General features: G+C 58.1%; 54 protein-coding genes and 1 pseudogene. 32 read left to right on the top strand and 23 right to left on the bottom strand.

All coding sequences use genetic code 11. From position 1 onward, the window contains the following. Window positions 1–112 precede the first annotated feature (112 nt). Both BK662_RS32905 and BK662_RS32910 read right to left on the bottom strand, forming a co-directional pair. Entirely contained in the window at window positions 113–496 is a 384-nt protein-coding gene (locus BK662_RS32905) for a PaaI family thioesterase (protein ID WP_123361047.1), read from the bottom strand. Beyond that, complete coding sequence (locus BK662_RS32910) at window positions 496–2,820, bottom strand: Tex family protein (protein WP_123361048.1); 2,325 nt, start codon at window positions 2,818–2,820, stop codon at window positions 496–498. Before BK662_RS32910 ends, BK662_RS32905 begins: the two co-directional genes overlap by 1 nt. Window positions 2,821–3,180: 360 nt before the next feature. Here BK662_RS32910 and ompR point away from each other — a divergent pair, with 360 nt between their 5' ends. Both ompR and BK662_RS32920 read left to right on the top strand, forming a co-directional pair. Then, on the top strand, window positions 3,181–3,921 hold the full coding sequence (ompR, locus tag BK662_RS32915; protein ID WP_007903084.1) for an osmolarity response regulator transcription factor OmpR: 741 nt from the start codon (window positions 3,181–3,183) through the stop codon (window positions 3,919–3,921). 112 nt (window positions 3,922–4,033) lie between these two features. Next, entirely contained in the window at window positions 4,034–5,347 is a 1,314-nt protein-coding gene (locus BK662_RS32920) for an ATP-binding protein (RefSeq protein ID WP_123361049.1), read from the top strand. Between the two features lie 103 nt (window positions 5,348–5,450). Here the strand turns inward: BK662_RS32920 and rimK are convergent, their stop codons facing one another. Further along, entirely contained in the window at window positions 5,451–6,356 is a 906-nt protein-coding gene (gene rimK, locus BK662_RS32925) for a 30S ribosomal protein S6--L-glutamate ligase (RefSeq protein ID WP_008005189.1), read from the bottom strand. After that, window positions 6,353–6,832 carry a retropepsin-like aspartic endopeptidase RimB gene (gene rimB, locus BK662_RS32930; RefSeq protein WP_007903080.1) on the bottom strand — a complete coding sequence of 160 codons (480 nt, stop codon included), beginning with the start codon at window positions 6,830–6,832 and terminating at the stop codon, window positions 6,353–6,355. Before rimB ends, rimK begins: the two co-directional genes overlap by 4 nt. 214 nt (window positions 6,833–7,046) lie before the next feature. Here rimB and BK662_RS32935 point away from each other — a divergent pair, with 214 nt between their 5' ends. The 3 genes from BK662_RS32935 (at window position 7,047) to BK662_RS32950 (ending at window position 10,304) form a co-directional block, all read left to right on the top strand. Beyond that, window positions 7,047–7,454 (top strand): Hsp15 family ribosome-associated heat shock protein, encoded by a 408-nt coding sequence (locus BK662_RS32935; protein WP_007903079.1) that lies wholly within the window; start codon window positions 7,047–7,049, stop codon window positions 7,452–7,454. 226 nt (window positions 7,455–7,680) lie between these two features. Continuing rightward, window positions 7,681–8,583, top strand: coding sequence for an Hsp33 family molecular chaperone HslO (hslO, locus tag BK662_RS32940; RefSeq protein ID WP_038978495.1), 903 nt, complete (start codon window positions 7,681–7,683; stop codon window positions 8,581–8,583). Between the two features lie 179 nt (window positions 8,584–8,762). Further along, window positions 8,763–10,304: a phosphoenolpyruvate carboxykinase gene (locus BK662_RS32950; RefSeq protein WP_123361050.1), complete on the top strand. Its 1,542-nt coding sequence runs from the start codon at window positions 8,763–8,765 to the stop codon at window positions 10,302–10,304. A 153-nt stretch (window positions 10,305–10,457) separates the two neighbouring features. On the opposite strand, the gene BK662_RS32955 is transcribed toward BK662_RS32950, so the two are convergent. Beyond that, a complete protein-coding gene (locus tag BK662_RS32955; protein WP_123361051.1) occupies window positions 10,458–10,811 on the bottom strand; it encodes a DUF1493 family protein in 354 nt (117 codons plus the stop codon). Window positions 10,812–11,022: 211 nt separating this feature from the next. On the opposite strand from BK662_RS32955, the gene BK662_RS32960 reads away from it, so the two are divergent. From BK662_RS32960 to BK662_RS32975, 4 genes are read left to right on the top strand one after another with little or no spacing between them, the layout of a single operon-like run. Then, the gene (locus tag BK662_RS32960; RefSeq protein ID WP_123361052.1) at window positions 11,023–13,095 is read left to right on the top strand and encodes a type VI secretion system Vgr family protein; all 2,073 of its coding nucleotides are present in this window, start codon (window positions 11,023–11,025) and stop codon (window positions 13,093–13,095) included. Next, complete coding sequence (locus BK662_RS32965) at window positions 13,092–13,946, top strand: DUF4123 domain-containing protein (RefSeq protein ID WP_123361053.1); 855 nt, start codon at window positions 13,092–13,094, stop codon at window positions 13,944–13,946. Before BK662_RS32960 ends, BK662_RS32965 begins: the two co-directional genes overlap by 4 nt. Continuing rightward, the gene (locus tag BK662_RS32970) at window positions 13,943–14,713 is read left to right on the top strand and encodes a hypothetical protein (protein WP_311196296.1); all 771 of its coding nucleotides are present in this window, start codon (window positions 13,943–13,945) and stop codon (window positions 14,711–14,713) included. The genes BK662_RS32965 and BK662_RS32970 overlap by 4 nt, the downstream gene beginning before the upstream one ends. Window positions 14,714–14,725: 12 nt before the next feature. After that, complete coding sequence (locus BK662_RS32975) at window positions 14,726–16,915, top strand: Tle2 family T6SS lipase effector (protein WP_123361054.1); 2,190 nt, start codon at window positions 14,726–14,728, stop codon at window positions 16,913–16,915. Between the two features lie 75 nt (window positions 16,916–16,990). Here the strand turns inward: BK662_RS32975 and BK662_RS32980 are convergent, their stop codons facing one another. The 3 genes from BK662_RS32980 to BK662_RS32990 all read right to left on the bottom strand — a co-directional run bounded on the left by BK662_RS32980 (window position 16,991) and on the right by BK662_RS32990 (window position 19,200). After that, a complete protein-coding gene (locus BK662_RS32980; RefSeq protein ID WP_123361055.1) occupies window positions 16,991–17,290 on the bottom strand; it encodes a hypothetical protein in 300 nt (99 codons plus the stop codon). Between the two features lie 386 nt (window positions 17,291–17,676). Further along, window positions 17,677–18,804, bottom strand: a complete 1,128-nt coding sequence (locus tag BK662_RS32985) for a hypothetical protein (protein ID WP_123361056.1) — start codon at window positions 18,802–18,804, stop codon at window positions 17,677–17,679. A gap of 93 nt (window positions 18,805–18,897) precedes the next feature. After that, window positions 18,898–19,200, bottom strand: a complete 303-nt coding sequence (locus BK662_RS32990; protein ID WP_123361057.1) for a hypothetical protein — start codon at window positions 19,198–19,200, stop codon at window positions 18,898–18,900. A gap of 310 nt (window positions 19,201–19,510) precedes the next feature. On the opposite strand from BK662_RS32990, the gene BK662_RS32995 reads away from it, so the two are divergent. From BK662_RS32995 to BK662_RS33010, 4 genes are all read left to right on the top strand, one after another. Further along, the gene (locus BK662_RS32995; protein WP_123361058.1) at window positions 19,511–20,014 is read left to right on the top strand and encodes a polysaccharide deacetylase; all 504 of its coding nucleotides are present in this window, start codon (window positions 19,511–19,513) and stop codon (window positions 20,012–20,014) included. A gap of 275 nt (window positions 20,015–20,289) precedes the next feature. Continuing rightward, the gene (locus BK662_RS33000; RefSeq protein WP_123361059.1) at window positions 20,290–22,224 is read left to right on the top strand and encodes a RecQ family ATP-dependent DNA helicase; all 1,935 of its coding nucleotides are present in this window, start codon (window positions 20,290–20,292) and stop codon (window positions 22,222–22,224) included. A 228-nt stretch (window positions 22,225–22,452) separates the two neighbouring features. Beyond that, window positions 22,453–23,679, top strand: coding sequence for a 3-hydroxyacyl-CoA dehydrogenase (locus tag BK662_RS33005; RefSeq protein WP_123361060.1), 1,227 nt, complete (start codon window positions 22,453–22,455; stop codon window positions 23,677–23,679). Between the two features lie 176 nt (window positions 23,680–23,855). Continuing rightward, the gene (locus BK662_RS33010; protein ID WP_123361061.1) at window positions 23,856–24,287 is read left to right on the top strand and encodes an acyl-CoA thioesterase; all 432 of its coding nucleotides are present in this window, start codon (window positions 23,856–23,858) and stop codon (window positions 24,285–24,287) included. A gap of 71 nt (window positions 24,288–24,358) precedes the next feature. On the opposite strand, the gene BK662_RS33015 is transcribed toward BK662_RS33010, so the two are convergent. The 4 genes from BK662_RS33015 to BK662_RS33035 form a co-directional block, all read right to left on the bottom strand. Then, window positions 24,359–24,850, bottom strand: coding sequence for a glycine zipper domain-containing protein (locus BK662_RS33015; protein WP_123361062.1), 492 nt, complete (start codon window positions 24,848–24,850; stop codon window positions 24,359–24,361). A 354-nt stretch (window positions 24,851–25,204) separates the two neighbouring features. Further along, on the bottom strand, window positions 25,205–27,553 hold the full coding sequence (locus BK662_RS33025; RefSeq protein ID WP_123361064.1) for an FdhF/YdeP family oxidoreductase: 2,349 nt from the start codon (window positions 27,551–27,553) through the stop codon (window positions 25,205–25,207). Further along, window positions 27,550–28,389, bottom strand: a complete 840-nt coding sequence (gene fdhD / locus BK662_RS33030; RefSeq protein ID WP_123361065.1) for a formate dehydrogenase accessory sulfurtransferase FdhD — start codon at window positions 28,387–28,389, stop codon at window positions 27,550–27,552. Before fdhD ends, BK662_RS33025 begins: the two co-directional genes overlap by 4 nt. Before the next feature lie 92 nt (window positions 28,390–28,481). Then, window positions 28,482–29,369, bottom strand: coding sequence for a LysR family transcriptional regulator (locus tag BK662_RS33035; protein WP_123361066.1), 888 nt, complete (start codon window positions 29,367–29,369; stop codon window positions 28,482–28,484). Between the two features lie 136 nt (window positions 29,370–29,505). Here BK662_RS33035 and lysM point away from each other — a divergent pair, with 136 nt between their 5' ends. After that, on the top strand, window positions 29,506–29,955 hold the full coding sequence (gene lysM, locus BK662_RS33040; protein WP_123361067.1) for a peptidoglycan-binding protein LysM: 450 nt from the start codon (window positions 29,506–29,508) through the stop codon (window positions 29,953–29,955). Window positions 29,956–30,081: 126 nt separating this feature from the next. Here the strand turns inward: lysM and yrfG are convergent, their stop codons facing one another. Then, window positions 30,082–30,744 (bottom strand): GMP/IMP nucleotidase, encoded by a 663-nt coding sequence (gene yrfG / locus BK662_RS33045; protein ID WP_123361068.1) that lies wholly within the window; start codon window positions 30,742–30,744, stop codon window positions 30,082–30,084. A gap of 90 nt (window positions 30,745–30,834) precedes the next feature. Between yrfG and nudE the strand changes: the two genes are divergently transcribed. Together nudE and cysQ are read left to right on the top strand one after the other, a co-directional pair. After that, on the top strand, window positions 30,835–31,401 hold the full coding sequence (gene nudE, locus BK662_RS33050) for an ADP compounds hydrolase NudE (protein WP_123361069.1): 567 nt from the start codon (window positions 30,835–30,837) through the stop codon (window positions 31,399–31,401). Then, window positions 31,398–32,231, top strand: coding sequence for a 3'(2'),5'-bisphosphate nucleotidase CysQ (gene cysQ, locus BK662_RS33055; protein ID WP_123361070.1), 834 nt, complete (start codon window positions 31,398–31,400; stop codon window positions 32,229–32,231). The genes nudE and cysQ overlap by 4 nt, the downstream gene beginning before the upstream one ends. An 84-nt stretch (window positions 32,232–32,315) precedes the next feature. Here cysQ and BK662_RS33060 read toward each other — a convergent pair whose 3' ends face one another. From BK662_RS33060 to BK662_RS33095, 8 genes are all read right to left on the bottom strand, one after another. Continuing rightward, complete coding sequence (locus BK662_RS33060) at window positions 32,316–32,771, bottom strand: thioesterase domain-containing protein (RefSeq protein ID WP_123361071.1); 456 nt, start codon at window positions 32,769–32,771, stop codon at window positions 32,316–32,318. Between the two features lie 40 nt (window positions 32,772–32,811). Beyond that, window positions 32,812–34,206 (bottom strand): sigma-54-dependent transcriptional regulator, encoded by a 1,395-nt coding sequence (locus BK662_RS33065; protein ID WP_123361072.1) that lies wholly within the window; start codon window positions 34,204–34,206, stop codon window positions 32,812–32,814. Further along, window positions 34,203–36,011 carry a sensor histidine kinase gene (locus BK662_RS33070; protein WP_123361158.1) on the bottom strand — a complete coding sequence of 603 codons (1,809 nt, stop codon included), beginning with the start codon at window positions 36,009–36,011 and terminating at the stop codon, window positions 34,203–34,205. The genes BK662_RS33065 and BK662_RS33070 overlap by 4 nt, the downstream gene beginning before the upstream one ends. 106 nt (window positions 36,012–36,117) lie before the next feature. After that, window positions 36,118–36,663 (bottom strand): dTDP-4-dehydrorhamnose 3,5-epimerase, encoded by a 546-nt coding sequence (gene rfbC, locus BK662_RS33075; protein ID WP_123361073.1) that lies wholly within the window; start codon window positions 36,661–36,663, stop codon window positions 36,118–36,120. A 158-nt stretch (window positions 36,664–36,821) separates the two neighbouring features. Then, on the bottom strand, window positions 36,822–37,382 hold the full coding sequence (locus tag BK662_RS33080; RefSeq protein ID WP_123361074.1) for a DUF3916 domain-containing protein: 561 nt from the start codon (window positions 37,380–37,382) through the stop codon (window positions 36,822–36,824). A 54-nt stretch (window positions 37,383–37,436) separates the two neighbouring features. After that, window positions 37,437–37,682, bottom strand: coding sequence for a colicin E3-like toxin immunity protein (locus tag BK662_RS33085; protein WP_123361075.1), 246 nt, complete (start codon window positions 37,680–37,682; stop codon window positions 37,437–37,439). Window positions 37,683–37,808: 126 nt separating this feature from the next. Next, window positions 37,809–38,063 carry a colicin E3-like toxin immunity protein gene (locus BK662_RS33090; RefSeq protein WP_052962854.1) on the bottom strand — a complete coding sequence of 85 codons (255 nt, stop codon included), beginning with the start codon at window positions 38,061–38,063 and terminating at the stop codon, window positions 37,809–37,811. 7 nt (window positions 38,064–38,070) lie between these two features. After that, on the bottom strand, window positions 38,071–39,234 hold the full coding sequence (locus BK662_RS33095) for an S-type pyocin domain-containing protein (protein WP_123361076.1): 1,164 nt from the start codon (window positions 39,232–39,234) through the stop codon (window positions 38,071–38,073). A 214-nt stretch (window positions 39,235–39,448) separates the two neighbouring features. Here BK662_RS33095 and BK662_RS33100 point away from each other — a divergent pair, with 214 nt between their 5' ends. From BK662_RS33100 to BK662_RS33150, 11 genes are all read left to right on the top strand, one after another. Continuing rightward, window positions 39,449–42,361 carry an aminotransferase gene (locus BK662_RS33100; RefSeq protein WP_123361077.1) on the top strand — a complete coding sequence of 971 codons (2,913 nt, stop codon included), beginning with the start codon at window positions 39,449–39,451 and terminating at the stop codon, window positions 42,359–42,361. 303 nt (window positions 42,362–42,664) lie between these two features. Continuing rightward, entirely contained in the window at window positions 42,665–43,543 is an 879-nt protein-coding gene (gene aguB, locus BK662_RS33105) for an N-carbamoylputrescine amidase (RefSeq protein ID WP_123361078.1), read from the top strand. Window positions 43,544–43,546: 3 nt separating this feature from the next. After that, window positions 43,547–44,653, top strand: coding sequence for an agmatine deiminase (gene aguA / locus BK662_RS33110; protein WP_123361079.1), 1,107 nt, complete (start codon window positions 43,547–43,549; stop codon window positions 44,651–44,653). A gap of 245 nt (window positions 44,654–44,898) precedes the next feature. Beyond that, window positions 44,899–45,111: a hypothetical protein gene (locus tag BK662_RS33115; RefSeq protein WP_123361080.1), complete on the top strand. Its 213-nt coding sequence runs from the start codon at window positions 44,899–44,901 to the stop codon at window positions 45,109–45,111. Window positions 45,112–45,413: 302 nt separating this feature from the next. Further along, entirely contained in the window at window positions 45,414–46,085 is a 672-nt protein-coding gene (locus BK662_RS33120) for a DsbA family protein (RefSeq protein WP_123361081.1), read from the top strand. Between the two features lie 17 nt (window positions 46,086–46,102). Then, on the top strand, window positions 46,103–46,498 hold the full coding sequence (locus BK662_RS33125; protein WP_123361082.1) for a nuclear transport factor 2 family protein: 396 nt from the start codon (window positions 46,103–46,105) through the stop codon (window positions 46,496–46,498). A 236-nt stretch (window positions 46,499–46,734) separates the two neighbouring features. Further along, window positions 46,735–48,021, top strand: a complete 1,287-nt coding sequence (locus BK662_RS33130) for an OprD family porin (protein WP_123361083.1) — start codon at window positions 46,735–46,737, stop codon at window positions 48,019–48,021. A 232-nt stretch (window positions 48,022–48,253) separates the two neighbouring features. After that, entirely contained in the window at window positions 48,254–49,000 is a 747-nt protein-coding gene (locus tag BK662_RS33135) for a 2OG-Fe dioxygenase family protein (RefSeq protein ID WP_123361084.1), read from the top strand. Between the two features lie 46 nt (window positions 49,001–49,046). Next, window positions 49,047–49,460, top strand: a complete 414-nt coding sequence (locus BK662_RS33140; protein ID WP_185047222.1) for a GNAT family N-acetyltransferase — start codon at window positions 49,047–49,049, stop codon at window positions 49,458–49,460. Further along, on the top strand, window positions 49,457–50,173 hold the full coding sequence (locus BK662_RS33145) for an AzlC family ABC transporter permease (RefSeq protein WP_123361085.1): 717 nt from the start codon (window positions 49,457–49,459) through the stop codon (window positions 50,171–50,173). The genes BK662_RS33140 and BK662_RS33145 overlap by 4 nt, the downstream gene beginning before the upstream one ends. Continuing rightward, window positions 50,152–50,469: a branched-chain amino acid transport AzlD family protein gene (locus BK662_RS33150; protein WP_048396038.1), complete on the top strand. Its 318-nt coding sequence runs from the start codon at window positions 50,152–50,154 to the stop codon at window positions 50,467–50,469. The genes BK662_RS33145 and BK662_RS33150 overlap by 22 nt, the downstream gene beginning before the upstream one ends. Here BK662_RS33150 and BK662_RS33155 read toward each other — a convergent pair. Next, window positions 50,386–51,312 carry a LysR family transcriptional regulator gene (locus BK662_RS33155; RefSeq protein WP_123361086.1) on the bottom strand — a complete coding sequence of 309 codons (927 nt, stop codon included), beginning with the start codon at window positions 51,310–51,312 and terminating at the stop codon, window positions 50,386–50,388. The genes BK662_RS33150 and BK662_RS33155 overlap by 84 nt on opposite strands. A gap of 624 nt (window positions 51,313–51,936) precedes the next feature. On the opposite strand from BK662_RS33155, the gene BK662_RS33160 reads away from it, so the two are divergent. Both BK662_RS33160 and BK662_RS33165 read left to right on the top strand, forming a co-directional pair. After that, entirely contained in the window at window positions 51,937–52,347 is a 411-nt protein-coding gene (locus BK662_RS33160) for an MbcA/ParS/Xre antitoxin family protein (protein ID WP_123361087.1), read from the top strand. Beyond that, window positions 52,347–53,024, top strand: a complete 678-nt coding sequence (locus BK662_RS33165; protein ID WP_123361088.1) for an RES family NAD+ phosphorylase — start codon at window positions 52,347–52,349, stop codon at window positions 53,022–53,024. Before BK662_RS33160 ends, BK662_RS33165 begins: the two co-directional genes overlap by 1 nt. Window positions 53,025–53,345: 321 nt before the next feature. Here the strand turns inward: BK662_RS33165 and BK662_RS35660 are convergent. Then, window positions 53,346–53,429 (bottom strand): annotated as a pseudogene (locus tag BK662_RS35660) (helix-turn-helix domain-containing protein); the annotation flags it as partial. Window positions 53,430–53,709: 280 nt separating this feature from the next. Here BK662_RS35660 and BK662_RS33180 point away from each other — a divergent pair. Genes BK662_RS33180 through BK662_RS33190 form a run of 3 tightly spaced genes read left to right on the top strand, consistent with a single transcriptional unit; the run spans window position 53,710 to window position 55,337 of the window. Next, a complete protein-coding gene (locus BK662_RS33180) occupies window positions 53,710–53,931 on the top strand; it encodes a tautomerase family protein (protein ID WP_123361089.1) in 222 nt (73 codons plus the stop codon). Continuing rightward, a complete protein-coding gene (locus BK662_RS33185; protein ID WP_123361090.1) occupies window positions 53,928–54,584 on the top strand; it encodes a DsbA family oxidoreductase in 657 nt (218 codons plus the stop codon). Before BK662_RS33180 ends, BK662_RS33185 begins: the two co-directional genes overlap by 4 nt. Window positions 54,585–54,626: 42 nt before the next feature. Next, complete coding sequence (locus tag BK662_RS33190; protein WP_123361091.1) at window positions 54,627–55,337, top strand: SDR family NAD(P)-dependent oxidoreductase; 711 nt, start codon at window positions 54,627–54,629, stop codon at window positions 55,335–55,337. The last annotated feature ends 217 nt before the right edge of the window (window positions 55,338–55,554 follow it).

Here is a 55,554-nt window from a genome sequence, read left to right on the forward strand (position 1 = left end):
CGATGGCGGTGTGTCAGACGACGCATATGTTGACTGACACACCGCCATCGCGAGCAGGCTCGCTCCCACAGGATTCGTTGCGCTGAAATTAACTCAAAATGATGGCATTCATCTACAGGACAGCGAACGTGCCTTGTGCTTTTGCGACGAGTTTGTCGCCTTGCCTCACGTCGGCTTCGACCACCAGCGTGCGGCGGCCCGGGTGGATCACCCGCGCCGTGCACATCACTTCACCGTCGGCGACGGCGCGGATGTAGTTGATCTTGCACTCGATGGTTGCGCTCTGCTGGTCAAAGCCATGGGTGCTGGAACACGCCAGCCCCATGGCAATGTCCACCAGACTGAACAAAGCGCCGCCGTGCAGTTTACCGCCGCGATTGCGCAGTTCTGGCTCAAGCGCCAGGGCGACTTGCGCTACCCCGGCTTCCAGACTGTGCAAGCGACACCCCAGCAGCTTGAAAAACGCGCTTTCGGTCAAGCCGGCCGGGATCTCCATCAACGTTTCTTCAACTGTTTGGCGTTGGCGAACAGCGAGGCCATGGCGTTGTTGGCCGGGGCCGCTGCCGTGGTTTCCTTGCGCGGTGCGCTGTTCTGGGATTGGCGTGCTGCCGAACCCGGACGCGCGCCACGAGCACCGTCGATCTTCTCGCCCGGGGTATCGCTCATGCGCATCGACAGGCCAACGCGTTTGCGCGGAATGTCGACTTCCATGACCTTCACCTTGACCACATCACCGGCCTTCACCGCTTCGCGTGGATCTTTGATGAACTTCTCCGACAGCGCGGAAATGTGTACCAAACCGTCCTGATGCACGCCGATGTCGACGAAGGCGCCGAAGTTGGTCACGTTGGTGACCACGCCTTCGAGGATCATCCCCAGCTGCAGGTCCTTGAGGTCTTCGACGCCTTCCTGGAACTCGGCGGTCTTGAATTCGGGACGCGGGTCGCGACCGGGTTTTTCCAGCTCTTGCAGGATGTCGGTGACCGTCGGCAGACCGAACGTTTCGTCGGTGTACTTCTTCGGATCGAGACGCTTGAGGAAGCTTGCGTCGCCAATCAGCGAGCGAATGTCACGGTCGGTTTCAGCGGCAATGCGCTGTACCAGCGGATAGGCTTCCGGGTGAACCGCGGACGAATCCAATGGGTTGTCACCGTTCATCACGCGCAGGAAGCCCGCAGCCTGCTCAAAGGTTTTTTCACCCAGACGCGCGACTTTCTTCAACGCCGCACGGGTTTTGAAGGCGCCGTGCTCGTCGCGGTGGCTGACGATGTTTTGCGCCAGGGTCGCGTTGAGGCCGGAAATACGTGCCAGCAGCGCCACGGAAGCGGTGTTGACGTCGACGCCCACGGCGTTTACGCAGTCCTCGACCACCGCGTCCAGGCCGCGTGCCAGTTTCAGCTGCGACACGTCGTGCTGGTACTGGCCGACGCCGATGGATTTCGGATCGATCTTCACCAGCTCAGCCAGCGGATCCTGCAAGCGACGGGCAATCGACACCGCGCCACGGATCGATACGTCGAGGTCCGGGAATTCCTTGGAGGCCAGTTCCGACGCCGAGTACACCGATGCGCCGGCCTCGGAGACCATGACTTTGGTCATCTTCATGGCTGGGTATTTTTTGATCAGCTCCGCGGCGAGCTTGTCGGTTTCACGGCTGGCAGTGCCGTTGCCGATGGCGATCAGGTCCACCGAATGCTTGGCGCACAGGGCAGCCAGAATCGCGATGGTCTGGTCCCACTTGTTGTGCGGTACGTGCGGGTAAACCGTGGCGTGATCCAGCAGCTTGCCGGTGGCATCGACCACGGCGACCTTGCAACCGGTGCGCAGGCCCGGGTCGAGGCCCAGGGTGGCACGCGGGCCGGCCGGAGCCGACAGCAGCAAGTCGTGCAGGTTGTGCGCGAACACGTTGATCGCTTCGGTTTCCGCTCCATCACGCAGTTCGCCCAGCAGGTCGGTTTCCAGGTGGGTGTAGAGCTTGACCTTCCAGGTCCAGCGCACCACTTCGCCCAGCCATTTGTCGGCGGCACGGTTCTGGTTCTGGATGCCGAATTGCTGGCCGATCATGCCTTCGCACGGGTGCATGGTGCCCGGCAGTTCATCGCCGGCTTTCAGCGCGGAACTCAGAATGCCTTCGTTGCGGCCACGGAAAATCGCCAGCGCGCGGTGCGATGGCATGCTTTTCAGCGGTTCGTCGTGTTCGAAGTAGTCGCGGAACTTGGCGCCTTCTTCTTCCTTGCCGGCGATCACGCGGGCACTGAGGGTGGCTTCCTGCTTGAGATAGTTGCGCAACTTGTCCAGCAGGCCAGCGTCTTCGGCGAAGCGCTCCATGAGGATGTATTTGGCGCCTTCAAGGGCGGCTTTCACATCGGCCACGCCTTTTTCGGCGTCGATGAAGCGCGCGGCTTCGGCTTCAGGGGTCAGGGTCGGGTCGTTGAACAGGCCGTCGGCCAGCTCGCCGAGGCCGGCTTCCAGGGCGATCTGGCCCTTGGTGCGGCGCTTCTGCTTGTACGGCAGGTACAAGTCTTCGAGACGGGTCTTGGTGTCGGCGAGTTTGATGTCGCGTTCGAGTTGCGGGGTCAGTTTGCCCTGCTCTTGAATGCTGGCAAGGATGCTGATCCGCCGTTCGTCGAGTTCTCGCAGGTAGCGCAGACGCTCTTCCAGATGGCGCAACTGGATGTCATCGAGGCTGCCGGTCACTTCTTTCCGGTAGCGGGCGATGAAGGGAACGGTAGAGCCTTCATCGAGTAGCGCGACGGCCGCTTCGACCTGTTGTGGGCGGACGCCGAGTTCCTCGGCGATGCGGCTGTTGATGCTGTCCATAAAACCACCTGACAAATTGTGAAAGCAGGCTCGCAGGCGCAGAGATAAAGGCTCGGCGAGTCTGGTTGAGCGGCCTGGCGTGCGCCGCTACCTGAGCCAACAGGCTTCCCGTTGACCCGTGAAATCGAACAATTACTGCCAGCGCCATGAAAAAAAAGCGGCTGCTTACAGTAACGATCAGACGTTGCCTGACACAAAAGGCCGCGCATTATAACCAGCGTTCTGTCCATTCGGGGGCATCGCTGGTTGTAGGCACAATGCCCGGTTTTCTGGCGGTGAAGGAAAAATCTGCTAACAATGCACACGGTGCGTATAACGGCAGCTACGCCATAATGCGCGCCGAGATCAAAGGAGCATCCAATGAGCAGCACTGCAAACATTGCTGAAGGCGAAAAAATTCTTATTGTTGACGACGATCCTGGGCTGAGCAGCCTGCTGGAACGCTTTTTCGTCAGCAAGGGCTACCGTGCCCGCGCCGTACCGAACACTGAACAAATGGACCGCCTGCTGGCGCGTGAAGTGTTCAACCTGGTCGTTCTCGACCTGATGCTGCCCGGCGAAGACGGCCTGACCGCTTGCCGCCGCCTGCGCACGGCAAACAATCAGATTCCGATCATCATGCTGACCGCCAAGGGCGATGAGCTTAGCCGCATCAAGGGCCTGGAACTGGGCGCCGACGATTACCTGGCCAAGCCGTTCAACCCGGACGAGCTGATGGCTCGGGTCAAAGCGGTTCTGCGGCGTCAGGCGGCACCGGTGCCGGGCGCACCGGGCAGCGAAGACGAAAGCGTGACCTTCGGTGACTACGAACTGTCCCTGGCCACTCGCGAACTCAAGCGCGGCGACGAAGTGCATATGCTCACCACCGGTGAGTTTGCGGTGCTCAAGGCGTTGGTCATGAACGCGCGTCAGCCACTGACCCGCGACAAACTGATGAACCTGGCCCGTGGCCGCGAGTGGGATGCCCTGGAGCGTTCCATCGACGTGCAGATTTCCCGTCTGCGCAGGATGATCGAGCCCGATCCGTCCAAACCACGCTACATCCAGACCGTCTGGGGCGTGGGTTACGTGTTCGTTCCGGATGGCGCCGCCACGAAGTGATTGGTGATTTGTAGGAGCGGGTCTTGCGGATGGCTCAGATGACCTTTCCCGCAGACTCGCGATCCGCAATATGCGAGCATCGCTCGCTCCTGCAAGTGTGTAGCGGTTACCCATGAAAACCCCTGTTTGGTTCCCCCAGAGCTTCTTCTCCCGCACCCTGTGGCTGGTGCTGATCGTCGTCCTGTTCTCCAAGGCGCTGACCCTGGTTTATCTGTTGATGAACGAAGATGTGCTGGTGGATCGCCAATACAGCCACGGCGTCGCCCTGACGCTGCGCGCCTATTGGGCCGCCGATGAAGAAAACCGCACGAAGATCGCCGATGCTGCGACCCTGATCCGGGTGGTGGGTGCCGGTGTGCCGGAAGGCGAACAGCACTGGCCCTACAGCGAGATCTACCAGCGACAGATGCAGGCTGAACTGGGTGCCGACACCGAAGTGCGATTACGCATGCACTCACCGCCGGCGCTGTGGGTCCGGGCGCCCAGCCTGGGCGATGGCTGGCTGAAAGTGCCGCTATACCCGCATCCATTGCGCGGCCAGAAAATCTGGAACGTGCTCGGCTGGTTCCTCGCCATTGGTTTGTTGTCCACCGCCTCGGCGTGGATTTTCGTCAGCCAGCTCAATCAACCCTTGAAGCGTCTGGTCTATGCCGCACGGCAACTCGGTCAGGGTCGCAGTGTGCGCCTGCCGATCAGCGACACTCCGAGCGAAATGACCGAGGTTTACCGCGCATTCAACCAGATGGCCGAGGATGTCGAACAGGCCGGGCGCGAACGCGAGCTGATGCTGGCCGGGGTATCCCACGACCTGCGCACGCCGCTGACCCGTTTGCGGCTGTCTCTGGAACTGATGGGCGATCACAGTGACCTGACCGACGATATGGTGCGCGACATCGAGGACATGGATGCGATTCTCGACCAGTTCCTGGCGTTCATTCGTGACGGACGTGACGAGTCGGTGGAAGAAGTGGATCTGAGCGAGTTGGTTCGCGAAGTCGCTGCGCCGTACAACCAGAATGAAGAGAAAGTGCACTTGCGCCTGGAACCGATTCAGCCGTTCCCGTTGCGTCGGGTGTCGATGAAGCGGTTGCTGAACAACCTGATCGGCAATGCTCTGCATCATGCCGGCAGCGGCGTCGAAGTGGCGGCCTATGTGTCCGGGGACACCAGTGCGCCGTATGTGGTGCTGAGCGTCATGGACCGTGGCGTGGGGATCGATCCGTCGGAGCTGGAGGCGATCTTCAACCCGTTCACCCGTGGTGACCGGGCTCGGGGCGGGAAGGGGACCGGGTTGGGGTTGGCGATCGTGAAGCGGATCGCTTCGATGCACGGCGGGAATGTGGAGCTGCGCAACCGCTCCGGCGGTGGGTTGGAAGCGCGGGTGCGGTTGCCGCTTGGGTTGATGTTGCCGCGGGATGCGGTTTAACGGCTGAAAAGATCGCAGCCTCGCTTCGCTCGACAGCTCCTACAGGTAAATGCGATCCCCCGTAGGAGCTGTCGAGCGAAGCGAGGCTGCGATCTTTTCAGGCTCAACCCTTACCTTTAGTCCGCGTCATATTCGGCCCGCCATTCTTCTCCAGATGCTCAATGATGATCCCCGCCACATTCTTCCCGGTGGTGGTTTCTATCCCTTCAAGCCCCGGCGACGAGTTCACTTCCATCACCAGCGGGCCATGATTGGAGCGCAGGATATCCACCCCCGCCACCGCCAGCCCCATGACCTTCGCCGCACGCAACGCGGTCATGCGTTCTTCCGGCGTGATCTTGATCAGGCTCGCACTGCCACCGCGATGCAGGTTGGAGCGAAACTCCCCCGGCTTGGCCTGGCGCTTCATCGCCGCGATCACCTTGTCGCCGACCACGAAGCAACGAATGTCCGCGCCGCCGGCTTCCTTGATGTATTCCTGAACCATGATGTTCTGCTTCAGGCCCATGAACGCCTCAATCACCGACTCCGCCGCCGTGGCCGTTTCACACAGCACCACACCGATGCCTTGGGTGCCTTCCAGCACCTTGATCACCAGCGGCGCGCCGTTGACCATCTCGATCAAGTCGGGAATGTCATCCGGCGAGTGGGCAAAGCCGGTGACCGGCAAACCGATTCCCCGGCGCGACAGCAATTGCAGCGAACGGAGTTTGTCTCGCGAACGGGCGATGGCTACCGATTCGTTGAGTGGAAACACGCCCATCATTTCGAACTGGCGCAGCACCGCGCAGCCATAAAACGTTACCGATGCGCCGATCCGCGGGATCACTGCATCGAAACCCTCCAGCGGTTTGCCACGGTAGTGGATCTGCGGCTTGTGGCTGGCAATGTTCATGTAGGCGCGCAGGGTGTCGATCACCACCATTTCATGGCCACGCTCCATACCGGCTTCGACCAGACGACGGGTGGAATACAGACGCGGGTTCCGCGACAGCACAGCGATCTTCATGCAACACCTGTGGAGAAGGTAGATACCGGGAACACCGGCTTGTCTTGTACATATTTAATGCCCGGATTGACCACCAACTGGCCGTCGATCAGGGCTTTGGAACCGAGTAACAGGCGATAACGCATGGACTTGCGGCAGGCGAGGGTGAACTCGACCCGCCAGACCCGATCACCGAGGGCCAGGGTGGTGCTGACCACATAGCGCATCTGCGCGTGGCCATTGGAGCTTTTAATGGTTTTCCTCGTTACCAGCGGGGCTTCGCAACGCCGGTGCCGCAGTTGCACTACGGTGCCCAGGTGCGCGGTAAAGCGCACCCACTGTTCCCCATCGCGCTCGAACGGCTCGATGTCGGTGGCGTGCAGGCTGGAGGTGCTGGCGCCGGTGTCGATTTTTGCCCGAAGGCCCGCGACTCCCAAATCCGGGAGCGCCACCCACTCGCGCAGACCGATAACGGTCAAATGGTCAAATGTCTTCAAAAGTGCTCAACCGGCAAAAACCGCTCAGACCGCGTGCGGCCGAATTCGCGGTATTCACGCAGAATAATGGGTAAAAGGCGACAGATATCTACTGCCCGAATTTCCATCCCTCAATGTGCGGGGGAATGCCTGCATTCTAATCCACAGCGTGATGATTCATGGCACGACAGAAACGGTAGTACAGTTCATCGATATTTCAGAATGAGGTCATCCGATGGCACAAAAAAGCGAAGAGGACGACAAGGTCCGTCTCGATAAATGGTTGTGGGCCGCGCGTTTTTATAAAACACGTGCCTTGGCCAAGGCTGCGATTGAGAGCGGCAAGGTGCATTGCCGGGGCGAGCGCTGCAAGCCGGGCAAGGAGCCGAGGGTCGGCGACGAGTTTCAGATTCGCACCGGCTTCGAGGAGCGCACGGTGGTGGTCCAGGCGCTGTCGATCGTGCGTCGTGGCGCGCCGGAGGCTCAGGCTCTCTATGCTGAAACCGAGGCCAGCATTGCCAAACGTGAAGCGGCTGCGGCCATGCGCAAGGCCGGGGCGTTGGGCGTGAGCACCGATGGCAAACCGAGCAAGAAGCAGCGTCGGGATCTGTTCAAGTTTCGCGGTAACAGCAACGACGAGTAGTGATCGCCGTCGGGCGCAGACTTGCAATCGCGCACCTGTGCAGCCATATGGGTGTACTCGACAACGGCAAAGTGAAAACGCCGTTCGTCGAAAACCGAGGTTTGACCTTGCTTGGAACAACCCCGGATTGTTCATAAAATGCCCTTACGGCTGAACTTTTCCCGCCCAAAAATGCGGAAATGACGCGATTTTCATTTTTTTGTCACCACTTCAGATACCCAGACCTATGACCAATCTATCGGATAACGACTACACCCAACGCTTCATCTTCGATGACAGCGACACCCGCGGCGAGCTGGTTGGGTTGGAGCGTAGCTATGCCGAAGTCCTCGCCAAACACGCCTATCCAGAGCCGGTCGCGCAACTGCTGGGCGAGCTGATGGCGGCGGCAGCGTTGCTGGTTGGCACCTTGAAGTTCGATGGCTTGCTGATTCTTCAGGCCCGTTCCGAAGGCCCGGTGCCGCTGCTGATGATCGAGTGCTCCAGCGAGCGTGAAATCCGTGGCCTGGCTCGTTACGAAGCCGACCAGATTGCCCCGGATGCGACCCTCGCCGACCTGATGCCCAATGGCGTGCTGGCGCTGACCGTCGACCCGACTCAGGGCCAGCGCTACCAAGGCATCGTCGACCTCGACGGCGAAACTCTCTCGGAGTGCTTCACTAACTACTTCGTCATGTCTCAGCAGGTCGGCACGCGCTTCTGGCTATACGCCGATGGCCGTCGTGCCCGTGGCCTGTTGCTGCAGCAATTGCCTGCCGACCGTCTGAAAGACGAAGAAGAACGCGCCGCCAGCTGGCAGCACATCACCGCCCTGGCCAGCACGCTGACGGCCGATGAATTGCTGAGCCTAGACAACGAAACCGTGCTCCATCGCCTCTATCATGAAGAACAGGTGCGTCTGTTTGACGTGCAGAACCTACGTTTCCATTGCAGCTGCTCTCGGGAACGCTCGGGCAATGCGTTGGTCAGTTTGGGTCTGGATGATGCCCAGGCACTCGTTATCGAACACGGTGGCGCCGTGGAGATCGATTGCCAGTTTTGCAACGAACGTTACCTGTTCGACGCGGCCGATATCACCCAATTGTTTGCTGGTGCAGGGGTCGATACGCCGTCAGATACCCGTCACTAAAACGTTTCAGTACAGGTAAATTCACTGCTTAACGCCGGAATAACGCCGTTCTGACCGGAGGGCCCTACACTTTTTGGGCTTTTCTGGCATAATCCGGCCCACTTTTTTCGCGGTAGTAGTGCACGACTTTCTACTACAAAACGTTTGGAGCACTCGGCCACTGGCCGACGGGGAACCTCATGACGCAAGCCAATAACGCCGTGTACACCGATCTGAGTGTTGATGATCTGGTTAAAGAAGCCCTGAGTCGCGGTGAAGGCGAGCTTGCCGATACCGGCGCGCTGGTTGTTCGCACCGGTCACCGTACCGGCCGTTCGCCAGTCGATCGTTTCATCGTTGAAGAGCCGACCACCCAGGACGCCATCGCCTGGGGCCCGATCAACCGCAAGTTCCCGGCCGACAAGTTCGATGCCCTGTGGGCTCGCGTCGAGGCCTTCAACAACGCGCAAGAGCATTTCGTTTCCCACGTGCACGTAGGTGCTGCCGAAGAGCACTACCTGGCCGTGAAGATGACCACCCAGACTGCCTGGCAGAACCTGTTCGGTCGTTGCCTGTTCATCAACCCAGCCCAGTACAACCCGGCTGGCCGTGACGAGTGGCAGGTCCTCAACGTTGCCAACTTCGAGTGCGTGCCAGAGCGTGACGGCACCAACTCCGACGGTTGCGTGATCATCAACTTCGCACAGAAGAAAGTGCTGATCGCCGGCATGCGCTACGCCGGTGAAATGAAGAAAGCCATGTTCTCGGTGCAGAACTTCCTGCTGCCGGCCGCCGACGTGCTGCCAATGCACTGCGCTGCCAACATCGGTGAAGCGGGCGACGTGACCCTGTTCTTCGGTTTGTCCGGCACCGGCAAGACCACCCTGTCTGCCGATGAAAGCCGTTACCTGATCGGTGACGACGAGCACGGCTGGGGCGAAGGTGTGGTGTTCAACATCGAAGGCGGTTGCTATGCCAAGTGCATCGACCTGTCCGAGAAGAACGAGCCGGTCATCTGGAAAGCCATCAAGCACGGCGCAGTCCTGGAAAACGTTGTGCTGGACGACGCCAAGAAGGCTGACTACGCCGACGGCAGCCTGACCCAGAACAGCCGCGCAGCCTACCCGCTGGAGCACGTCGAGAAGCGTTCCGAGAAGAACCTCGGTGGCGAGCCAAACGCTGTGATCTTCCTGACCTGCGACCTGACCGGCGTCCTGCCGCCAGTCTCGATCCTCAGCGAAGAACAAGCGGCCTACCACTTCCTGTCCGGCTACACCGCACTGGTGGGCTCGACCGAAATGGGTTCCGGCAGCGGCATCAAGTCGACCTTCTCCACCTGCTTCGGCGCACCATTCTTCCCGCGTCCGGCTGGCGAATACGCAGAGCTGCTGATCAAGCGCATCCGCGGCTTCGGCTCCAAAGTCTACCTGGTCAACACCGGCTGGACCGGCGGTGGCTACGGCGTCGGCAAACGCTTCAACATCCCGACCACTCGCGGCGTCATCGCAGCGATCCAGAGCGGCGCGTTGATCGGTGCTGAAACCGAACACCTCGACACCATCAACCTGGACGTTCCGTTGGTTGTGCCGGGCGTTGAGACTGGCCTGTTGAACCCACGTAATACCTGGGCTGACAAGGCTGCTTATGATGAGGCTGCTAAAGCGTTGGCTGGGTTGTTTGTTGAGAACTTCAAGAAGTTCGATGTGAGCGACGCGATCAAGGCTGCTGGGCCGAAGTTGTAAGAATCGGTAGTGGTTTGAGGTAAGAGAAAGCCGCCCTTTGGGGCGGCTTTTTTTGTGGGCGCGATTCAGTTCTCTACGAGACAGAACTGGCAATATTCCCGCAGTAAACACGCTAAACAGCCAGAATAATGCCACTTCTGCTGTCTTGAACCACTAGGTCTCTTCCACTTCCCGCGTGTCCCACCGTTGCTTCTTGACTGCTTTATAGAGCATGCCGACGGTCAGCGGGACTTTGTCGCCACGACCCTTCGCCCTGCGCTTGAGAAACACATCAAACCCTTCCGGCTGAAAGTAGCGATAAGCGTCGTAGTCCACGAAGTCGATCCCAAACTGTTCTTCCAGCGCTTCCATCAAATGCCGCGCATCAGCACCGTCACAGCCCAGGTCAAAGTTGATCGAGGTGGTGAGGCTGATGGTTTTGCGTTCGGGCAGGCCGAGTTCTTCATGCAGCAGCTGCATGAGCAGGTGCATGGCGTGATCGTCTGGGAAATTGGGGGCGAGGTTCATGGTGCTGTCCGTGGAGTGCATGCGATGGGGGATGATTGCATGGACTTGAGCGTGACGGCATTCGAATGGCTCAGCTGTTTCAGCCCCGTTACAACTTTGGGAAGGTTCCTACGTTACGTCCTACATCTTCGTTTTTTTGCATTTGTTAGCGTAAGAGCCTTTGCATCAGGGCGATCTCATGGAGGAGCGCCCTTAGCCGAAGGGAAAATGGATGTTCGACTCGACCCACCACACTCGTTTCACCCTGACCGTTCACGACTTTGATCACAGCCTTCAGGTGCTCGCTTTTTCTGGCGACGAAGAGATCAGCACGCCCTATGCCATCGATATATCGCTGGTCAGCGAACGCCCGGATCTGAACCTTCAAAGCCTGATGCATAAACAGGCATTTCTGGCGTTTGACCAGCAGGGCAATGGCCTTAATGGGCAGATTTACCGCGTTTTAAAGGGTGAGATCGGTAAACGGTTGACGCGTTATTCGATAACGCTCGTTCCGCAGCTCGCCTATTTGCGTCACCGCACCAATCAGCGAATGTTTCAGCAGCAAACTGTGCCGCAGATCATTTCGCAGATTCTGGCGGAGCATGGCATCCAGGGCGATGCCTTTGAGATCCGGTTGAATGCGGTTTACCCACCGCGTGAATACTGCGTCCAGTACGACGAAACTGACCTGCATTTCATCCAGCGTCTGTGTCAGGAGGAGGGGCTTCACTACCACTTCAGGCACTCATACATCGGCCACGTGTTGGTGCTGGGTGATGACCAGACGGTGTTTCCCAAGCTTTCGCGACCCACCGCTTACAAACCCGACAACGGCATGGTCGCCGAAGATCCGGTGATCAAACAATTTGATCAGCGACTGGAGACGCGCCCCAGCGGTGTCACTCGCCGTGACTACGATTTCAAGCGGGCGCACATTGTGTTGGAGTCCGATTACCAACCCTTCACGGAAGAGGTTCATCCGGACCTGGAAGACTACGGCTACCCGGGGCGATTCACCCAACGAGAGCACGGTAAACAGCTGAGTCGACGAGCACTTGAGTGTCATCGCGCTGATTACTTTCAAGCCGAGGGCAACAGCGATCAGCCAATGTTGGTGACTGGACACTTTCTGCAACTGCTCGACCATCCGGAGCAGGAGTGCAACGACCTGTGGTTACTGACTCACGTTCACCATGAAGCCAAGCAGCCCCAAGTACTGGAAGAAAACATCACCAGCGATACCAGCGGGCGGGTGGAGGGTTTTGTTCAGGGGTATCGGAACACCTTTGTCGCCACCCCATGGGATGTGTTCTACCGCTCGCGGAAGAACTATAAAAAATCGCGAATACCGGGCAGTCAGACGGCGCTGGTCACCGGCCCGGAAGGCGAAGAGATTTACTGCGACGGGTACGGTCGAGTCAAAGTGAAATTTTTCTGGGATCGGGAAGGGCAGGCCGACGACAAAAGCAGTTGCTGGATTCGCGTGTCCTCCAACTGGGCTGGTGACAGCCACGGCGGTGTGACTATTCCGAGGGTCGGGATGGAAGTGCTGGTCACCTTTCTGGACGGCGATCCTGACCGACCATTGATCAGTGGTTGTGTGCCCAACAGCACCAACCCGGTGCCTTATGAATTGCCGGCGAACAAAACCCGTAGCGTGTTTCGCTCGCGTAGTTCGCCGGGCAGCACGGGGTATAACGAACTGCACCTCGAAGACCGGACCGGCCAGGAACTGATTTACCTGCGCGCCCAGCGCGACATGGAGCAGAGGGTCGAGAACGACAGCCGGCTGGAAGTAGGCAACGAGCGCCGGGAAACCATCAAGGGCAACAGCATCGCTGTGCTGGAAGCCGAAGAGCACCGAACCATCACCGCGGATCGCAAGGTTCAGCTCAAGGCCAATGACTATCTGCAGGTTGCCAATAGCAGTCACACCCAGGTCGGTGAGGCGTTGGTGGTTGCCGCTGGCCAGCATATCCATCTGAGCGCCGCTCACGTGGTGCTGAGTGCCAGGGACAGCCTCACTCTGGAAGCCGGTGACCAGCACATCGTGATTGGCGCTGCCGGGATTTACAGCAGCAGCGAGATGCAACCGGGCGGGGCTCCTGTTGCGGGAATCGTTGCCACGCCGTTGATGCCCGGGATGCTTGAGGCATTGTTGGAGCCGTCTGTGTTGCCGCCTCTGATCGCGCCTTCCCAGCACGCACTCGTGGCGGCCAGTAAAGCCTCGGGTACAGATTTGTGCCCACTTTGCGAGGCCTGCAGGGATGGCGTTTGCCTGACGTCAGGGAGAGCGACATGACTCACACACAGCCGCGTCAATGGATGGCGGAGCAGTTCGGTCTTGGTCGTTCGTTGTGCCTGATCCTCGACTCGCAAGACGAGCGAGAGATGCGTCAGGCCTTGCTGAAAACCAGCCCGTTTGATTATTACCAGCGCGTTTACAGCGAAACCACGGTCGCCGAATTGGCCGATGTCGGCCCGTTCATGTTCCTCGTCGACAACCTTCGCGATGCAAGCATCAATGATCTGCTCAATGTTCCGGAGCGCAACTGGGGCTGGCTGGCGAGTATTCGTAAAGGAGAGTTGCCCGTGTTGGTCCGGCATTGGCGTGATCGCCTGCTGACCGGTATGCGGCCTCATCAGGCCATTTATCGTTTTCACGACAATCGCGTTTTGAGTCGTGCGATCGAGCACTTGCCGGAGGAGGCCTATCCCGAGTATCTGGGGCCCGCTGTCAGTGTGTGTTACTGGCAGGGGCAGCGCTGGGCCGTGGTCAACAATCCGGCACCGGCTCCATACCCTGTGCCTGACGATCCATTGTGGCTGCATGTTCCCCTCCCCGAATCCCAGTTGATGGACATTCTTCAAGCCAATGCTCATCGCTATCTGCTCGCGGAGCACACTCAGGCCTACGCGCATCTTGCCGAGCATCATGACCCGCAGATGTGGCTGGGCACGCAGTTGGCCTTGGCCCGTGCGTGGGGCTGGCTGACGCCTGAACAGTTGGAGTTTTTGCTGATTCAGAGCTTGAAAGCGCCGGGTGATTCACTGGCGACGCAGTGGCCGGTGATGACCGGTGAAAGCCCGATGGAGCACTTTGAACGGGTTTGTCAGGCCATGAAGTTTTGGCAGAAAGAGGGGCCATTGTGAGGGACATTTTTCTCCTGACAGTGCTGGGTTGTGGTTTCGGGATGACGGCGGGCTGCGCGATTGGCAAGTCGGATACGTTTACCTTTACTGCCGACTTGCCTCCCGGCTTTGCGTACCAGGCCATTGCGGTTTACGAACCTGCCAAAGGTGAGACATGCACGGTGCCGGGGGGTAGAGGCACCGAAGTCGGCTTCAACAGAAAGTGGCGTGAAACTTATCAGCCCGACTCTGAAATTTTGTTTTACCGAACGGTCAGTGGCTGTCCGTTGGTGGTGACTCGGATCAAGTTGGAGATCAATTCCGTCTATGGCACAGCTCGACGAGATGTTGGAGTTGATACGGCAGGCATCGTTATTAGAGAGGAGCTGGAGGATCAATATAAACGGACCTTCAATGAGCGTGGTGAAAGCATCTTCTACGGGCAATGCCAATGGCTGTTTCGGACGATGGGGCCGAAGCGACGCATAGTAAAACTTCTCGATTGCAAAAAGACGGATGCAGCGGGCGAGCTGGATCGCGGGCGTCCGTTTTCGGCGTACACCCTTGATCAGCTGCCGGGTCGAACTGTGAAGATGAAGGTCAGTTTGGTGAATGAGGAGCTGCCTTACTACGACGGTTGGTGGCTAAGAACCCCGGAAGGCTGGCGTCCATGCACTGGTCGATGGGGAACACAGAACGAAGAGTTCTGTGTGATACCTCCCCGATTTACAGATTTCATGATGCCTGATGGTCGGAAATGCACGGTCTACCCCGCCTGCACAGAATAAGGAGAGGTTCGAATGGCCACACTGGATAAACAGTTTGAATCACCGCTAGGTAATCATATGCTTGCATGCCCAGCGCAAGGGCAATGGTCCAGTTTTCAGCTCGTGAACGAGATGGGCGATGGCGAGCCTTATGCTGGGTTGGCTTACGAAGTGATTGACTCGGAGGGTCAAAGTTACAGAGGTCATCTAGACGTCACGGGTGTCGGTAAAGTTAGCAACCACTTCGCGGGCCCAATCGCTCTAACCTTCGATGATGAGCATGACCGTAGTGTTGAAGTTTATGCGCGCTTAATGGGCAGGCGTTCTTATGGGCTCCCCATATCTGAACTTCAAGTAAGAGCGGAACAAACTCGCTACCGAAACAAGGACGGTTCTCGTACTGACAAAAATCCAGCCCAAGCCTGTGCCGCTGCTTACTATCAGGTAGAAGTACGGCATCTGGTTAAGCACGTCGCACACTTACCTCCCGAGGTCGAACGCCATTATCCGCCCAGCCAGGGCGCTTCGAGGATCATGGGTAGGCATGGCCGACGAGGTGTCGCACTTTTACCGCAGCAACATACCGTTCTGGAAGTTCGACCGCTGCGAGCATTGCGTCCGATGCTGTCCACCCGTTCCGAATTTTGCGCGTTGAACCTCTATCAACTCGCCCTTATGGCGACCTTGAGCTATTGCCCCTTTGGCCAAAAACCTGACAAACCCCCAGTGGAAAAAGGTGGTTTGAGCTTTCCATTGCAGCCAAGCATGGGTAACTGGTTTGGCGACGCCTTGGCCAAGTTCGATGAAATATGGAAGGTCGACCCTGGGCAAAACAGTCGCCATTACCCGCTGTATGAAGATGTGCCGTATTCGAAACGGTTGGAAATCGCGCCGTTCGATCCTGAACTCTATAAAGCGAACGATCCTGAGCTGGATGAGAATCAGGAAACTCCAGCCAGTATTCACTTCCTCGACGATTCGAAGGACAAGGCCGGTGCCACCAATACTCAAGCCTTCATCACTCACAACGATGAATTAATCCTGATCTCGGTGCGCGGCACCTATGAACTTATGGCTGATGGACTTCGGGACGCCGATGCTTTTCAAGTCCCGTTTGCTGAAGGCGAAGGCCAGGTGCATCGAGGCTTCTACGAGGCGGCAAAAAAAGCTCATGCCTTCGTAACGCGGTATCTCGACAAATTCTACGCTGGCCAAAAGCTGATCATTTGCGGCCATAGCCTTGGGGGTGCAGTAACGCTTTTGCTCTCCGAATTACTGCGCCGAGAACAGGATTTCAATTACAACATCCAGCTCTACACCTACGGCGCCCCCCGCGCCGGTGACGCCAGTTTCATAAAAGGCGCAGCATCCTTGGTGCATTACCGCATCGTCAACCACAACGACCCGGTGCCGAGCGTGCCCGGCACCTGGATGAACACCAAGGCGGGTGTGTTCACCTCAGGCCTGGCTTTAACCTTCGTCAACGTGCCGGCGGGCCTTTCTGTCTTCGTTGCAGGTATTACGAATCTGAAGGGTGAACCCTATGGGCACCATGGCAAGTTGTTCCACTTCATGCCGGTGGAGTTTTCGAGGAAGGAGCGATCCTCGATTTTGTGGGAGCCTGGTTGTGACACCATCACCCAGCACGCGGCCTGCGAGGTGATGCTGCAGCAAAAAAATGGCCTTCCCGAGCGGCCTGCGCTGCTGTCGCAAATTCTGAGTGCGAAAAATCACTTGATGACGGGTAGCTACATTCCTTGTTGCTGGGCCACGCTTCGCCGGTGGCAAGAATCGCAAGCGTCCAGGCGGTCCCTGGTTACCGAGCGGGAGTTTGCATTAATCGACGGTGCGCTGGTGCGAGTGACCGGGCAGGCGCGTGAAAAGGCGAGTGAGCTGGATCGCCAAACCCTCAAATATCGCGATACTCATCAGCACACGACGGGAGCGTTGATGCTTGAGATCGACAAGATCGCAATGACCCGCGCGCGTCTGGACACCCTTCGCTACAGGTTGGTGACCGAAAAGGACATCTACGGCTCAGTTGCCGACCAGCCCGAGGCCCTCGCAGAAAATCTGCTTCGCTGGAACGCCCACCCAGAAAACAACGAGGCCGAACAACTGGCCCGTGTTCCCAAATCCGACGCAGAACATGAGCTGCTGTCTGCCATCCATGGCCACTCGATTGGCACGCCTTACACGCTGGATATCGACTCGTTCATTTGAGGCAACAATTTTCTCTATTACAGGCAAGCTAGCTCATACAAGGGAGCGGCTTGCCTGTTAGTGCGTGGCGTCAGGTCAGGTTGGGGCTTTCCAATTCATCATGCGTTGTTGGGCGACTTGCAGCAGGTCACAGCCGTCCTGGGTTAACAGGAAGAGCGCGTGGGTGATGTGGGGAATGTCTTCGACGTCGCCGTGTTTGAAGCAAACGCAGTGCAGGGTTTTGAGGAGATCACTGGAGGCTCGGATTCGCTGGAGGGCGGCTTCGAGGATGTCTTGGGGGTTGGCCTCTGTGTCGATGATCAGGGGCGGGGAATCGGTGAGATTGGTGTTGAGAGGGATGTAGCGAATATTTGTAAGCGGATTCCATTTATTCATAGTGAGAATTCTCAAGTGCATCGGGAGAAACCGCCGACATCGTGACCAAGCGATGGGAGGCGGACTGTGTTCGGGTTGGTCAAACCGGTGAGAACTCACTTTGCCGGTACGCCCGAAGGCGTCCCGAACACAGCCACCATATAGCGTGCAGCACTTGAGGTGCCGCAGCATACAACGGAAGCGAAATGAGTTCTCTATTCGGGTGACCAAGCCCGAGTCTCTGATTTGGCAGTGACGGTCACGACTATAGGTGTGAGTCATCGGGCAACGATAGACGACAAGGAGTCCCCGCTTGTAGGAACGGGATGAGCCTTGGTTAGGCCGTTTCTATAGGATTTTTCGCGACGAAATTTCTCGCGCTTTTCCGCCATCCCGCGCCCATCACGTCAACAAATATGCCGATACGCCGCAACATCCAGCACGCTAGTCGTCAGCCCAGTCGCCGGCGTATAGATCGTGCCTTTCACCGCCGAGAAGTTGACCCCTTGGCTGCCCAGCGAAACATAGCGTTCGCCTTGATCCAGCTCGGTGAAGTAGGTGTAAGAGTATTTGTGCATCAGCCGGTACTTCGCTTCGTCGCCGACCATGGCTTTGCCGAGGTTCTCCAGATCGGCATGGGTCAGGTTCAACGGCTTGTCCAGTTGCACGCCCCAGCGTCGGAGGCAGACTTCGGCGAAGTGGCGGACGATCCGGCCCGGTTCAGCCAGGGTTTTCGGGCCGTTGACGCCGTCGGGGGAGGCATTGCCAGCCATGGTGGCGTGGCGGCCTGCCATGGGGTAAATGTGGGTTTTGGTGCCGGTGGCGGTTTGCGGAATAACGCAGCTGAAACCTTTCGAGCGTTCGTCTCGGGCATAGAAACCTACATACTCTTTGACGTTGGCGCCGAGTTTGACCTTGTCATCCTGAAAGTTGCCAATACCAGGAACCGGGTCAATGGCAAAGATATTAACCGGGATGTTTTTAAGTTCACTGTCCTTGAACATGGCGTTGGCCAGCATGTGGCAACTAATGCCGCCGCGGCTCCAGCCGACCAGGTTTACTTGGGTGGGAATAACACCGTCCTTGCGGAAGGTTTTGATGATCTGTTCTTGCAACGCCTGCTGGGTCACGCTGCGATCGCCATAGTTGTATTTGCGCCAGAACCACGAGCCTTCAACTTTAACGTCTTCGATGGGGATGCCGGCCGCTTTGAGGCGGTTGTATTCTGCTTCGGTCAGTTGCTCGCGCTGCCAGCTGCACTGGCCTTTGATGATGTTGATCGCATGCTGGACGTTTTGCTCCCAGCCTTTGCCGAACAGTGTGCCGCTGAGGCCGTACTCCTTGGTCTTGGTAAAGAGATCGTCGGCTTGCAGGTTACCGCTGCCGGGGCCGTCGACCACGATCCATTCGGCGAACTCACGGCCAAGATGGTGGGAGGCGAGTGTCGACACCAGTTCGCCGTCCCAGAAGTTGGCGTTGCTATTGTCAAATTTGGTGGAACCGGTGCCGCAAAAGAAAATAGTTAATACAGTCATTTGTGTTGCTCTTGTTTAATGTAAGAGCTGGCACATTAGTTTGTGTTGTTCGAGGCGTGAAGTGATTGGTTGTTGCTGTTTTTGTGTGAGGTGTCATGGGTTGCTGTTTTTGTCTGGCGACTTTATTAGTTGTTTGGCGGTTTCAAGAAGTTCGCAGCCGTCTTGGGTTAATAAGTAAAGCGCATTGATGATATTGGGAATATCTTTCACGTCTGCCTGTTTGAAGCACAGGCAATAGAGCGTTTCGAGCAGGTCGCTGGCGGCGCGGATGCGTTGCAGGGAGGCGTCGAGAATCTCGTGAGGATTGGCTTCGGTGTCGACGACCAACACGGGGGTATCGCTGTAGCTGGTTTTGAGCGGGCGATAGCGGTCTGTTAACGATTGGAACGTGTTCATCGAGGTCAGTCCTGTGGGAAGTCGTGCAGTCTCGCTGGCAGGCCGGCACAGTGTTTTCAGCCGCGTCGGAAACTATAGAGGGCCGTGGCGAGGTGTCGCAAGGTGACGCAAATGGACAGGTTTTGTAGGGGGTTTATTGGCGTTGTCGCCCTTTGCCTACGCATACCGTAACTATTTTTTAAGCTTTTCCCTTAGAGGTCGATATTCCTACGGGATTGTCAGGCCCGACGCACTAAACCGCTGTAGGGTGCGCGCCAGAATTTGTAGGACGTTTCGAAACGTCTGAGTCGACTCTTAAAGGGAATTAGGTATGCGATGGCTACGTATGGCCTCGATTTTATTGTTGTGGGCCGGTGTTTGTCGGATAGCGGGCGCTGCTGATGTCGGTCATTCGCTCGTCCTCGCGAACATGGAGCGAACCGGTTGGCCGGATGCACTGACCACCCAAGCGGACATCGACACCGCCTCTCGCGCCGAGGTGTTGATGGTGGGCAAGGCGCTGCTGGCCAGCGAAGCGCTGGATGAACAGGGTCTGAAACAGCGACTGGGTGTGCAGGCTGTGAAGCTCAAGTCGGTCAGGCAAGTGCGGGAGGGGTTGTGGGATCGGTTGCTGGTCACCTACCGCAGCGCCAGTCAGAACTGTGACGGTGAACCCTTTTGCCCCCGTGTGCGAAGTATCGCGGATTTGCGTCAGTTGGCGGCGGCGTTCACGGGTGAAATCAGCCCGGCTTATGCGGTTTGGGCGAGCAGGAGCCAGGTGTTTCATGAGCAGGCGCTGGATGAGCAGTTGCGGGTGGCGGTGTTGAGGCCCTGATTTTTTATTGATGTTTTTTTGGTGATATTGCTGGCCTCTTCGCGAGCAAGCCCGCTCCCACAGTTGACCGCATTCGTACTTAGGAACTCGGTCTAATGTGGGAGCGGGCTTGCTCGCGAAAGCGATCTGCCAGCCACCCCATTCCCTACGCTGTGCAGTCTCCCCGATCTATCCGCTGTATCATCCCGTATCGTTTTTGCCCCCGACCTTTTCTCGACTCGCTGCGTTCGCCGGCTAGGCTTTGGGCTTCGCAGCGGTCAACGGAGTGACAGCTTATGCACAACACCCTGGAACAGGTTTTCGGTTATCCACAGTTTCGGCCCGGCCAGGAGGCAGCGGTCAGCGCCGTGTTGGCCGGGCGCTCGGCGGCGGCGATTTTCCCGACCGGTTCGGGCAAGTCTCTTTGCTATCAATTGCCGGCCTTGTTGCTGCCGCACCTGACGTTGGTTGTGTCGCCTTTGCTGGCGCTGATGCAGGATCAGTTAGCGTTTTTGCAGCGCCATGGCATTGCGGCCGGCAGTATCGATTCGGCGCAGAGCCGCGATGACGCCAGCGATGTGATGGCCCGGGCAAAGTCCGGGGAATTGAAGATTCTGATGATTTCCGTGGAGCGCCTGAAAAACGAGCGCTTCCGCCATTTTCTGCAGCAGGTGCCGATCTCGCTGCTGGTGGTGGACGAGGCCCACTGCATCTCTGAATGGGGTCACAACTTCCGCCCCGACTACCTCAAGCTGCCGGACTACCAGCGCCAGTTCAACATCCCTCAGGCCCTGCTGCTGACCGCCACCGCGACACCCAAGGTGATCGCCGACATGGAGGCCAAATTCGCCATCGCCCCTGAGGATGTGGTGACCACCGGTTTCTACCGGCCCAACCTCAATCTGTTGGTGGAACCGGTACGCGGCCAAGACAAGCGCCGACGCCTTGTCGAGTGGATGAGCCAGCGTCCCGGCCAGCCGAGTATCGTCTACGTCACCTTGCAGAAAACCGCCGAGCACATCGCCGAACATCTGGGGCGCAATGGCATTCAGGCCGAGGCCTATCACGCCGGTTTGCCCCATGAGCAACGGGAAGCGATTCAGCGGCGGTTCATGGGCGGGCAGTCCAATTGCATCGTTGCGACCATTGCCTTTGGCATGGGCATCGACAAAAGCGATATCCGCAACGTGGTGCATTTCGATCTGCCTAAATCCATCGAAAACTACAGCCAGGAAATCGGCCGCGCCGGGCGTGACGGGCAGCCATCCGATTGCCTGGTGCTGGCCAACCGCGACAGCCTCAACGTGCTGGAGAACTTCGTCTACGGCGACACGCCGGAACGGGACGGCATTCGTTGCGTGCTCGAGGAGTTGCAAGCCGCTGTGCCCGAGGGACAGTGGGAGTTTCTGCTGGGACCTTTGGCCGATCAGAGCAACATTCGCCAGTTACCGCTCAAGACCTTGCTGGTACAGCTGGAGTTGCGCGGAATAATCGCGCCGCGTTATGCCTATTACGCCGAATACCGCTTCAAGTATTTGCAGGAGCCCGAAGCATTGCTTGCCCGATTTGAGGGTGAACGAAAGGACTTCGTCTCGGCGATCATCCGGACCTCCAGCCGCGCACGGACTTGGGCCACGGTGAATTTCGATGCGCTGTATGAGCAGTATTCCGCCGAGCGCACTCGGGTGGTCAAGGCGCTGGATTACTTCCAGGAGAAGGGCTGGGTCGAGGTCGAAAGCAAGCAGATGACCGAGGTCTACAGCCTGCTGCAAGCGGACTTTGATTCCCAAACCCTGAGCGCTGAATTGCACGCCTACTTCACCCAGCACGAGCGCACCGAGATCGCGCGAATTCACGCCATGCTGGATCTGTTCGCCACTGACCACTGTCTGGGTTACCGCCTGGCCGAGTACTTCGGCGACGAAAACGCGCCCCGGCAGTGTGGGCATTGCTCGGTATGTCACGGTCAGGTGGCGCGATTGCCAGCACCACCGGAATTGCCAGCGCTTGTGGATAAGAATTTCGAGGCGCTGTGTGGTGATTTTATCCACAGGCACGAGCAGCACACGGGCAACATTCCTTCGGCTGAGCGCGTAACCAGATTTCTATGTGGGATCAGCGTGCCGTTGTTTACCAAGCTCAAGGCTCGGTCGATTCCGGGGTTTGCGGCGTTGGAGGATTATCCGTATGGCGACGTGCGCGACTGGGCTAAAGCGCACCTGCCAAGTTGAAACACCGTCAATGTGGGAGCGGGCTTGCTCGCGAAGGGGCCATTAGATTCAACATTGATGCTGCCTGACACACCGCTTTCGCGAGCAAGTCCGCTCCCACAGGGATATCGGTGTTTTTGAACGTACATCCATTCACTGAATGTTGCCCATCACAGGAATAAATTTCAAAAAAGCCCGGCGCCTGACTATGGTGAGGACTGTCTTTGGATCGCTAACAAGAGAACAATCATGAGCCAGACACCGTTCGATATTCAGCGCGCCGCCGTGATCGGCGCAGGCACCATGGGCCGTGGCATTGTCATGTGCCTGACCAACGCCGGAGTGCCGGTGCAATGGGTCGATAACAATCCGCAGATGCTTGAGCAGGCGCTGACCAGTATTGCTGAGACTTACGCCCATAACGTGCTTCAGGGGCGGATCGATCAGGCCGAAGCGGATGCGCGCATTGCACGGGTAACGGCGGCCGCCGATTACGCAGCGATCCGCGATGTTGATCTGGTCATTGAAGCGGTCTACGAAAACCTCGAGTTGAAGCAGAAAATTTTCCGCGAACTCGACGGCCTGATGAAACCTGAAGCGATTCTGGCCAGCAATACCTCGGCGCTGGACATCGACGCGATTGCTGCTGCCACTCGCCGCCCGCAGCAGGTCCTGGGCCTGCATTTCTTCAGCCCGGCGCACATCATGAAATTGCTGGAGATTGTGCGTGGCGCCCAGACGGCGCCGGCGGTGCTTGATGCGGCGCTGGCGCTGGGCAAGCGCATGGGCAAGGTCAGCGTAGTGTCGGGCAACTGCCATGGCTTCATTGGCAACCGCATGCTGCATCCGTACGTGCTCGAAGCGCGCAAGATGTTGCTGGAGGGCGCTTTGCCTTATCAGGTGGATGCGGCGCTGCAAGGGTTTGGTTTCGCCATGGGGCCGTTCCGCATGTACGACGTGGTCGGCATCGATCTGGAGTGGCGTGCTCGAGAACTGGCTGGCAAAGGTCAGGATGCGCCGGAGGTTCAGGTGGACAACCGCCTGTGCGAGCTGGGGCGTTTCGGTCAGAAGAGTGGCGATGGGTATTACCACTATGAACCGGGCAGCCGCCAGGCTGAGCACGATCTGGAAGTCGATGCGCTGGTACTGGAAGTCAGCGAAGGATTAGGGTTCCAGCGTCGCGATATCGGCCCTGAAGAGGTTCTGGAGCGTTGTTTGCTGGCACTGGTCAACGAAGGGGCGAAGATTCTTCAGGAAGGTATTGCGACGTCGGCGCACGACATCGATCTGGTCTATCTCAATGGTTATGGCTTCCCGGCAGAGAAGGGCGGGCCGATGGCCTGGGCGGATCAGCAAGGGTTGGAAGATATTCATCTGCGGTTGTTGCAGCTTGAGACCAAGCAGGGCGATCACTGGGCGCCGGCGCGGTTGATTGGTGAACTGGCGGCAGAGGGTAGAGGCTTTGCTGACATGTGATTCTATGTGGCGTCTGTGAAGGCCCCTTCGCGAGCAAGCCCGCTCCCACAGTTGATCTCAGGCGTACACAAAACCTGTGTCCAATGAAGATTGAATGTGGGAGCGGGCTTGCTCGCGAAGAACGATAACGCGGTTTTCGCTTTAGACTCGCTATCCAACCCCAGGAACCAACACTGATGTCCAACCCGATGCCCCAACGCACCGACTACCCGCACTTCCAGCCCATCACCACCCGCTGGCATGACAATGACGCCTACGGTCACGTCAACAATGTCACCTACTATAGCTTCTTCGACACGGCGGTGAACACCTACCTGATCGAAGTCGGCGGCCTGGATATCCATGACGGCGAGGTGGTGGCTTTTGTGGTGAGTTCCGCCTGCGATTACTTCGCTTCTATCGCTTTCCCGGACCGGATCGAGATCGGCCTGCGGGTCGGCAAGTTGGGCAGCAGCTCGGTGCAATACGAATTGGCGGTGTTCAAGGCCGGCGAAGATGAAGCCTGCGCGGCAGGGCGCTTCGTGCATGTATTCGTGGATCGGACCACGAATCAACCGGTGGCGATTCCTGCCGGATTGCGCGGGGCATTGGAGCGGCTAGCGGTTTGAGGGGCAAAAAAAAATCGCAGCCCGAAGGCTGCGATTTTTTTGATCTACCGGTAAACGAGGCGATTCAAGCCTCAGTCGCGATAGCGATGGTGATGCTTGCGGTGGCCGTAGGCATGGCCGCGACCTGGGTGGCCGTCGCGGTAATAGCGACGATCATCATCGTCATAACCACGACGACGGGAACGACGATCATCGTCATCATTGCTACTGTTGCCCATGTGGTTACCCAGCGCGCCACCGACGCCACCGCCTGCTGCGGAGCCGATCAGGCTGCCAGTGGTGCCGCCCATGCTGCGGCCGACCACGTTACCGCCTGCTGCGCCCAACGCACCGCCAATGGCGGCTTCGCCACGGCTGCGTTTGTCTGCGCCGACTGCGCTACCACCCGCGCCGCCCAAGGCCGCGCCAATGGTTGAACCTGTACTGCCGCCTAACGATTGACCGACGACCGAGCCCAGAACCCCGCCCAATGCGCCGCCCACACCAGCTTCGGTGGTGCCGCCTGCAGAAGCGAAGCCACTGACCAGGCCAAGGGACAACAAGAGAATCGAGGAGAACTTCATAGAGGAACCTCAAGGGGATGACGGCGCGATCCTGAGGCTGTGTCATGGTTGTGACAATAGAAATCCGACGAATAACACGACTTGAGCACAATTCTATAAGTTACTGTTTTTTGGGTGGAACTTAAGTATTTTTCGCCGGTCTTTAACTACTTCGCAAAGGCCGTTTCTATACAGAAACGGCCTTTTTTGTGGGCGATTGGAAAGTGCGGTTCGGAAGAATCTGTTGAATGTACTATCGCCATCGCGAGCAGGCTCGCTCCCACAGTGGATCTCGGTCGAACACAAATGCTGTGTCCACTGAAGATCTAATGTGGGAGCGAGCCTGCTCGCGATGGCGTCAGTTTAGACGCCGCATTAAGCCGACTTGGCCATGATCAACCCAGTCTCACTCGCCGTCTCCAACCGAATCGCCACAAACTTCGACGTCGGCGTATGGCTGCCGTCCCCGGTACTTTCCAGCGGCACCAGCGGGTTCACTTCCGGATAATAAGCAGCCGCTTGCCCGGCAGGAATATCAAACGCCAGCAGCGTAAAGCCCTTCACCCGGCGTTCACGGCTATCATCCCAGATCGAAACGATGTCAGCCTTCTGCCCTGGCTTGAACCCGAGGCGAATAATGTCGGCTTCATTGACGAATAACACATCCCTCTGACCTTTCACCCCGCGATAACGGTCATCAAGACCATAAACCGTGGTGTTGTACTGATCGTGGGAGCGCATCGACTGCATGATCAGGTCCGGCAGAACGCCGGTGGCGCGGGTGCGTTCGTGTACCAGATCTTTGGGCAGCATGTTCGCACGGAAGTTGGCCCGACCCGATGGGGTATTCCAGCGACGTGCGCCGGCGCTGTTACCCAAGTGGAAACCGCCCGGGTTCTGAATCTTCTCGTTGAAGTCCCGGAAGCCCGGGATGGTGTCGGCGATCAGATCGCGGACGCGGCTGTAATCGGCCACCAGCCAGTTCCAGTCCACCGGTTTATTCCCCAGGGTCGCCGCGGCGATCCCGGCGATGATTGCAGGCTCCGAGCGCATCTGGTTCGACAGCGGCTGCAGCTGACCGTTGGAGGCGTGGACCATACTGAACGAGTCTTCCACAGTCACCGCTTGGGCGCCTTCGGTCTGGATATCGATGTCGGTACGGCCCAGACACGGCAGGATCAGCGCGTCCTTGCCGTGGGCCAAATGGCTGCGATTGAGCTTGGTGCTGATCTGTACGGTCAGGTCACAGTTGCTCAAAGCCTGGAAGGTCCGTGGGCTGTCCGGGGTGGCTTGGGCGAAGTTGCCGCCCAGGCCGATGAAGACTTTCGAGCGGCCGTCGGCCATGGCGTGAATCGCCTCGACCACGTTGTGGCCGTTTTCACGGGGCACCTTGAACTGGAAGCGCCGCTCCAGAGAATCGAGGAGTGCCACCGGCGGACGCTCGTTAATGCCCATCGTCCGGTCGCCCTGCACGTTACTGTGGCCACGTACCGGGCACAGACCGGCACCCGGCCGACCGATGTTGCCGCGCAACAGCATCAGGTTGGCGATTTCCTGGATGGTCGGCACCGAATGACGATGCTGGGTAATGCCCATGGCCCAGCACATAATCACGTTCTTGCCTTTGGCGTACATGCGCGCCGCTTGCTCGATCTCCACCAGCGTCAGGCCGGATTGTTCGACGATCTGCTCCCATGGGGTGTCGTCGATGACGCCCATGTAATCCAGCACGTTGACGGCATGTTCATTCAGGAAATCGTGATCGAACACTGCCGGGGCGCCGGTCTTCTGCGCATCGCGCTCCCATTGCAGCAGGAATTTCGCCATGCCGCGCAGCACCGCCATGTCACCGCCCAGTGCCGGACGGAAGTACGCGGTATTGGTCGGCTTGTCGCCGTTTGTGAGCATTTCCAGCGGGTGCTGCGGGTTCTGGAAGCGTTCCAGACCGCGTTCTTTCAGCGGGTTGACGCACACCACCTGAGCCCCGCGTTTCACCGCTTCGCGCAGGGGTTCGAGCATCCGCGGGTGGTTGGTGCCCGGGTTCTGGCCCCAGACGAAAATCGCATCGGCGTGTTCGAAATCATTGAAGGTCACAGTGCCTTTGCCGACGCCGATACTTTGCGCCATGGCCACACCACTGGCCTCGTGGCACATGTTCGAGCAGTCGGGGAAATTGTTGGTGCCGTAGGCGCGTACGAACAGCTGATAGAGGTACGCCGCTTCGTTGCTGGCGCGGCCCGAGGTGTAGAACTCGGCCTGATCCGGGCTCGACAGGCCGCGCAGATGCTTGGCGATCAGGGTGAAGGCATCATCCCAGCCGATGGGTTGGTAGCGATCGGTTTCGGCGTTGTAGCTCATCGGCTCGGTCAGACGGCCCTGATATTCAAGCCAGTAGTCGCTCTGTTCCAGTAGCGAGCTGACGCTATGTTTGGCAAAGAATGCGGCGTCGACACGGCGTTTGGTCGCTTCCCAGTTCACCGCTTTGGCGCCGTTCTCGCAGAACATCACCATGCCCTTTTCCGGAGAATCGCCCCAGGCGCAACCTGGGCAGTCGAAGCCGCCGTTCTGGTTGGTCTTGAGCATTATGCGGAGGTTTTTCAGCGCGTTATCGCTGGTCAACCAGGCTTGGGCGACGCTGATCAGCGCGCCCCAGCCACCGGCTGGGCCTTTGTAGGGCTTGTAGCGGGGGACGGGTTTCTGGTCGGCTTGACGGTGTTGACTCACGCTTGATTCTCCAACGCTGGGCTGTAAACCCGCGGTGCACTTTTCTGCGGCAGATGGATGAGATTGAGGTTGTGACGACGGGCCCATTGCACGGCAAGGCTCGTGGGCGACGACAGGCTGACCAGGGTCTGGATACCGGCGCGTAACACTTTCTGGATCAATTCAAGACTGCAACGACTGGTGACAATCGCCAGCCCGCCAGTGGTCGGGATCTTCTGGCGGATCAATCCGCCGATCAGCTTATCGAGGGCGTTGTGCCGACCGATGTCTTCACGGCCCAGCAACAATTCGCCGTTGCCGTCCATGAACACCGCCGCATGCACCGCGCCGCAATGCTGGCCCAGCGGCTGGAATTCGCCGATGCGCTGGCGCAGGCCGTCCAGCCATTCGGCCGGGGGTAGCGGGGCGCCGGGCAATACTTTGAGGTCGGGCAGCGCTTGCTCCACCGCTTCCACGCCACAGAGCCCGCAACCGCTGGTGCCGGCCAGTTGCCGACGCTGCTGCTTGAGGTTCCAGAAGGCGCGATTGGCGATGGTCACTTGCGCGTATTGCGCCGAACCTGTGCCACTGAGTTGCAAGTCGTAGATATCTGAAGCGTCTTCGATAATGCCACTGCCAAGGCTGAAGCCGACGATGAAGTCTTCAAGATCCGTTGGCGTCACCAACATGACCGCTTGGCTGATGCCGTTATAGGCAATCGCCAACGCGACTTCCTCGGCCAGCGCAGTGCTGGTCGATTCGGTGTATTCAAGATTGCAGTAACTGTAGGTCTGGCTTGCGGCGGTCGCGGGCGTTTCAACAGCTGGCGCCGCGCGGGCAGGGCGCTTGGCGTTCATGGGCTCACCAACGGTTTGGTCAGCTTTAAGCCTAGGCGTGTCAACTTGTCGCGTCTAATCGCTATTACTGATCTACCGATAGATGGGGTCGATCAAGAGTCTGTCAGTGATTTCTGATAAATCGCGAAACAGGCTTCTGCGAGCGCCGAACGTGGAGCGCTGCGTCGCATGATCAGCCCCAGCCGGGCGAGGGTCTGGGCGCTTTCGATGGGCTGTAGGCGCAAGTGATCAGTGAGGTTCTCCAGACCACCTTCCAATGGCATCACGGCGCAACACAGACCGCCGTGTACTGCTTGTAACAATTGGTGGACTGAATCGGTTTGCAGCAACGGTTGGGGAGCCAGGCCACGACTATGGAAGTTATGGTCGATGGACTGGCGAAAATGCATGCCGCTGGTGAGCATGCCCAGCGGCAGTTCAATCAACGATTTCCAGCTTAAGGGCGCGTCGCCGAAACTGAAGAAACGCTGATCGTAAAGCAAGCCCATGCGTGTTTCGCTAAAAGCCAGGGAGTCGAAACGCTCGCCATCCAGGCGTTCCAGGTAGGAAACACCGAGGTCGAGGCGATTGTTCGCCAGTTGTTCGAGGATCTGTTCGGAACTCAGTGCCGAGAGTTCGAAGCGCAGGTTCGGGTGTTCGGCGTGCAGGCGTTGCATCAGCGGTACCGGGTCGAAACTCGACAGCGGCACTACGCCCAGACGCAACGTACCTACGAGGTTGCCGCGACAGGCTGCCGCTTCGGCCTGCAAACCGTCGTAGGCAGCCAACACCGTACGCGCCCACGCCAGCACGCGTTCGCCCGGCGCGGTGAAACCTTCGAAGCGTTGGCCGCGGTTGACCAACGGCAGGTCGAGCTCTTCTTCGAGGCTGCGCAGGCGCATGGACAGGGTCGGCTGGGTGATGTGACAACGCGCGGCGGCCTGGCCGAAGTGCCGGGTTTCGTCGAGAGCGATGAGGAATTTGAGCTGCTTGATGTCCATCTTCGCTCCAGGGCGCGGGCAAGGTTTGCGATTCTACCGCCTGCACGGGATTGGGTCATTGGTCGGCTGGCAACCGGGCTTTGCCAGGCTGGTCTAGTCTTTGGCGTCTGGAACCTGAACCTATGGAGAAAACACGATGAGCCTTTTCAGCTTTTTGAAAGATGCCGGTGAAAAAATCCTTGATGCATTGACACCAGACAAGGCCGAAGCCAACAGCGAAGCGTTGACCAAGCATGTGAAAGACGCACTGTCAGGAATCGATACGTCCAAAATCCAGGTGAAGGTTGAAGGCGAGAAAGTTATCGCCACCGGCGAAGCCGCCACCCAGGAAGAAAAAGAAAAAATTCTTTTGACCCTGGGCAATGTGGCCGGTATCAGCTCGGTGGATGATCAGATCACCGTGACCGGGCCAGTGGCAACGGCGGCAAAATTTGTCACCGTCGAGAAAGGCGACACTCTCAGCGCCATTTCCAAGCGTGTATATGGCGATGCCAACAAGTATCAAAAGATCTTCGAAGCCAACAAGCCAATGCTCAAGGATCCGAACAAGATCTATCCGGGGCAGTCGTTGCGGATTCCTGAGTAAGACTTGAGACCGTGTGATGGCCATCGCGGGCAAGCCGCGCTCCCACAGGTTTTATGTCGTATGCATACCACGCGAACGACAAAAAACCTGTGGGAGCGGGCTTGCTCGCGAAGCAGGCGACTCGGTCTAGAGCCCTGCGATGAGCTCCCGATAATCCCCCACCGCCGCAAACTCGGCCGTGTCCTTCGGCCCTTTGCGGCTGTCCGGCTCGCTCACGGCCAGCAGATGCGCCACGCCAAAATTGCGCGCACTGCGCAGGATCGGCAGCGTGTCATCGATAAACAGACTGCGCGCCGGATCAAAGTCGATGTCGGCTTGCAAGGCATCCCAGAACTGCGGGTTTTCCTTGGGGAAACCGTAATCGTGAGAGCTGATCAAACGCTCGAAATACGGCGCCAGTTCAATTCGTTCCAGCTTCAATGACAGCGAGTCGCGGTGGGCGTTGGTGATCAGTACCACGCGTTTGCCGGCGCGTTTGATCGCCGCCAGAAACGTGTCCGCGTCCGGCCGCAGGGCGATCAGGTGTGCGGTTTCCAGTTTCAGTTCGCGCACCGACAGTTTCAGCTCGGCGCTCCAGAAGTCCAGGCAGTACCACTGCAACTGGCCGGCATTGCGTTCGAACAGCGGCTGCAACTCCAGCTCCGCCATGGCCCGGCTCACCCCGTGCAGCTCGGCATAACGCTGGGGCAGATGCTCCATCCAGAAATGGTTGTCGTAGTGCAGGTCCAGCAGCGTGCCGTCCATGTCCAGCAGAACGGTATCGATGTCGCGCCAGGGCAGCAGGGACATAAAAAACTTCTCCAGCGGTAAAAAAGATATCCGAGGTAAACAATCAGGATAGGCCGGGTATAGTAACGCGTTCACGCCAAGGAGCCTCTCATGCGCCAGAAACCCACCGTACTCGCCCGCGAGATCGTCGCCACCAGCCGTTTGTTCTGTGTCGAAGAGCTGAAGTTGCGCTTTTCCAATGGCGTGGAGCGTACTTACGAGCGTCTGGTCAGCAAAGGCACCGGTCATGGTGCGGTGATGATCGTGGCGATGCTTGACGCGGACCACGCGGTGTTGGTGGAGGAATACTGTGGCGGCACCGATGCCTACGAACTGTCCCTGCCCAAAGGCTTGATCGAGCCGGGCGAAGACGTATTGGCGGCGGCCGAGCGCGAGCTCATGGAGGAGGCCGGGTATGGCGCACGGCAGCTGGAACATTTGACCGAGTTGTCATTGTCACCGGGCTACATGAGCCAGAGAATCCAGGTGGTGCTGGCCACCGACCTGTACGAAGAACGCCTGGAAGGTGATGAGCCCGAGCCGATGGGAGTAGAAAAGATCAACCTGCATGAATTGTCAGCCCTGGCGCAGAACCCGCGATTCACCGAGGGCCGTGCCTTGGCGGCGCTGTATCTGGCCCGTGATCTGCTGACTCAGCGAGGGGTGTTCCTGCCATGACGTTGAATTTCCCCCATCCGCTGATGGCCCCAGTCGTTGAACTGGCTTTGAAGGCTGGCGAGGCGATCCTGCCGTTCTGGCGCGTCAACGTTGCCGTCACTGCAAAGTCCGATGATTCCCCGGTCACAGCCGCTGACATGGCCGCTCATCATCTGATTCTGGCCGGGCTGACGGCGCTGGATCCGAGCATTCCGGTGCTGTCCGAAGAGGACGCCAATATCCCCCAGAGCGTGCGCGCCGGCTGGCAGCGCTGGTGGCTGGTCGATCCGTTGGACGGGACCAAGGAGTTTATTTCCGGCAGTGAAGAGTTCACCGTCAACATTGCGCTGATCGAGAAAGGGCGTGTGGTGTTCGGTGTAGTGTCGATGCCGACCAATGGGCGCTTTTATGTCGGCGGCGCCGGGTTGGGTGCCTGGCGTGGCGATATAGGCGCCGAGCCGTTGCCGATTCAGGTTCGCGAGGTTCCGGCTGCGGGTGAAGCCTTTACGGTTGTTGCCAGTCGTCGGCATTCGAGCCCTGAGCAGGAGCGGTTACTCGCGGGGTTGAGCGACAGCCTGGGTGAACTGCAACTGGCGAATATCGGCAGCTCGCTGAAATTTTGCCTGCTGGCGGAAGGGGCGGCGGATTGTTATCCACGGTTGGCGCCGACTTCGCAGTGGGACACCGCCGCGGCTCAAGGCGTGCTGGAAGGTGCGGGGGGGGAGGTGCTGGATTTGAGCGGTGAGCCGTTCTGTTATCCGGCGCGGGATTCGTTGCTGAATGAGTTCTTTCTGGCGCTGCCGGCTAAGGCTGCGTGGCGGGAGAAGTTATTGGCTTTGGCTCGGGGTTGAAGATCAAAAGATCGCAGCCTTCGGCAGCTCCTACGCGAGAATGCGTACACCTGTAGGAGCTGCCGAAGGCTGCGATCTTTTGCTTTACCGGTGAAGGACGTACTGCCCGGTAAACTTCACCGCATCCTCTTCACTCCCGGTATTCACGATCCGCGAATGCAGCGTCAACCGCGCCCGCCCATACCGCTCATACATGGCCAGAAACTTCTTCCACACCGCCGCACTCGGTGCCTGGCAAATCGCTGTCGCGTCCATGGTGACCGGCAGCGGGTAGCTGATCTGCCCTTCCTGAATCACGATGTGCCCGTCTTCAATGCCTTCTTCGTGCAGCCGCAAATGCAACCAGCCCCAGCCGGCCAACACCGCCCCGCAATACAGGCTGCCACCGAACATGGTGCTCTTGTGATTGACGTTGGCCTCCAGCGGCAGGTGCAGGCGCAGTTGTTGGTCGTGCCAGTTGAGCACTTTGAGGCCCATCTTCCGCGTGAGGGGAATGTCGTGATGGAGGATCGATTCCAGGTGACGACTGTCGCGGTTCATTCACGGGCCTTTTGTTTGAAGGGGATGATTTTACGGTAGCTCAATCAAGCTCGTCGGTGGGGCTGCTGGCGCCGGCGTCGGCGAAGTTCAGACCATGCTTGCGCAGTTTGTCATGCAAGGTTTTGCGCGGAATCCCGAGCGCTTCGGCGAGGCTGCGTACGGAGCTGTGCGAGCGTGCCAGTTCGGCGGCAATCAGGCTCTTCTCGAAGTTCTCCACTTGCTCGCTAAGGCCGCCGCTGACCACTTCAATCGTGCTGCCGACGCCGCCATCCGGCATGTTGTTGTCCAGCGCCAGTTCCAGGCCCAAGGCAAAGCGTTCGGCGGCGTTCTGCAGTTCTCGCACATTGCCTGGCCAGGTGTGGCGTAGCAGCAATGCCCGGTGCCCCGGTTGCAATTCATGGGGCGGCAAACCGTGGCGGGCGCTGGCTTCATCAGCGAAATGCTGGAACAGCATCAGCGCATCTTCGCCCCGCTCGCGCAGCGGCGGAATGCGCAGCGGCGCGACGTTCAGGCGGTAATACAAGTCGGCGCGGAAGCGGCCCTGATCGGCGGATTGACGCAGGTCTTCCTTGGTCGCGGCGATGATGCGGATGTCCAGCGGGATCAGCTGGTTGCCACCCAAGCGCTCGACGACCCGCTCTTGCAGCAAGCGCAGCAGTTTCACCTGCACATCCAGGCTCATGCTTTCGATTTCATCGAGGAACAACGTGCCGCCATTGGCGAATTCGAACTTGCCGATGCGGCGCTTTTGCGCGCCGGTGAAGGCGCCGGGCTCGTGACCGAATAGCTCGCTTTCCACCACCGACTCGGCCAGGGCCCCGGCGTTGATCGCCACGAACGGGCCGTTACGCCGACTCGACAGGTCGTGCAGCGCGCGGGCCACCACTTCCTTGCCCGCACCGGTTTCGCCGAGGATCAGCACGTCGGCCTTGGTCGCCGCCAATGCACCGATCTGCTCACGCAGGCGCAGCATCGGCGCCGATTGCCCGACCAGTCGAGCGCTCAGTTCGTTGCGATCGCTCAGGGCCAGGCGCAGGCTGCGGTTGTCCAGCACCAGCCGGCGCAGGTCCAGGGCACGACGCACGCTGTCGAGCAGGGCGTCGCTGGCGAAAGGTTTTTCCAGAAAGTCATAGGCCCCGGCGCGCATGGCTTGTACGGCTAGCGGCACATCGCCGTGGCCGGTGATCAGCAGCACTGGCAGCTCCGGGTCCTGAGCGTGGAGTTCGGTCAGCAGTTCGAGACCGTCCATGCCCGGCATGCGGATGTCACTGACCACCACTCCCGGCCAGTCGCGTTCCAGTTGCCCGGCCAGGCCTTTGGCTTCAGCCAGCGGCAGGATCTTCAGGCCGGCAAGGTCCAGAGTCTGGCTCAGGGCCTGGCGCAGGTGGGGATCGTCGTCGATCAACACGACCTGGATGCGGTTGTCGATGGTCATGCACTTCGGTCCTCGGACGGTTGCAGGCTCACACCCGGTGCGCCTGCGCGCAACTTCAGGGTAATCAGGGCGCCGCCTTCTTTGTGGTTGGAGAACGACAGTTCACCACCGAAGGCGCGCATCAGGGTGTCGCAGATCGCCAGCCCCAGCCCAAGCCCCTGAGTACGGGTCTTGGTGGTGTAAAAGGGCTCGCCGGCACGACCCAGCGCTTCCAGGCAAAACCCGGGGCCGTTGTCGCGAATGTACAGAGTGACGCCATCGGCGGTGGACTCGGCACTCAACCAGAGTTTACGCGGCGGGCCTTTTTCCGTCAGGGCATCGAGGGCATTGGCCAGCAAGTTGCCGAGTACTTGGCGCAGACGGGTTTCACCGGCCTCGACCCACAGGGTGGCGGCTGGCAGGTCGCGGATCAGCTCGACTTCCATGCTGCGCCGACGCTTGGCCAATAACGCCAGGGCGTCGTCCAGCGCCGGTTGCAGGGCGACGCTTTCCGGGGCGTGGCGATCACGCCGGGCGAAGGCGCGCAGGTGGGCGATGATCGAGGCCATGCGCCCGGTCAATTCACTGATTAGCTTGAGATTGCCGCGAGCATCTTCGGTGCGCTGATGATCGAGCAGTACTTCGGCGTTTTCCGCGTAGCTGCGAATTGCCGCCAGCGGTTGGTTGAGTTCATGGCTGATGCTTGCCGACATCGTCCCCAGCGCCGAGAGCTTGCCGGCCTGCACCAGGTCATCCTGTGCGCGCACCAGTTCTTGCTGAGCGTGTTCGCGCTCCAGCACTTCCTGCTTCAGTCGACGGTTGAGGCCTTCCAGGTCGCTGGTCCGTTCGGCGACCCGGCCTTCCAGTTCCTGGCGGGCCTTGCCTTCGAAGGCGATCCGCTCCAGGTAATGGCGTCGGCGCTGCATCATCAGGCCGAGCAGCAGCATCAATACCAATAGCGTTGCGCCGCCGATGGCCACGACGGTGCGTACCGGACGGTCGATCAGGGTACGTGGTGCAAGGATACTGACGCTCCAGCCGGTTTCTTCGATCTGCCGGGTTTGAGTCAGCCAGGCGTTGGCGTCGAGATTCAACGGCTTGGGATCGCGGGTCGGGTAGGGTTGAATCGCGGTGATGGCCTCACGCTCTGCATCGCTCAATGGGCGGGTCGAGCGGAAACGCCACTCGGGCCGCGACGTGAGGATGACCACGCCATTGTGGTCGGTCACCAACAGTTGTTCCGGGGTTTTGCCCCAGAGGCTTTCGGTGTGGTCGAGGTCGACCTTGATCACCAGTACGCCGATGATTTTTTCGCGATCCCGTATCGCTGCCGCAAAGAAGTAACCGCGCTTGGCCGAGGTGGTGCCCAGGCCGAAGAAGCGCCCCAGACGACCGGCCATGGCTTCACTGAAATAAGGACGAAAGGCGAAATTACGGCCGACGAAGCTGTCGTGCTTGTCCCAATTGGAGGCCGCCAGCGTCTTGCCGGTGGTGTCCATCAGGTACATGACTTCGGCACCGGTCTGGGCGCTAATGTTTTTCAGCAGGCGATTGGCATTGCCTTGAACCACGCCCTCGTCGGGTGCCGACAATGTCGCACGCAGGGCGGGCAGCTCGCCGAGAATCTGCGGCAACACTTCATACCGATGCAGGGTGCCCAGCAGGTTGGCGACGTAGAGATCGAGGGTCTGACGGTTCTGCCCGGCCAGTTCGCTGCGGTAGTAACGCTCGGCCAGATGCTCCAGCGGCCACAGCAAGGGCGCCAGGCACAGCGCGAGCAGCGCCAGGCTGCGCCAGCGGGGTCTGCGGGGGAGGGTCGGAGTCATGAGCATCAAGCGCCTGGGGGTACAGATGCATTATGCCTAGGCTTGCGGGCGCAGTCTGCGCACCTGGGATCAAGTGCGCGCTTGCGGTGAAGATTCACACAGGAATTCAGGAAAAGACTTCAGCGTCCTTCAGGAACGCGGCGGACTGATCCTTGGCCGACAGTTTCGGTGCTTCATCCAGTTGCCAGTCGATACCCAGGTCCGGATCGTCCCAGCGAATGCTGCGCTCGGCCGACGGGGTGTAGTAGTCGGTGGTTTTGTAGAGGAACTCGGCGAAATCGCTCAGTACCACAAAACCATGGGCAAAACCTTCCGGTACCCAGAGTTGGCGATGGTTGTCGGCAGACAAACGCACAGCGACCCATTTGCCGAAATGCGGCGAGCTGCGGCGAATATCCACCGCCACGTCCAGCACCTCACCGGCGGTGACGCGGACCAGTTTGCCCTGAGTGTTTTCCAGTTGGTAATGCAGGCCGCGCAGTACACCTTTTTGCGAGCGGGAATGGTTGTCCTGAACGAATCGGGTGTTCAGGCCGGTTGCTTCTTCGAAAGCCTTGGCGTTGAAGCTCTCATAGAAGAAGCCGCGCTCGTCACCAAATACCTTGGGTTCGATGATCAGAACACCGGGCAGGTCGGTGGTGACTACATTCATGGTGTTTCTCCAGCAATAGGCGTGATGGCCGACATTCTTACGCAAAGTGGCGGCGGGTGCGAGTGGGGAGTACCTGGAAGGGCAAATTCATTGGGGGGACACCGGATAGCTGAACAGTTGCGGATTCTCGTCGCAGAATATTTTGAGGTTCTGTATTTTCAGCGCCCCTCCTCGGAACCATCGTCGGTTTTGTCCACTTCTCCGAAGTACCAGTGTTCGGATTCAAACTTCTGGCCGTCTTCATCCTCATGAACGAAGTGAAACCCTGCCTCATTCATCCCTTTCGGCAGTACAAGGCCCCACTCGGTGGCGAGGCTTCTGTCGGTGATTCGGATTTGGCGGAAATAACTGTAGTCGAACGGCAGGACGTGACCACGGTAGCGACTCATGTCGGTGTAAATGCAGATTTCGCTCGAGAACATGTCGGGGGTGGTGACGGTGGCTACTATCCTGCAGTTGATGGTGTTTTCAGGTCTGGCCTGAATCAGGTGGTGGGCGGCATTGATCAGTTGTTGGGCGCATTCCTTTTGAATGGCCAAGGTGGCTTGTTTGCCTTCCACCAACGTTTCCAATACCGGAATTTTGCAGTTTACATAGCCCTGATCGATGGGCAGGTCTTTAGGGAAGTAACCATCATAACCTGCTGCCCACGCTTTTAAAGCTCGCAGGCGGCGTGGGATGTTTCGTATTTTTTTGTTTGAAAATGCAATTCGGCGCATGGTGTTTGATTTTATCCTGAATATTTTTTGTATCCGCCCTATCGTCGTCGTGTATCAAGGTAGGCGGAAGGCAATCTGATAGTCGTGCCGGGCAGTGTCGATAGGATGCGTAAAGTAGGATTGAAGCAATGAAATCCATTCTGGAAGGACGTTGTATCCGCCATCGAATATTTGGTACTCATCTGTAAGTCCCAGTGTTGTAAATACGAAATCATCATCTTCGACAATGTTCGATAGCTCTTCTCCAAGCCCAAGGTCAGTGCTTTTGTCATACCACTCAAGTCTTATTCTTAAAGCCATACTGTGTTCCTTACATGAATTTTTTGATGTTGCGTTTTTTGTTCGGCGGCTTTCTTTGTTCCCCCGTCACATGATCGAAGGCGCCCTTCATGATCAACACTGCCTAATATCGTTGACTGGTCTTCTTTACCATTGCTCACGATAAGAAAACCCAACCTGATAAATGAACGTGCTCAAATCTATTTGGTGTCCGAAATAAGGTTGGAGCGTAGGGAGCCAAGCTTGAGTAACGTCAAACAACCCATTGTTAACGGTCTCCTCTATAGGCAAGCCGAGCACCTTCATCACCGAGCCGTCCTCCCCCAAGTCGCGGGAATACTCCTTACCTTTTTCGATGTCGGTAGCCTCATCGAACCAATGAATTCTGATTCGTAGTCCCATTGTTGCCTCACAAATATTTTTTGATATTTCGGCGCTTGTCCGCTGGCTTCAACTGATTACCGGTCAGGTGGCAGAACGCTCCTAAATGACTTCCGTCGCTGACTAGATATTTTTCAAGTTCGCCGTAACAATAGTCCCACTCGTAAAACTTGCGACCCTTGCTATCGATCCATCTATCTCGTACTCCACCGCCTCCTTGTCGCGGTGTTTTTCCACGGACCTGACGCAACCCCGCAATACCGTTGATCTCTTCTGTTTGTGGCGCGTCGATGTAATCGTGATCAGGATTGAGGAGTCTCTTCCTGGTATTTATCACCACATACAGCGGCCGCCCCCCTGAATCCAGGGGAAAAACCAGAATGAAATCCTGATACTCCGGCGGATAAATCGGGTTAACCAGAATATCGCGACTTGCCTGTGTAGGAGGGTAGACCCAGATCGTTGGCGCTTGAGGTGCCGCTTCCAATGAGGGAATGCCGAGAGTCTCGCCAGGGTCCACGGCCGGGGTCCAAATCAACTCCAAGCCTTCACCGAATTCGGCTACCTGCTGGCTGCCTCGGTCTTGAAACTGGATGACCGGAACCCTCTGCCAATCGGCATTTTTACCAGTGTAAAAGGCGTAACCCTTAAGGGAACCGTCGGCCTGCTGTTCGATGTTCAGCCGCACACGTGAGTTGGCTTGTTTGAGCGTGCGCAGTTGTTCATCGGTGTACAGCGCGCTGTCCCCCAGTTCACCAGGCCAGAGCAGCGCGATTAACCCGGCCAGAAAACCCGAGGCGACAGTCCCGCTGGCAACTGCGGCACCGCTCACAGCCGGGCCAGCCAAGGCAAGACCACCCAGTCCGATCGGCAACGCATTGCCGCTGATTTTCTTCAGAGGAATGGCGCCAGAGCTATCGGCTTGACGCCCGCCTAGAAGCGCAAAGTTTCCATAATCCTTCAATGCGTCCAGCGGAACAAAGCCCGATGGGTTCGCGTAATTGATGATCCCGTCCGGCAATTTGCAGGATTTGGCGAACACGCAACCCATGAGTGTTACTGGCTCAGGAGTCGTGGGCCGAGGTTCGGGAAAATCGGCAATGGGTTGGTATTCGTTTACGGATGGCGGCGGACGCAAGATACGGCGACGCAACTGCTCCTTGTAAGTCAGCGGGTATGAGCGTTCTGGCATGAATGGCGGACTTCCCTGTTGAGGGAATCAGCTTATGGGCGTGGTTGATTCCCGGACATTCCTGCCGGTCGACGCGTTGCGTAGGAAAGTTCATCTGAGTAATCGCTGACGGGAAACCATCCCCAATGCCACCCCTCTGACCGGTATAAGAGGGTTGCGTATTGCCCCAAGCAGTGGCGATATAAGCGCCTAATAAAATTTCAGGGGTTGTTGTATGCCGCTCGCCACGTTGATTCACCGCGCCAGTCTGCCCAGCCCGCAGGTGTCTGCGGCGCAAGCGCTTGAGCTGTTGAAAGAGCATTACGGGCTGAGCGGGCAGTTGCAGGCGCTTGGGAGCCAGCAGGATCTGAATTTCCGCGTCGACAGCGAGCAGGGGCGTTTCGTCCTGAAAATCAGCCGTGGTGATTATTCGGCGCTGGAGCTGCAAGCCCAGCACGCAGGGCTCAAGCATCTGGCTGAACATTCCGGCGTGCCGGTGCCTCGAGTGATTCCTGCCAAAAATGGCGCAGACCTGCTCTCCCTTGAGGTTAGTGGTCAAGCGGTGCATGTACGCCTGCTCGATTACATCGATGGACAATCCCTGACGTACCTCGATCATCTAAGCCATTCAGTAGTCGCTGGTTTCGGTCGGCTCTGCGGCGAAATGGACCTGGCGCTGGCCGGTTTCGATCATTCGGGGCTTGAGCGCACCCTTCAATGGGACGCCCGCCACGCCAACGCGTTGATCGCGCATTTGCTGCCGGTGATCAAGGATGAGCGGCAACGAGCGTTGATTGCTGAAGTGGCCGAACAGGCCGAGCGCCATTTGCAGCCCTTGGTGGATAAGCTGCCGGTGCAGGCGATTCACATGGACATCACCGACGACAACGTGGTCTGGCAGCGGGATTCGCAGCGCCAATGGCAGTTGCAGGGCGTGATCGATTTCGGCGATCTGGTCCGAACCTGGCGGATTACTGATCTATCGGTGACTTGCGCCGCGCTGCTGCATCATGCCGATGGCGATCCGTTCTACATTTTGCCGGCGGTTCGGGCTTATCACGCGGTCAACCCGTTGCTGCATGAAGAGTTGCTGGCGCTATGGCCGTTGATCGTCGCTCGTTCGGCGGTGCTGGTATTGAGTGGGGAACAGCAAGTCAGCATCGATCCGGGCAATGAGTACAGTCGCGACAACCTGACCCATGAGTGGGAAATTTTCCGTGTTGCCGCATCGATACCGTTGGCGTTGATGGAGGCGGCGATTCTTACCGCGGTCGGTCAAGGCCTGCCGAGCATCGACAGTGAAAGCTTCGCGCCATTGTTGCCGAGTCTGGTGGGGCGTGAATTTGCATTGATCGATCTGGGCGTGCTCAGTCCGCATTTCGAGGCGGGTAACTGGGAACAGCAAGGGATCGATCTGCATTTGTTGACGGAAGCCGCCGCGGCTCACGGTCTAGCGGCCAGTCGATATGGCCAGTATCGTCTGTCCCGCACTCGGCCGGACAGCGCCAGTGAACCGGACACTTTCCCGTTACATGTTGCATTGCGAGTGCCCGACGGCACGGCGGTCGAAGCACCATTTGCCGGGGTTATCCATATTGAAGGGGAGAACCTGCTGCAACTGGACGGCCCAGAGCTCAGCGTCCGATTGTGGGGCGTGGCCCCATCGGTACGCAGTAGCGCGGCGCTGGTCAAAGGCCAGGTGCTGGGTTCAGTCAGCGGGCCGTTGATCGTGCAGTTGTGTCGAAGTGCTCAGCTCGACGCGCCGTTGTTTTGTACGCCTTCGCGCGCGGCAGCCTGGCAGGCGTTATGTCCTTCACCTGCCGTGTTGTTGGGCCTGGCCTGTGATGCGGAAGAAGAGCTCGACCCGCAGACATTACTGGCCCGCCGTGACGCGAGTTTCGCTCGCTCCCAGAAGCACTATTACGTCGACCCGCCGCGCATCGAGCGAGGCTGGCGCAATCACCTGATCGACATGCAGGGCCGCTCTTACCTCGACATGCTCAACAACGTCGCGGTCCTGGGTCATGGCCATCCGCGCATGGCTGCCGTCGCTAGCCGGCAGTGGTCGTTGCTCAACACCAATTCGCGTTTTCACTACGCGGCGATTGCCGAGTTTTCCGAGCGTTTGCTGAAGCTGGCACCGGACAACATGGACCGCGTATTCCTGGTCAACAGCGGCACAGAGGCCAATGACCTGGCGATCCGTCTGGCCTGGGCTTATAGCGGCGGTCGCGACATGCTCAGCGTATTGGAGGCTTATCACGGCTGGTCGGTGGCGGCGGATGCAGTCTCGACTTCGATTGCCGACAACCCCAAGGCCTTGAGCAGCCGTCCGGACTGGGTGCATCCGGTGACCGCGCCGAACACCTATCGCGGTGAATTTCGTGGCGTCGACAGCGCCCCCGACTACGTGCGCAGCGTCGAACACAACCTGGCGAAAATCGCCGAGCAGAAACGCCAGTTAGCCGGTTTCATCTGCGAGCCGGTGTACGGCAATGCCGGCGGTATCTCGCTGCCGCCGGGCTATCTGAAGCAGGTCTATGCGCTGGTCCGCGCTCAGGGCGGGGTGTGCATCGCCGACGAAGTGCAGGTCGGTTACGGCCGCATGGGCAAGTTTTTCTGGGGATTCGAAGAGCAGGGCGTGGTCCCGGACATCATCACCATGGCCAAAGGCATGGGTAACGGCCAGCCGTTGGGCGCAGTCATTACCCGCCGGGAAATTGCTGAAGCGCTGGAGGCCGAGGGTTACTTCTTCTCGTCGGCCGGCGGCAGCCCGGTCAGTTGCCGGATCGGCATGGCAGTGCTGGATGTGATGGAAGAAGAAAAACTCTGGGAAAACGCTCAGGTCGTGGGCGGGTATTTCAAGGAACGGCTTGAAGCATTGATCGATCGGCATCCGTTGGTGGGCGCAGTGCATGGTTCCGGCTTCTATCTGGGCGTGGAGTTGATCCGTAATCGAGAAACCCTGGAGCCTGCGACCGAAGAAACCACGGCGTTGTGCGACCGTCTTCGTGAGTTAGGGATCTTCATGCAGTCGACGGGTGACTACCTGAACATCCTCAAGATCAAGCCGCCGATGGTCACCTCGCGTCAGAGCGTGGATTTCTTTGTCGACATGCTGTCGAAGGTTCTCGAAGAAGGGTTGTAAACACATACCCCTGTGGGAGCGAGCCTGCTCGCGAAAGCGGTCGAACATGCAATATTGATGTCGACTGACCCTCCGCTATCGCGCGCAGGCTCGCTCCCACAAGGGATCGCGTTAAATTCGATTATTATCTGTATTAAATGAATTATTTTCGACAGAAAGAATGTTTATTGCTTTAAAAGCCGATTTTTATCGGATATAAAGTCGCCATTGCCCACGGTGTGGACGAACCACGCCCGGTGCTGTCTCTTTCTGTCATCGGTCGATGCCATCCTCGACCTCAAGCACTTGCCCAGGAGATGATTCATGAGTCGTATCGTTACCGTCGCCGCTACCCAGATGGCCTGTTCCTGGGACCTTGAAGCCAACATCGAGACCGCTGAGAAGCTGGTCCGTGAGGCCGCGGCGAAAGGCGCGCAAATCATCCTGATCCAGGAGCTGTTCGAGGCGCCGTACTTCTGCCAGAAACCGAACCCGGATTACCTGCAACTCGCCACGACGGTCGAAGACAACGTCGCCATCAAGCACTTCCAGAAAGTCGCCAAAGAACTGCAGGTTGTTCTGCCGATCAGCTTCTACGAACTGGCCGGCCGCGCACGTTTCAACAGCATCGCGATCATCGATGCCGATGGCAGCAACCTCGGGATTTATCGTAAAAGCCATATCCCGGACGGCCCTGGCTATCACGAAAAGTACTACTTCAACCCGGGCGATACCGGCTTCAAAGTCTGGAGCACCCGTTACGCGAAAATCGGCGTGGGCATCTGCTGGGATCAGTGGTTCCCTGAGTGCGCCCGCAGCATGGCGCTGCAAGGTGCGGAAATCCTGTTCTACCCGACCGCCATCGGCAGCGAGCCACACGACAAGACCATTTCCTCCCGCGATCACTGGCAGCGCGTGCAACAAGGCCATGCCGGCGCCAACCTGATGCCGCTGATCGCCAGCAACCGCATCGGCAATGAAGAGCAGGACGGCTACGACATTACCTTCTACGGCTCGTCGTTCATTGCCAACCAGTTTGGCGAGAAAGTCCAAGAACTGAACGAAACAGAAGAAGGCATTCTGGTTCACAGTTTCGACTTCGATGAGCTGGAGCATATCCGCAGCGCATGGGGCTCGTTCCGTGACCGTCGCCCGAACCTGTATGGCGCGATCAAAACCCTCGACGGTTCCCTGGAGTCCTGAACCATGACCACTTTGAACAGCACCCCTCGCACCGACGGCTTTTACATGCCAGCCGAATGGGCGCCACAGACCCAGACCTGGATGGTCTGGCCCGAGCGCCCGGACAACTGGCGCCTGGGCGGTAAACCGGCGCAAGCCGCGCATGTGGCGGTGGCCAAGGCCATCGCGCGTTTCGAACCGGTGACCGTGGCGGTTTCCGCTGGCCAGTACGAAAATGCTCGTGCCCGGCTCGACGTGCCGAATATTCGTCTGGTGGAGATGTCCAGCGATGACGCCTGGGTTCGGGATACTGGCCCGACCTTCGTTATTAACAACCGCGGCGAAGTCCGTGGTGTGGATTGGGACTTCAATGCCTGGGGCGGTTTCGACGGTGGTCTGTATTCGCCGTGGAACCGTGACTCGCAGGTGGCGGGCAAGATCCTCGAAATCGAGCGCAGCCCGCGCTACCGCACCGAAGGTTTTGTGCTCGAAGGCGGCTCGATCCATGTCGATGGCGAAGGCACCCTGATCACCACCGAAGAGTGCTTGCTCAATCGCAATCGCAACCCGCACATGGATCGCGCGCAGATCGAAGCGGTGCTCAGCGCCCATCTGGCTGTGGATAAGATCATTTGGCTGCCGGACGGTTTGTTCAACGACGAAACCGACGGCCATGTGGATAACTTCTGCTGCTATGTGCGTCCGGGAGAAGTACTGCTGGCCTGGACCGACGACCCGCAAGACCCGAACTATCCGCGATGCCAGGCGGCAATGAACGTGCTGCAAAACAGCACCGATGCCAAGGGTCGCCCGTTCACAGTGCACAAGATGCCGATTCCGGGGCCGCTGTATGCGACCGAAGACGAATGCGCAGGTGTCGATCCGGTGGATGGCACTCAGGAACGCAATCCGACTGTTCGTCTGGCCGGCTCTTATGTGAACTTCCTGATCGTCAACGGCGGCATCATCGCGCCGAGCTTCGACGACCCGTTGGACGGTCCGGCCAAAGAGATTTTGCAGGCTTTGTTCCCGCAGCATGAAGTAGTCATGGTACCGGGTCGCGAACTGTTACTGGGCGGCGGTAACATCCACTGCCTTACCCAACAACAGCCCGCACCGCACAAGGAGTGAGTGAGGACGTAACAGCTTGAGTTGATTGAAGAAACGATTGAGCAACGATTTAGCGTCGTTATTTCGCAGAAAGCCCGCAGCCCATCAGGACCGCGGGCTTTTTTGTATCCACTTGTCGACACTTCGAAAATATTGGCACAGCTCTTGTATCTTCGATGGCGCAACATGGGGAGGGAGAGAACTTCGATGTTCTGTCATAAACCTTGGATAAGTTAGCCGCTCACAATCCAGGAGAGAGCGCTGAGATGAACGCCGAAATGAACGTGATGAGCGAGCGGACACTGCATCCCCTGGCAGTTAATGGCGAATCGCTCCAGGTCTTGGCGCAGTGGTTGAAGTCCAATGGAACGCGTCAGATCAGGGAAGCTGATCCGCGCCGGATGATGATCGAGCGCTACCCCGCTGGTTTATTCAGCGAGGCGGAACTGGAAGCACTGTGGGATGTGATGGAAGGATAAGAAGAAAAACAACGGATTGATAAAAGCGCTGCCGGGAAGGCGGCGCTTTTTTATGCCTGTTGAAAAATTGGCGCTTGTCAGGACGTCAAGATCGCAGCCTTCGGCAGCTCCTACATAGATCGGCGTAGGAGCTGCCGCAGGCTGCGATCTTTTGATCTTGCCAAGGCCATCACCTGGCGGAAGAAAAAAGCATTCGACCGATTCATGAAACAGACTGAAAGCCATTCCAGCGTTTTTCCGAAACTGTCTGGGGATTAATCTGCCGGCGTTGAGTTTTCCTACTTTGTTGCCGGAGTCTTCCCATGATCCTTCACTACATTTACGACCCTTTGTGCGGCTGGTGTTACGGCGCTAAACCTTTGGTCCAGGCTGCCCAAACCGTGTTGCCGGTGATCGCCCACGGTGGCGGCATGATGACCGGTGCCAACCGCCAGACTGTTTCGCCACAACTGCGCAACTACGTGATGCCCCACGACCGACGCATCGCCGAGTACACCGGCCAGCCGTTTGGCGAGGCGTATTTTGAGGGGCTGTTGCGCGATGAGACGGCAGTGTTCGATTCCGCGCCGCCGATTGCCGCCGTACTGGCAGCCGAGCAGATCGCTGGACGCGGTCTTGAATTGCTGGGGCGTTTGCAGTCGGCTCATTACGTGGAGGGTCGACGCATCGCTGACGAAGCCGTTCTGCTGGAACTCGCCACAAAGACAGGTCTTGAACCTGAGGCGTTCCAACAGGCATTTAATGAAGCCGACACCGAACGCCATATCAAGGACAGTCGCGCACTCTTGGCCAACGTCGGCGGTCAGGGCTTCCCGACCTTCGCGTTGGAGCAGGATGGTCAGTTCACTCTGATCGATATCGGCCCTTGGCTGGGCAAGCCACAAGCCTTCGCCCAATGGCTGAGCCAGTCGCTTGCGGCAAAAGAGTCGTCATCCGCGTTTCATGCCTGTGGCCTCGACGGCTGCGCTCATTGAATTCATCTGGAGTCATCATGGACAACCTGAGCCTGATCAAAAGCACCTACGAAGGCGCCAGCTCCCAGGAGAACGCGCGCAACACCGCTGCTGCGCTGGCCGATGACGCTCGCTGGACCGAAGCCGCAGGTTTTCCTTACGCCGGGACCTATGTCGGTTTCGACGCTATCGTCGAAAACGTCTTCAAGCGCCTGGCCACCGAGTGGGAAAACTTTCAGTTCAAGGTCGAGAACTACGTCGCACAAGACGACAAGGTATTTGCCTATGGCAATTACAGCGGAATCTACAAAGCAACCGGCTGCCCGATGAATGCTCGGGTCGCTCACTTGTGGACCCTGGCCAACGGCAAAGTCACGCATTTCGAACAATTCGTCGACAGCCACACCGTGCAATTGGCTATCGCTGACAAGTGATTTCTTAGAAGTTTTTCGCCTATTCACAGACGATTCCTGAAATTGACACATCATTAAAGGCGCGGCTAGGATGCGCCCCAACGCCTGTGGCTAACCGCCATGACTCACAAAACAATAAAAGGCCCGCCGCGAATTTTCGTGGGCGGGCCTTTTTGTTTTGGGGTGAAAAAAGAGCGCGATAGCGCCGTTTCAGTGGTTCGACACAGCGCGTATCAACCCGTAATAAGGAAAATAACATGTTGAACAAGCGAATCAGCCTGATCGCACTGGGGATGTTGAGCGCCACTCAGGCTATGGCTAACGACCAGGCCGAGTCCAAAGGTTTTGTTGAAGACAGCAGCCTCAAAGTGCTGCTGCGTAACGCCTACATCAACCGTGACTATAAAGACGGCAACCCGGACAAAGCCGAATGGGGCCAAGCGGCCATCGGTACTTTCTCGTCCGGTTTCACTCAAGGCACCGTTGGTGTGGGTGTGGATGCCTTCGGTCTGTACGCACTGCGTCTGGATGGCGGCAAGGGCCGCAGCGGCGCCGGTGGTATCGACTTCTTCAAACAGGGCGACAGCGGCAGTGCAGCTAACGATCTGTCGAAGGGTGGTGCGGCAGTCAAGTTCCGTCTCTCCAGCACTACCCTGACCTATGGCGACCAGATGCCGGCCTTGCCGGTGCTGAATTACGACAACTCACGCCTGCTGCCGGAAAGCTACACCGGCACCCTGATCACCTCCAAGGAGATCAAGGGTCTGGAGTTGAACGCAGGTCGCTTCACCGCCGAATCGCGCAAAAGCGCTGAAGGCCGTGACAGCGGTGGCTTGAAGTCGATCAACGTGTTGGGCGGTAGCTACCAGTTCACCGAACAGTTCAAGGCTGCGCTGTACGCGTCTGACGTCGAAGACGTGCTGAAGAAGCAATACGTGAACGCCAACTACGTGTTCCCGATCGACAAGGATCAGTCCCTGACCCTGGACTTCAACGGTTACCGCACCAAGCTGGACGATTCCTACGTCCGCGAAAGCGGTGCTACCGGCGACGACAACAAGATCTGGAGCCTGGCAGCGACCGTCGTCACCGGCCCGCACTCGTTTACAGTCGCTCATCAACGCAGTACTGGCGACAGCAACCTGGGTTACGCCTACGGCGGCTACCAGAAGGATCAAGGTCGCGTCGGCGACGGCGGTAACACCATCTACCTGGCGAACTCCTACTGGTCCGACTTCAACGCCGAAGACGAACGCAGCTGGCAGTTAGGCTACGGTCTGGACTTCAGCGCCTTCGGCGTTCCGGGCCTGAGCTACAACGTGGCCTACGTGCGGGGTGACAACATCACCACTTCCACCAGCGAAGGCGGCACCGAGCGCGAGATCTTCAACCAGTTCAAGTACGTCGTGCAAAGTGGCCCGGCCAAAGACCTGAGCGTGAAGGTACGCAGCTCGATCCTGCGCGTGTCGCAGAAATCCAGCGAGTACAACGTCAGCGGCAACGAACTGCGCGTGTTCGTGGATTACCCGATCAACATCTTCTGATGATCGACTGAGTTGTCCAGACTCGATAAAAGCCCCGACTGGTTCGGGGTTTTTTTTCGCCTCATGAGCGTAGGAAAATACCAAAAATAGCTGTTTTCGATCGTAAAAAGTCGAATTAAAGCAACTTCATACCGCGTTTCAAGCAACGCTTGATATGCCTGAAATTCTTTCTCATGGGCCCCAAATCCTGCACCTACTAGATTAAGCCGCTAAATGCAGTGGAGACCTAGTAATGATCGTTTTGAACAGAGAAGTTGGCGAATCGCTACGGCGCGACAAATATGTCAACGTCCAGGGAGCCGACTTCAATCTCTTCGGTCATTTTTCCGACTTCGTCAGATTGACCAAAAGTTGGGAAAGCATGGAGCCGGACAGTTATTACGGCCAAGCCGATGCGGGCATGCGTTTCCGTCGTTACAGCGATTTCGAATACAACCCGGTCACCCGTGACTTGAAGCAGCTGGAACACCGCGCCTACGTGCAATCGAAGGCCAACAACAGCTATGTCGGCGGACTTGAGCGGCACTTCCAAGACTTCTCCAATGAAGTCATTAATTCGCCGGTGATGCGCAGCCTCATCGATGCGGATTTCGAGGTGTACAAAAACGTATTGCCGCCGGAGTTGCACGACGAAATCTGGCAATGCCAGATCCATCAGATCCGCATCGAGATCAAGCCAGGCAAGCAACTGGAAATTACCCCTGAGGGTATTCATTGCGACGGTTATCCGTTCAGCGGTGTGCATTTCTGGGGCCGCAACAACGTGGATGGGGCGGAAAGCCGTTTGTATTCGGCCCAAGAAGAACAATTGGCAGCGACGACCTATCTGGAAATCCTCGACACCACCTACTTCCTCGATCGCGACATGCGTCACTACGTGACACCGGCACGCAACACCCATGCTCACGAAATGGCTTATCGGCAGATTCTGGCCATTTCCTTCTCGCGGCCCGGGACCGCTTTCGACATTGTTCGCTGAACAGCTAGACCCCATGATGCATATCGCCGAGTGCCCTGCACCGGTGATGCTGCAGCGCGCGACGGCCAAGGATGCCCAACGTCTGGAACGCTTCTTTCGGCAATTCGAAGAAGTGTCGTTCTGTGAATGGCAGGACGCCAAATGCCTGCGCGGAGTGTTGGTGCAAAAAACCACCGCTGCGTTCCTCGCTCTCGATATCCGTGGCGAAGTGGTCGGCGCGGTGTTGGGCGGCATGCTCGGTAGCCGTGGCACCATCAATCACTTGGCGGTGAGCCCGGTGTATCGCAGCCAGGGCGTTGGTCAGCGCTTGGTGGAAGCGGCTTCGGCAGACATGAAACGGGTCGGTGTGCTGCGGATGTTCCTGTTTGTTGACGATGCTAACCTTGCCGGCAAACGTTTTTGGAGTGCCCAAGGCTTTTGCGAACCGCGCGGCGAAACTACCTTTGAGAGGGACTTATGAATGAGACGTCCAGCAGCCAGCCGCTGATGGTCGAGCCACAGCCCTCGCGTACGTTCGCTGAAGCCAGCCCGGTGATTGCGGGCTACTTCACAGTGTCGTTTGTGTTCGGTTTGATGGCCGTCAATGCCGGATTGCCCGTGTGGCTGCCGGTCGCGATGTGCCTGTTCGTCTACGCCGGTGCCTCGCAGTTCGCCGCCCTGGCGCTGATCTCCAGCGGCGCGTCACTGACCACCATTATCCTCACCACGTTTCTGATCAATGCGCGGCACATGCTGATGTCGGTCTACATGGCCAAGGCCTTGCAGGCGATGGGGCTCAGTCGTCTCGAGCGGTGGTGTTACGCCGGTGGGCTGACCGATGAATCGTTCGCCTTCCACAGCGTCAAACTGGGCAAGGGTTCGCCGGTCAATGTGCGTTACCTGATTGGCTTCAATCTGTATTGCCACACGTCGTGGGTGCTCGGCGGTTTGCTGGGCGCGATCTGCGCGCAGTACGCGGCGCACCTGATCAAATATCAGCTCGACTATGCGCTGACCGCGATGATGCTCTACGTGCTGGTATCGCTGTGTAACACCCGTAACAAACTGATCGCCGCACTGGCCGCGGTTGCCTGCATGGGTGCCCTGAGCCTGATCGGCAGCTCACCCTTCAACGTGTTCATCGCCACATTTGTGGGCTGCGGGGTGGGTGTATGCCTGACCAAACGTTCCTGATCCTGGTCGTCGTACTGATGATGGTCGTGACATTCCTGCCGCGCGCGTTGCCGCTGCAGGTGAGCACCGATCATTGGCCACCCCTGGTCGCCCGCGCGCTGGAATACCTGCCGGTGGCGATCGTCGCTGCAATCAGCCTTACGCCGCTGTTGATCAAGGATCAGCAGGTGCAGCTCGATCGCCCGGAATTTTATGCAGCCATTCCGACGTTGTTATGTGCGTATTTCAGCAAAAACCTCTTTCTCAGCGTAGCGGTGGGAACGGCTGCGTACATCGCGCTCGGATCGTTCATGTAGCGACAGAGTGACCACGTCGTTCAAGGCCTGGCCCGACAACTCGGCGTTATTGACCGCCAGCCGCACTTCGAGGGAATCCTCGAAACCCGGAAAAATGGTCAAGCCATTACGCAGGGCCGCCTCACGGGAAACCATGCCGAGGCCGTCCATTTGCGTGATCAACGACAGAGTCAGGGTCTCACTGCAGGAATAGATCATCCGCTTGCCTGACTCGTAATTACCAAGGCCGGCGTCGAGAAAACGCAAGAAGCTGTGGGAATACGGACAATCGTCGGCGGGCCGAACCTGAAACTTATTGCCGAGCAGCATTAGCGGATCGTTTTCCTGACCGCAATGAGCACCGACCACCTGCACCTGTACATTGGGCAGGGCAATGCTGGGCAACCCCGGGTGTTGCGGCCCGATCAGCACGGCCAGGTCAAAGTCCTCATTCTTCAACTTGCTGAGGTTTTCCATCGACTCTGCGTAGCTGAATTCCAGCTGATAATCAGGAAACACCTCAATGAGGCGTCCGATCATGCGCCGGTTGAAGTCGGCCGAGAGCGTGGTGTTAAGTGCAACCTTGAGCGTGCGCTGCCCAGGCACCTTGAGCGTGGCGACTTTCTCTTCCAGTTGCCGCGTGGCGACCAATACCTTGTCCATGTAGGGCGTGAGCTCCGTGCCCTGTGTTGTCAGGGTCAGCCCCTTGTTGGAGCGACGAAACAACCGAAAACCGAACTGCTCTTCGACCTTGTTCAACTGCGCAGCCAATGCCTGCACGCTCAAACAGGAATGCTCTGCCGCCGCCGACAATGAGCCGGTCTGCACGATGCGCATGAGGTTGCGTAAGGTTCTGCTATCCATTTGGGTAATGCCCTCTAAAGTGGGCTGGCTATTGTTGTGTACCTGACCGCCCCGGTGGGCGTCGGTCGCGTGCTGGCTATGATCCTGCACCTGAGCAAGCTTGTCCCGAGTTTAGTAGTGAAATGATTCTGCGTCCGATGGCTGGAGGCTTACGCAGGATCCAGATTTTTGGTGAGGGATAGATGATCGGGGTCAAAAAATGGCTCGGATGGGAGAGGTGTGGGTGTTTTTTGGATATCAGCGAAAACTTTTTCCAAGGCAAAAAAAAGCAGCCTGATCAGGCTGCTTTCATGAAAAGGTGCTTGATATTGTGCTCCCTCAAGCAGGGGAGGAGAGGTTTACCCGAGCGCTGATTTTCAGGTCATCAACGGGGCTCCTACATCGACTATCGCCACCTGAAGGCAGTCGGTTTCGCGCTCTCGATTAAATTCTCTGCCCGTGTGAGGCAGGTGTCAACGGGTGTATTGGACCGTGTGTCGGCGTCTTTTCAGGGGGCGGAAAATTTGCGCAAAGCCTCTGTTCGACGGGGAAACAGATCAATACGTTTGCGAATTAAAATTTCATATCTATTCGTATCTGTATTAATCTGAATTCAAAGACATCGCACATCCAAGGAGGCTATCCATGCCTGCCTCAACCACCGCCCTCAGCCCACAGCAACAACTCGAGACTCCCGAAGCGGGTCGAGTCGCGCTCAAGTTCTTTTTCAACCTCATGGAACGCTGGGGCTGCACCGCCGAGCAACAACGCACCCTTTTGGGCAAAGTCGGCAATACAACTTTCTACAAGTACAAACACTTGCCGCCCAACGTACGTCTGCCCCACGACACCCTGGAACGCATCTCGTATTTGATGGGCATCCACAAAGCACTGAGCATCATCTTCAGCAACAGCCGCGAGCGCGCCTACACCTGGGTCAGCAGCCCCAACACCGCCGCGCCGTTCAATGGCCAGTCGGCGCTGTCTTACATGCTGGCCGGCCGCGTGGTCGACATCGCTGACGTGCGCCGTTACCTCGACGGAGTACGCGGTTGATGGCGCCGGAGCTGGCCGATCCGCAGTGGCCGCGGGCCTATCGGATCGTCAACAGCTGCTTCCCGCCGATCTCGTTGTTCGAAGACGTGCTCGATCCCGAAGACCTGCCCACCGCCTACGCGTTGGAAGCCCTGACCAACGATCGGCTGATGGAAGAAGCCGGGGTGCTCTCCCGCGTACGCCCCGAAGACCGCATCTCCGGCCCTGGCTCCACACCGGTCATGGCCGCGTTCACCCACATCGGCAAAACCAGTCGCTTCACCGACGGCACCTTCGGCGTCTACTACGCCGCCAGCAGTCAAGCCGCCGCCATCGCCGAGACGAGTTATCACCAGGAACGATTTCTGGCTGCGACCAATGAGCCGGACCTTGAGTTGACCATGCGCACCTACGTCAACAAGGTCGTCAGACCCCTGCACGACATCCGTGGCGACTACCCACACCTGCACGACCCGGATCCCAACGCCTACGGTCCCGCCCAGGCCTTCGCCCGCCAACTGCGTGAAACCCTGTCCTGGGGATTGCTCTACAACAGCGTTCGTTTGCCGGGTCATGAATGTGTTGCTGCGTTTCGCCCGCCGGCCGTTTCTATTCCGAGGCAAGGGAAGCACATTCGTTATGTGTGGAGTGCGAGCAGTCGCAAGATTTCGTTTGTGTTTGAAGTTAGTGAGATGTGAGCTCAACGAAACGCAAAAAGCCCCGGTTGACTCGTAATGCTGTTCATTTAGGCGAGACTATTCCGTCATGCTTACCTTTGTGGCGAGCGAGCTTGCTCGCGCCGGGCTGCGTAGCGGCCCCAAAGATCTGACAACCATTGTCGATTTTTGTGAGTGCTACGCACTCAAGCGGGAGCAAGCTCCCTCGCCACAAGTTTCTCACTGACTCAAGACTCGCCGTGAAAACGACGAACGGAACCGATCGTCACGCAATGGCTGTTGCGCAAGATCGGTTGAAGGAACTGAAAAGGGAGCTTCGAACGATGGGCTACAACGTCTAACAGGCGCTTGTGAAATGACGATCTGAGGTGAGGCACCAGCATCGTTGGACGGCAACGTGAAAGTAGTGCGAAAGCCGAGTCTATCGATCACCGGCAAAATTAGCGGCCACTTGCCGCAGTGCGTTTTTCTTCGAAAATACGATGAGGTTTGTCAGCACGGATTGAAGCCGTTTTTGATCGCTGGTGATGGGCCTTACGGTTAGGCCATATTTTCCGTGGCATCTCCATTCAATATCGACGTAGTCATTACACCAAGTAACTAATGATGTTCCCGCCCCCACCTTTATCCCCCCAAACCAACCCCCTACATTGAGCTCCATCCACCTACCCCTTCATCCCGAAGGGAAGGTCACTGGAGACTCATCATGCCTTTTGTCAGCGTGCGCATTACCCGCGATGGCGTTACCTCAGAGCAGAAAGCTCAGGTGATCGCCGAAATCACTGAAACCCTGGAACGCGTCCTCAACAAACGCCCGGACCTGACGCACATCGTGATCGAGGAAGTCGACACCGATAACTGGGGCTATGCCGGGATCACCACCACCCAGTACCGAAAACAACTGGCTGAGGAGCAGGGGCAGTCATGACCGCGTCCGTCACCATCGATTTCATCTCCGACGTGGTGTGCCCATGGTGCGCCTTGGGCGCCACGGCGTTGGAGCAAGCGATCGAGAACGTGGCCGGTGAAGTCTCCGTCGAGCTGACCTTCAAGCCCTTCGAATTGAACCCGGACATGCCGGTGGAAGGCGAGAACGCGGTCGAGCACTTGATGCGCAAATACGGGCGCAGCGCCGAGGAAGTCGCCGCCGGCAAAGCGATGCAGATCGCTCGCGGGGAGGCCATCGGGTTCAAGTTCGATCTGGAGAAGCGCACCCACTTCTACAACACGTTTGATGCTCATCGGCTGTTGTTGTGGGCGTTGCAGGAAGGGCGGCAGGTAGCGCTCAAGCGAGCATTGCTGCGCGCTTACTTCGCCGCCGGCCAGAACCCGAGCGATCACCAGACGCTGGTGTTTTTGGCGGCTGAGACAGGACTGGATGCGGAGCGTGCAGGCGAGATGTTGGCGTCCGGAGCGTTCGCCAACGAGGTGCGTGAACTTGAGGTGTTTTACCGCGAGCGCGGCATCAATTCGGTACCGGCCATGGTGCTTAACGGTCGTCACCTGGTGTCCGGTTCGCAATCGGTCGAGTACTACGAACAGATGCTGAGGCAAATGGCGCAAGCCCCCGCCGAAGCCTGATTGATCACTTTTCAAACCATCATTTATCAGTAGAGGTTCATCATGAGCAATTCGAAAAAAGTCATCGTTATTACTGGCGCCTCCCAAGGTCTCGGCGCAGGCATGGTCAAGGCCTTCCGTGATCTCGATTACCGGGTAGTCGCCACTTCGCGTTCGATCCAGCCATCCACCGACCCGGACATCCTCACCGTTGCCGGCGACATCGGCGACCCGGCGATAGCCCAGCGAGTCATCCGTGAAGCGATCGAACGTTTTGGCCGCATCGACACCCTGGTCAACAACGCCGGGATCTTCGTCGCCAAGCCGTTCACCGCCTACACCCAAGAAGACTACGCCGCTGTGCTATCGGTGAACCTGAATGGCTTCTTCTACATCACCCAACTCGCGATCACCGAGATGGAAAAACAGGGCCGCGGTCACGTCGTCAATATCACCACCAGCCTGGTGGACCACGCCATCGACGGTGTGCCTTCGGTATTGGCGTCATTGACCAAAGGTGGATTGAACGCGGCGACCAAATCCCTGGCCATCGAGTACGCCAAGCGTGGGATTCGGGTGAACGCGGTTTCCCCAGGCATCATCAAGACGCCGATGCATGGTGAGGAAACTCACGAAGCACTGGGGAATTTGCACCCGGTTGGGCATATGGGGGAGGTCAGCGATATTGCCCAGGCTGTTGTTTATCTGGACAGCGCCAACTTTGTCACCGGCGAGATCCTGCATGTCGATGGTGGGCAGAGTGCGGGGCACTAAGACCAGGTTTTCCAAACCCCGGAAACAACAAAGCCCTCGCATTTCTGCGAGGGCTTCGTTTTGTATGGTGCCGGCACCAGACAAACGGTATGTTTCGGCGAGACTAGGTTTTTTGGGCGTCTGGAGTTCGCTGGAAAATTCGGCGTACCCCAACTAGTAACTATAAATAAATCAGCTAGTTATGGCGCTTAGTGGAATCGAACTGGGGCTTCACTGG

It is taken from the genome of Pseudomonas frederiksbergensis, from assembly GCF_003732275.1.
Lineage (GTDB): Bacteria > Pseudomonadota > Gammaproteobacteria > Pseudomonadales > Pseudomonadaceae > Aquipseudomonas > Aquipseudomonas frederiksbergensis_H.

Excerpts from the sequence above, each read along its gene's own strand:
- fdhD (WP_123361065.1), bottom strand. The coding sequence starts at position 28,389 with ATGAACGCCAAGCGCCCTGCCCGCGCGGCGCCAGCTGTTGAAACGCCC.
- BK662_RS33140 (WP_185047222.1), top strand. The coding sequence starts at position 49,047 with ATGCTGCAGCGCGCGACGGCCAAGGATGCCCAACGTCTGGAACGCTTC.
- BK662_RS33090 (WP_052962854.1), bottom strand. The coding sequence starts at position 38,063 with ATGGGACTACGAATCAGAATTCATTGGTTCGATGAGGCTACCGACATC.
- BK662_RS33035 (WP_123361066.1), bottom strand. The coding sequence starts at position 29,369 with ATGGACATCAAGCAGCTCAAATTCCTCATCGCTCTCGACGAAACCCGG.
- BK662_RS32960 (WP_123361052.1), top strand. The coding sequence starts at position 11,023 with ATGTTCGACTCGACCCACCACACTCGTTTCACCCTGACCGTTCACGAC.
- BK662_RS33125 (WP_123361082.1), top strand. The coding sequence starts at position 46,103 with ATGGACAACCTGAGCCTGATCAAAAGCACCTACGAAGGCGCCAGCTCC.
- BK662_RS33100 (WP_123361077.1), top strand. The coding sequence starts at position 39,449 with ATGCCGCTCGCCACGTTGATTCACCGCGCCAGTCTGCCCAGCCCGCAG.
- BK662_RS33155 (WP_123361086.1), bottom strand. The coding sequence starts at position 51,312 with ATGGATAGCAGAACCTTACGCAACCTCATGCGCATCGTGCAGACCGGC.
- BK662_RS32995 (WP_123361058.1), top strand. The coding sequence starts at position 19,511 with ATGCGATGGCTACGTATGGCCTCGATTTTATTGTTGTGGGCCGGTGTT.
- BK662_RS32910 (WP_123361048.1), bottom strand. The coding sequence starts at position 2,820 with ATGGACAGCATCAACAGCCGCATCGCCGAGGAACTCGGCGTCCGCCCA.
- BK662_RS32920 (WP_123361049.1), top strand. The coding sequence starts at position 4,034 with ATGAAAACCCCTGTTTGGTTCCCCCAGAGCTTCTTCTCCCGCACCCTG.
- BK662_RS33180 (WP_123361089.1), top strand. The coding sequence starts at position 53,710 with ATGCCTTTTGTCAGCGTGCGCATTACCCGCGATGGCGTTACCTCAGAG.
- BK662_RS33120 (WP_123361081.1), top strand. The coding sequence starts at position 45,414 with ATGATCCTTCACTACATTTACGACCCTTTGTGCGGCTGGTGTTACGGC.
- hslO (WP_038978495.1), top strand. The coding sequence starts at position 7,681 with ATGACCAATCTATCGGATAACGACTACACCCAACGCTTCATCTTCGAT.
- BK662_RS33015 (WP_123361062.1), bottom strand. The coding sequence starts at position 24,850 with ATGAAGTTCTCCTCGATTCTCTTGTTGTCCCTTGGCCTGGTCAGTGGC.
- BK662_RS33165 (WP_123361088.1), top strand. The coding sequence starts at position 52,347 with ATGGCGCCGGAGCTGGCCGATCCGCAGTGGCCGCGGGCCTATCGGATC.
- BK662_RS33010 (WP_123361061.1), top strand. The coding sequence starts at position 23,856 with ATGTCCAACCCGATGCCCCAACGCACCGACTACCCGCACTTCCAGCCC.
- BK662_RS33095 (WP_123361076.1), bottom strand. The coding sequence starts at position 39,234 with ATGCCAGAACGCTCATACCCGCTGACTTACAAGGAGCAGTTGCGTCGC.
- BK662_RS33070 (WP_123361158.1), bottom strand. The coding sequence starts at position 36,011 with ATGACTCCGACCCTCCCCCGCAGACCCCGCTGGCGCAGCCTGGCGCTG.
- BK662_RS32935 (WP_007903079.1), top strand. The coding sequence starts at position 7,047 with ATGGCACAAAAAAGCGAAGAGGACGACAAGGTCCGTCTCGATAAATGG.
- BK662_RS32905 (WP_123361047.1), bottom strand. The coding sequence starts at position 496 with ATGGAGATCCCGGCCGGCTTGACCGAAAGCGCGTTTTTCAAGCTGCTG.
- BK662_RS33080 (WP_123361074.1), bottom strand. The coding sequence starts at position 37,382 with ATGCGCCGAATTGCATTTTCAAACAAAAAAATACGAAACATCCCACGC.
- rfbC (WP_123361073.1), bottom strand. The coding sequence starts at position 36,663 with ATGAATGTAGTCACCACCGACCTGCCCGGTGTTCTGATCATCGAACCC.
- BK662_RS33005 (WP_123361060.1), top strand. The coding sequence starts at position 22,453 with ATGAGCCAGACACCGTTCGATATTCAGCGCGCCGCCGTGATCGGCGCA.
- rimK (WP_008005189.1), bottom strand. The coding sequence starts at position 6,356 with ATGAAGATCGCTGTGCTGTCGCGGAACCCGCGTCTGTATTCCACCCGT.
- BK662_RS33060 (WP_123361071.1), bottom strand. The coding sequence starts at position 32,771 with ATGAACCGCGACAGTCGTCACCTGGAATCGATCCTCCATCACGACATT.
- BK662_RS32965 (WP_123361053.1), top strand. The coding sequence starts at position 13,092 with ATGACTCACACACAGCCGCGTCAATGGATGGCGGAGCAGTTCGGTCTT.
- ompR (WP_007903084.1), top strand. The coding sequence starts at position 3,181 with ATGAGCAGCACTGCAAACATTGCTGAAGGCGAAAAAATTCTTATTGTT.
- BK662_RS33085 (WP_123361075.1), bottom strand. The coding sequence starts at position 37,682 with ATGGCTTTAAGAATAAGACTTGAGTGGTATGACAAAAGCACTGACCTT.
- BK662_RS32985 (WP_123361056.1), bottom strand. The coding sequence starts at position 18,804 with ATGACTGTATTAACTATTTTCTTTTGCGGCACCGGTTCCACCAAATTT.
- BK662_RS33065 (WP_123361072.1), bottom strand. The coding sequence starts at position 34,206 with ATGACCATCGACAACCGCATCCAGGTCGTGTTGATCGACGACGATCCC.
- BK662_RS33190 (WP_123361091.1), top strand. The coding sequence starts at position 54,627 with ATGAGCAATTCGAAAAAAGTCATCGTTATTACTGGCGCCTCCCAAGGT.
- BK662_RS33185 (WP_123361090.1), top strand. The coding sequence starts at position 53,928 with ATGACCGCGTCCGTCACCATCGATTTCATCTCCGACGTGGTGTGCCCA.
- aguB (WP_123361078.1), top strand. The coding sequence starts at position 42,665 with ATGAGTCGTATCGTTACCGTCGCCGCTACCCAGATGGCCTGTTCCTGG.
- lysM (WP_123361067.1), top strand. The coding sequence starts at position 29,506 with ATGAGCCTTTTCAGCTTTTTGAAAGATGCCGGTGAAAAAATCCTTGAT.
- BK662_RS32975 (WP_123361054.1), top strand. The coding sequence starts at position 14,726 with ATGGCCACACTGGATAAACAGTTTGAATCACCGCTAGGTAATCATATG.
- BK662_RS33130 (WP_123361083.1), top strand. The coding sequence starts at position 46,735 with ATGTTGAACAAGCGAATCAGCCTGATCGCACTGGGGATGTTGAGCGCC.
- BK662_RS32990 (WP_123361057.1), bottom strand. The coding sequence starts at position 19,200 with ATGAACACGTTCCAATCGTTAACAGACCGCTATCGCCCGCTCAAAACC.
- BK662_RS32950 (WP_123361050.1), top strand. The coding sequence starts at position 8,763 with ATGACGCAAGCCAATAACGCCGTGTACACCGATCTGAGTGTTGATGAT.
- yrfG (WP_123361068.1), bottom strand. The coding sequence starts at position 30,744 with ATGTCCCTGCTGCCCTGGCGCGACATCGATACCGTTCTGCTGGACATG.
- nudE (WP_123361069.1), top strand. The coding sequence starts at position 30,835 with ATGCGCCAGAAACCCACCGTACTCGCCCGCGAGATCGTCGCCACCAGC.
- BK662_RS33115 (WP_123361080.1), top strand. The coding sequence starts at position 44,899 with ATGAACGCCGAAATGAACGTGATGAGCGAGCGGACACTGCATCCCCTG.
- aguA (WP_123361079.1), top strand. The coding sequence starts at position 43,547 with ATGACCACTTTGAACAGCACCCCTCGCACCGACGGCTTTTACATGCCA.
- BK662_RS32980 (WP_123361055.1), bottom strand. The coding sequence starts at position 17,290 with ATGAATAAATGGAATCCGCTTACAAATATTCGCTACATCCCTCTCAAC.
- cysQ (WP_123361070.1), top strand. The coding sequence starts at position 31,398 with ATGACGTTGAATTTCCCCCATCCGCTGATGGCCCCAGTCGTTGAACTG.
- BK662_RS33135 (WP_123361084.1), top strand. The coding sequence starts at position 48,254 with ATGATCGTTTTGAACAGAGAAGTTGGCGAATCGCTACGGCGCGACAAA.
- BK662_RS33150 (WP_048396038.1), top strand. The coding sequence starts at position 50,152 with ATGCCTGACCAAACGTTCCTGATCCTGGTCGTCGTACTGATGATGGTC.
- BK662_RS33160 (WP_123361087.1), top strand. The coding sequence starts at position 51,937 with ATGCCTGCCTCAACCACCGCCCTCAGCCCACAGCAACAACTCGAGACT.
- BK662_RS32955 (WP_123361051.1), bottom strand. The coding sequence starts at position 10,811 with ATGAACCTCGCCCCCAATTTCCCAGACGATCACGCCATGCACCTGCTC.
- BK662_RS33000 (WP_123361059.1), top strand. The coding sequence starts at position 20,290 with ATGCACAACACCCTGGAACAGGTTTTCGGTTATCCACAGTTTCGGCCC.
- BK662_RS33145 (WP_123361085.1), top strand. The coding sequence starts at position 49,457 with ATGAATGAGACGTCCAGCAGCCAGCCGCTGATGGTCGAGCCACAGCCC.